The 45819-nt window shown below is 53.3% G+C and carries 37 protein-coding genes and 1 tRNA gene (1 of these 38 cut by a window edge); 21 read left to right on the top strand and 17 right to left on the bottom strand.

The genetic code is table 11. The features are described 5' to 3' along the window. Positions 1 to 156: 156 nt before the first annotated feature. The 8 genes from NG346_RS04870 to NG346_RS04835 all read right to left on the bottom strand — a co-directional run bounded on the left by NG346_RS04870 (position 157) and on the right by NG346_RS04835 (position 10193). Positions 157 to 549, bottom strand: a complete 393-nt coding sequence (locus tag NG346_RS04870; protein ID WP_262279263.1) for a hypothetical protein — start codon at positions 547 to 549, stop codon at positions 157 to 159. A gap of 941 nt (positions 550 to 1490) precedes the next feature. Beyond that, positions 1491 to 1886, bottom strand: a complete 396-nt coding sequence (locus NG346_RS04865; protein WP_262279262.1) for a helix-turn-helix domain-containing protein — start codon at positions 1884 to 1886, stop codon at positions 1491 to 1493. A gap of 145 nt (positions 1887 to 2031) precedes the next feature. Then, positions 2032 to 3141, bottom strand: a complete 1110-nt coding sequence (locus NG346_RS04860) for a tyrosine-type recombinase/integrase (protein WP_262279261.1) — start codon at positions 3139 to 3141, stop codon at positions 2032 to 2034. Between the two features lie 230 nt (positions 3142 to 3371). Then, a complete protein-coding gene (locus tag NG346_RS04855) occupies positions 3372 to 4139 on the bottom strand; it encodes a helix-turn-helix transcriptional regulator (protein WP_262279260.1) in 768 nt (255 codons plus the stop codon). A 277-nt stretch (positions 4140 to 4416) separates the two neighbouring features. Next, positions 4417 to 7653, bottom strand: coding sequence for a TonB-dependent receptor (locus NG346_RS04850; RefSeq protein ID WP_262279259.1), 3237 nt, complete (start codon positions 7651 to 7653; stop codon positions 4417 to 4419). Positions 7654 to 7730: 77 nt separating this feature from the next. Continuing rightward, on the bottom strand, positions 7731 to 8738 hold the full coding sequence (locus NG346_RS04845) for a FecR family protein (RefSeq protein WP_262279258.1): 1008 nt from the start codon (positions 8736 to 8738) through the stop codon (positions 7731 to 7733). 155 nt (positions 8739 to 8893) lie between these two features. Further along, positions 8894 to 9463, bottom strand: coding sequence for an RNA polymerase sigma-70 factor (locus tag NG346_RS04840; RefSeq protein ID WP_262279257.1), 570 nt, complete (start codon positions 9461 to 9463; stop codon positions 8894 to 8896). A gap of 657 nt (positions 9464 to 10120) precedes the next feature. After that, positions 10121 to 10193, bottom strand: a tRNA-Phe gene (locus tag NG346_RS04835). A 610-nt stretch (positions 10194 to 10803) separates the two neighbouring features. Here NG346_RS04835 and NG346_RS04830 point away from each other — a divergent pair. Together NG346_RS04830 and rprY are read left to right on the top strand one after the other, a co-directional pair. Next, complete coding sequence (locus NG346_RS04830; RefSeq protein ID WP_262279256.1) at positions 10804 to 12366, top strand: sensor histidine kinase; 1563 nt, start codon at positions 10804 to 10806, stop codon at positions 12364 to 12366. Positions 12367 to 12467: 101 nt separating this feature from the next. Beyond that, positions 12468 to 13166: a response regulator transcription factor RprY gene (rprY, locus tag NG346_RS04825; RefSeq protein ID WP_262279255.1), complete on the top strand. Its 699-nt coding sequence runs from the start codon at positions 12468 to 12470 to the stop codon at positions 13164 to 13166. Positions 13167 to 13368: 202 nt separating this feature from the next. On the opposite strand, the gene NG346_RS04820 is transcribed toward rprY, so the two are convergent. Continuing rightward, positions 13369 to 13611 (bottom strand): hypothetical protein, encoded by a 243-nt coding sequence (locus tag NG346_RS04820; RefSeq protein ID WP_262279254.1) that lies wholly within the window; start codon positions 13609 to 13611, stop codon positions 13369 to 13371. A gap of 194 nt (positions 13612 to 13805) precedes the next feature. Between NG346_RS04820 and rpsF the strand changes: the two genes are divergently transcribed. The 6 genes from rpsF to NG346_RS04790 all read left to right on the top strand — a co-directional run bounded on the left by rpsF (position 13806) and on the right by NG346_RS04790 (position 20112). Continuing rightward, positions 13806 to 14150 carry a 30S ribosomal protein S6 gene (rpsF, locus tag NG346_RS04815; RefSeq protein WP_262279253.1) on the top strand — a complete coding sequence of 115 codons (345 nt, stop codon included), beginning with the start codon at positions 13806 to 13808 and terminating at the stop codon, positions 14148 to 14150. Positions 14151 to 14153: 3 nt separating this feature from the next. After that, a complete protein-coding gene (gene rpsR, locus NG346_RS04810) occupies positions 14154 to 14426 on the top strand; it encodes a 30S ribosomal protein S18 (RefSeq protein WP_154534950.1) in 273 nt (90 codons plus the stop codon). A gap of 19 nt (positions 14427 to 14445) precedes the next feature. Further along, the gene (rplI, locus tag NG346_RS04805) at positions 14446 to 14991 is read left to right on the top strand and encodes a 50S ribosomal protein L9 (RefSeq protein ID WP_262279252.1); all 546 of its coding nucleotides are present in this window, start codon (positions 14446 to 14448) and stop codon (positions 14989 to 14991) included. A 312-nt stretch (positions 14992 to 15303) separates the two neighbouring features. Then, a complete protein-coding gene (gene fabD / locus NG346_RS04800; RefSeq protein ID WP_262288407.1) occupies positions 15304 to 16191 on the top strand; it encodes an ACP S-malonyltransferase in 888 nt (295 codons plus the stop codon). A 31-nt stretch (positions 16192 to 16222) separates the two neighbouring features. Next, a complete protein-coding gene (locus NG346_RS04795; RefSeq protein ID WP_262279250.1) occupies positions 16223 to 18373 on the top strand; it encodes an alpha-amylase family glycosyl hydrolase in 2151 nt (716 codons plus the stop codon). Positions 18374 to 18633: 260 nt separating this feature from the next. After that, positions 18634 to 20112 carry an L-fucose/L-arabinose isomerase family protein gene (locus NG346_RS04790; RefSeq protein ID WP_262279249.1) on the top strand — a complete coding sequence of 493 codons (1479 nt, stop codon included), beginning with the start codon at positions 18634 to 18636 and terminating at the stop codon, positions 20110 to 20112. Positions 20113 to 20753: 641 nt separating this feature from the next. Here the strand turns inward: NG346_RS04790 and NG346_RS04785 are convergent. From NG346_RS04785 to NG346_RS04760, 6 genes are all read right to left on the bottom strand, one after another. Continuing rightward, positions 20754 to 21902 carry a cytochrome d ubiquinol oxidase subunit II gene (locus NG346_RS04785; RefSeq protein WP_262279248.1) on the bottom strand — a complete coding sequence of 383 codons (1149 nt, stop codon included), beginning with the start codon at positions 21900 to 21902 and terminating at the stop codon, positions 20754 to 20756. Positions 21903 to 21980: 78 nt separating this feature from the next. Next, a complete protein-coding gene (locus NG346_RS04780) occupies positions 21981 to 23561 on the bottom strand; it encodes a cytochrome ubiquinol oxidase subunit I (RefSeq protein WP_262279247.1) in 1581 nt (526 codons plus the stop codon). Positions 23562 to 23582: 21 nt separating this feature from the next. Further along, positions 23583 to 23804, bottom strand: coding sequence for a DUF4492 domain-containing protein (locus NG346_RS04775; protein ID WP_262279246.1), 222 nt, complete (start codon positions 23802 to 23804; stop codon positions 23583 to 23585). 301 nt (positions 23805 to 24105) lie between these two features. Further along, entirely contained in the window at positions 24106 to 24558 is a 453-nt protein-coding gene (locus tag NG346_RS04770; protein ID WP_262279245.1) for an acyl-CoA thioesterase, read from the bottom strand. A gap of 10 nt (positions 24559 to 24568) precedes the next feature. After that, positions 24569 to 27052 (bottom strand): S9 family peptidase, encoded by a 2484-nt coding sequence (locus tag NG346_RS04765; RefSeq protein ID WP_262279244.1) that lies wholly within the window; start codon positions 27050 to 27052, stop codon positions 24569 to 24571. Positions 27053 to 27214: 162 nt separating this feature from the next. Continuing rightward, positions 27215 to 29005 (bottom strand): calcineurin-like phosphoesterase family protein, encoded by a 1791-nt coding sequence (locus tag NG346_RS04760; protein ID WP_262279243.1) that lies wholly within the window; start codon positions 29003 to 29005, stop codon positions 27215 to 27217. Between the two features lie 135 nt (positions 29006 to 29140). Between NG346_RS04760 and fabG the strand changes: the two genes are divergently transcribed. Both fabG and NG346_RS04750 read left to right on the top strand, forming a co-directional pair. After that, on the top strand, positions 29141 to 29902 hold the full coding sequence (fabG, locus tag NG346_RS04755; protein ID WP_154534960.1) for a 3-oxoacyl-[acyl-carrier-protein] reductase: 762 nt from the start codon (positions 29141 to 29143) through the stop codon (positions 29900 to 29902). A 10-nt stretch (positions 29903 to 29912) separates the two neighbouring features. Further along, positions 29913 to 30608 carry an RluA family pseudouridine synthase gene (locus NG346_RS04750; RefSeq protein ID WP_262279242.1) on the top strand — a complete coding sequence of 232 codons (696 nt, stop codon included), beginning with the start codon at positions 29913 to 29915 and terminating at the stop codon, positions 30606 to 30608. On the opposite strand, the gene NG346_RS04745 is transcribed toward NG346_RS04750, so the two are convergent. Then, complete coding sequence (locus NG346_RS04745; protein WP_262279241.1) at positions 30571 to 31197, bottom strand: HD domain-containing protein; 627 nt, start codon at positions 31195 to 31197, stop codon at positions 30571 to 30573. The two genes, NG346_RS04750 and NG346_RS04745, sit on opposite strands and share 38 nt — an antisense overlap. Positions 31198 to 31534: 337 nt before the next feature. Here NG346_RS04745 and NG346_RS04740 point away from each other — a divergent pair, with 337 nt between their 5' ends. The 11 genes from NG346_RS04740 to xyl3A all read left to right on the top strand — a co-directional run bounded on the left by NG346_RS04740 (position 31535) and on the right by xyl3A (position 43401). After that, positions 31535 to 32263, top strand: coding sequence for an HAD family hydrolase (locus NG346_RS04740; protein WP_262279240.1), 729 nt, complete (start codon positions 31535 to 31537; stop codon positions 32261 to 32263). Between the two features lie 5 nt (positions 32264 to 32268). Then, positions 32269 to 32817 carry an HD domain-containing protein gene (locus NG346_RS04735; protein ID WP_262279239.1) on the top strand — a complete coding sequence of 183 codons (549 nt, stop codon included), beginning with the start codon at positions 32269 to 32271 and terminating at the stop codon, positions 32815 to 32817. After that, the gene (crcB, locus tag NG346_RS04730) at positions 32817 to 33194 is read left to right on the top strand and encodes a fluoride efflux transporter CrcB (protein WP_262279238.1); all 378 of its coding nucleotides are present in this window, start codon (positions 32817 to 32819) and stop codon (positions 33192 to 33194) included. The genes NG346_RS04735 and crcB overlap by 1 nt, the downstream gene beginning before the upstream one ends. Before the next feature lie 24 nt (positions 33195 to 33218). Then, a complete protein-coding gene (locus NG346_RS04725) occupies positions 33219 to 33542 on the top strand; it encodes a DUF190 domain-containing protein (protein ID WP_262279237.1) in 324 nt (107 codons plus the stop codon). Positions 33543 to 33613: 71 nt separating this feature from the next. Then, positions 33614 to 34177: a DUF1599 domain-containing protein gene (locus tag NG346_RS04720; RefSeq protein WP_262279236.1), complete on the top strand. Its 564-nt coding sequence runs from the start codon at positions 33614 to 33616 to the stop codon at positions 34175 to 34177. 127 nt (positions 34178 to 34304) lie between these two features. Further along, positions 34305 to 36392, top strand: coding sequence for a BT_3928 family protein (locus NG346_RS04715; RefSeq protein WP_449727794.1), 2088 nt, complete (start codon positions 34305 to 34307; stop codon positions 36390 to 36392). 106 nt (positions 36393 to 36498) lie between these two features. Continuing rightward, positions 36499 to 37458, top strand: a complete 960-nt coding sequence (locus NG346_RS14565) for an SPOR domain-containing protein (protein ID WP_396266725.1) — start codon at positions 36499 to 36501, stop codon at positions 37456 to 37458. Positions 37459 to 37661: 203 nt separating this feature from the next. Next, positions 37662 to 38243, top strand: a complete 582-nt coding sequence (gene folE / locus NG346_RS04705) for a GTP cyclohydrolase I FolE (RefSeq protein WP_154534635.1) — start codon at positions 37662 to 37664, stop codon at positions 38241 to 38243. Positions 38244 to 38383: 140 nt separating this feature from the next. Continuing rightward, on the top strand, positions 38384 to 39166 hold the full coding sequence (locus tag NG346_RS04700) for an exodeoxyribonuclease III (protein WP_262279235.1): 783 nt from the start codon (positions 38384 to 38386) through the stop codon (positions 39164 to 39166). 4 nt (positions 39167 to 39170) lie between these two features. Continuing rightward, positions 39171 to 40508, top strand: a complete 1338-nt coding sequence (locus NG346_RS04695; protein WP_262279234.1) for an MATE family efflux transporter — start codon at positions 39171 to 39173, stop codon at positions 40506 to 40508. Positions 40509 to 40821: 313 nt separating this feature from the next. After that, positions 40822 to 43401 carry a xylan 1,4-beta-xylosidase gene (gene xyl3A / locus NG346_RS04690; RefSeq protein ID WP_262279233.1) on the top strand — a complete coding sequence of 860 codons (2580 nt, stop codon included), beginning with the start codon at positions 40822 to 40824 and terminating at the stop codon, positions 43399 to 43401. A 55-nt stretch (positions 43402 to 43456) separates the two neighbouring features. On the opposite strand, the gene NG346_RS04685 is transcribed toward xyl3A, so the two are convergent. Next, positions 43457 to 45819, bottom strand: the 3' portion of a protein-coding gene (locus NG346_RS04685; protein ID WP_262279232.1) for a zinc-dependent metalloprotease. It continues 175 nt past the right edge of the window; only the last 2363 of its 2538 coding nucleotides appear in the window; its start codon lies off the right edge, out of view; it ends in the stop codon at positions 43457 to 43459.

Here is a 45819-nt window from a genome sequence, read left to right as displayed (position 1 = left end):
GCTGACGCCGAGGAGCTGCTCTCTGCCATTGTTGAGGAAAATCCGAAGTTCCATAAATTCTACGTACTATACAATATTAATGCAGCTTGAGCGTATGCTCATTCACTTGCGAAACTTGAGGTTATTATCATGTTGGTAGGTTGTAGGTGGAACGGATTACATCTCTTCAAGACTGTCGTGAATAGCATCCAACTCAGCCTTGATGCCTCTGATGGCTTTCAAGGTAGACTGCGCCTCCGGCATGATGACCTTATGGAAATAGCTTTCGTTGAGCTTGTCATCAATGGCCAGCTCATTGGCACGGTGCATGACTTGGTTGAAGTTGCCGCCGAGCCACGAGAGTTGTTGCTGATACTTGGTGTAGAAGGAAAGCAGCGTCGCCATTGCTTCTATCCTCCCTCTTGTTCGTTTGTCATCGAAGCGGTTGACTGCATCACGAATCATTGCACTTGTGTTGCCGCCGTAGCTCTGTGCTTTCTTCTGGAAGAGTTGCAGCTCATCATCGCTAAGTCTGACTTTGCAGACGTGGTTTCTGTTGGTGTCGTTCATCTGTTGATGGTGTTAAAGTTGGTGGTTATTGGAAATTGAAATTCACATTGGGCAGCCTTAGAGTTCATGGACTCATCATCCTTCAAGAGATAATTCGGGAGTTGCGACCGAGATTTTATCCCCAGCTCCGCTGGCAAGTGACTTTTATGGTCATACGACGGCGATAGCCTCGTGTGGCCACAAAAGTACAACTTGCTATTCCCAATTGACTGCCGTAGCGGTAGTTTTTGCGATATATATGGCATCATGTCTGTTTTAGGTGCTAAATAGGGTATTTCCCGTAGTTGTTGAGCGATCGTGATTAGTCGCAGACTCAGTATTTTACTGGCTCAGACTATGCGATTGATTACTTTTATCACGTGATAACCGTGATAAGTATGATTACTTTTATCACGTGATAACCGTGATAAGTATGATTACCTTTATCACGTGATAACCGTGATAAGTATGATTACCTTTATCACGTGATAACCGTGATAAGTATGATTACTTTTATCACGTGATAACCGTGATAAGTATGATAACCTTTATCATGTGACCCAGATAAACTCTAACTCAAAGATGGGGAAAGATAGATCAGATAGAATCTATCCGCGGATTGTTCTGATAGATCAGATAGAATCTATCCGCAGATTGCTCTGATAGATCAGATAGAATCTATCCGCAGATTGCACTGATAGATCAGATAGAATCTATCCGCGGATTGTACTGATAGATCAGATAGAATCTATCTATAGATTGCTCTGATTGATCAGATAAAATCTATCTACAGATTGCTCTGATAGATCAGATTGATTTAATCCTTCTCCAAACTTTTGCGAATTCTTGAACGTAAAGCAATATGTTTGCCCAAGCGAGCTGCTTGCCCTAGTAAGATATTTGCGTGAGTAATATACTTGCTCGGGCAACATACCGACATTACGCCATTAATCGCCAATTCGTCAGGACATCAAGGGTTTCGGTTTTCGTTTGACTTCCGCCTGCAGGGCTTTGAGATGCCTTTCGGCCTTGCGCTCGTCAATGTTAGCCGCGGCATCGTCCGGATAGTGGGTGTCGCTGTATCCTCCGTCGGTAATCCACTTCATCAGTTCGTCCTGGAAGAAATAGAGCTTGTTGCCGCGCTTGTGGAAGGGTATCTTCCGCTTGGAGGTCATGTCGTAGATGGTCGACGGACTCTTGCCGAGCAGCTTGCTGGCCTCCGTCATGCCGATAGGTGTGTGCTTGGCTGCAGCGCACGTACCGCTGGCGATGGACGACAACAAGGCGATGATCGTGTCGCACTTCTCATGGAGGGATGCCAGAGATTGCGGCATCCCGTCAAAGGTAAATGTTCTCATGGTAGTAGTTGGTTGTGGGGTAGGTGTTTGGTTTTCCATAGTATCAAAATGTCAGTAGGTTATGATGATGGTTTTCTATTCTAAAAGTATGTGAGAATGTGAGAATGTGAGTATGTGAGAATGTAATAGTATGACACTGTGAGTCTCATTTCAATGAGATCTTGTTCGTTGCGTCACGCTTGAGCGAGCTGACTACGTCTGTATAGACTTGTGTCGTTGACACGTCGCTGTGGGTGAGCAGCTTCGAGATGGTGTATATGTCGGTGCCGGCCGCCAGCTGCAACGTGGCAAAGGTGTGGCGGAAGCAGTGGAAGGTGATGTGCTTCGTGATGCCTGCCGTCTTGAGCCACTTCTTCAGATGATAGGCTACGATGCCCGTGGTGAAGTCCTTGAACACCTGACCGTCCTTCCGATCCCCGCATAGCTCTACGGCTTCGTCGCTGATGGGAAGGAAGCTCTCCTTCCGGGTCTTCTTCGTGCGGAAATGAAGCATCCAACCGCCATCGGGCGAAGGCTCTATGTTGTCCCATTTCAGTCGGATGATGTCACTGACACGTAGTCCCGTGAGCACTGAGAACAATGCCGCGCGTCTGAGCACCTCGCTCTTGCAGGGAGTAGCTGAGAGATGTTTCACCTCGTCGAGGGTCAGAAACTCCCTTGGCGTACTGTCGTTCTCAGCCTTCTCCAACTTCGTGGCGACATTTTCCTTGAGCTTACCGTCATCGAAGGCGATGCGGAGCACTGCCTTGAGCTTGCACAGACAGTTGTTGGCCGACGAAGCCATCATCAGTTTGCCGTTACGGGCGCACTTCTCCGACATAAGGTAGCCGAGAAACTTCTGGCAGTATTCCACGGTGATGTCGTCGAAGCAGCAGCTGCCGCCACAATAGTCCTTGAAGTGACCGAAAGCCGTCTGCCAGTTGTGGCCGTGCTCATTCTCCTGCATCTGCTTCTCGAAATAGTCGAGGAAGCTCTCACGGCCTTTTGCCCGGTCGAGGAAACCAAACTGTTCATTGATTACCGACTCCGTGCGACGGCACTTGATGAGTTCCGCCTTCTTCATCATCGAGCTGTTGTACTCCTGCTGGAACCGCTCCGTGGGGTTGGCATAGATGTATATGCCCAGATACTCGCGCCGTGTCATCCGTCCCGTCCGGGGATGGCGGATAGCAGGGTAATAGTCAAGGTAGAGTGAGACCTTACCCTTTGCCAGCTTCCGCTGGCGCACTGTCACTTTTGTACAAAGGTTTGTCATAGCTATACTTATTTTTTCGTTTCAAATTAACAGACTAAATTTCTACTATCGCTCTGCAGAGTGCAGCTAAATCTTCTACAAAGTTACGACCGATTACGTCTTGCAACAACTGTTTGCAGTCGTTTGGTCGTGTTGATGCCTTATTTTCCATGTTTTACCCGTATATTTGCCGTTTTTTCGAAACGAGCGGACTCGGATTTGGTCAATAGCACATACCTGCTTCTAACGGCTCATGTCGCTCCCTCGCGCTTTTCCTTGGTCGACGGGTTCTTGTCCTCAGCCTTTCTGCGCTCCGCCTCCCAGTCCTCCTTCAAGTAATAGAGCCGGTTGCCGTTGGCCTTCTTCGTCCGAACGTTGTGGGTGTTGGCGAACCGCCTGACCTGTGTCTTGCCGAGTCCGTAGATGCGCATGAGCTCTCCGCAGGTGTACCAATGCTCGCCGAGCGTCCTGCCCAAACGCTCACGCTCCTCAGCGATGGCCTTGTCGACAGCCTCTTTCGGATAGCACGTGGTGCCGAAAGCGTGGATGGACGGAATCTGATACCGCATCCTAAGTGTATAAAGACGACCGTAACTGTAGTCGAACTTCGCGCATACCTCCGCCATGGTATAATGTGTGTCGTGGGTGACGCCAACGGGGGCGCGGTCCTTGGCAGCTCCTTTCGACATTCTGCGAGTCTTAGCACCCTCATTCGCCTTTCCCTTGCAGCTCTTCCCCTTACAATCATTCCGTTTGTCTTTTGAGAATATCGACTGCGAAAGCGTCTCCCCCAATGCCATCTCTATCATGCTAAGAATCTCCTTCCGTGCGACGACCGTTACGCGTTCTGAGAGTTTGACCGGGTGTAGCTTTCCCCGACTGACCATCGTGTAGTAAGTCCTCAAACTGATGCCGAGCAGTTCAGCCACCTGCCGCGGACGATAGAACTCCTGCCGAGAACTTACGTTGACAACGCTGCCGCCCGTAGTGTTAAGTTGTGTTTCGTTTTTCTTTCCCATAGTGCTTGTTCTTGTGAATTTATCCGTTTTCAGCATTGTCTGACAATTTTGGTGCAGCGGCGTTGCATTATCTGCTTTAGGGTGCAACATCTTATGCCGCGGCACTTCATTGTCAAGTTCCAAATGCGGTACAAAATTAATCAAAACAGATGGAACTCACAATAGCCATTAGGAAAGACTGCAAACGCTTGTTAACTGATAATCAACCGATTACTTGCAGACGTTTGCAACCGTTTGCCGACATTAAAGTCCATGATAAAAGTATTTTAGATGACGATTAGAAGGTAACCACAGTGCCGAAGGTAAACGAACGGGTATGAGGATAGATGTCACGGTTGTCGTAGCCAGGATTAAGTCCGGCTGTCGTCACCTCTGGGTCTATGCCTTTATAACCAGTGATGGTGATGGCGTTGTTGACCGTAGCGTACAGGCGCAAAGCCTTGATGTACTTGCCGATTTTCTTGAAGTTGTAACCCAACGTGATATTGTCGATCTTCCAATAATCACCGTCTTCGACATAGTAGCTGTTGAACTCTTCAGAGCACAGCGTGTTGAGCACAGCCTTTCCGAATACTTTGTCGTAGGCCGAGCGCAGGCGGTTCCAGTCTTGTCGGCTGCGGTTTTCATAGAACATTCTGACGCCGTTGATGATCTGGAAGCCAAAAGCTCCGCGCATATTGACGGCGAGATCCCAGTTCTTGTATTTCACCTGGTTATTGAAACCTAAGTACCACTTTGGCACACCGTTGCCCAAGATTTGCTTATCCTCAAAGGCGTGAGTAAAGTCGTCGTAGTTTACCTCTTTCCCTTCATGATTGAGGTAGATCCACTTGCCATTGTCGTCTACACCTACTACCTTGAAGCCGTAGATGTCACCAACGCGGTGTCCTATTCTGACAATATGTGATTCTGTCTTCACTGGCTCTTCGATCCAACCTGTCATGAAGTAGTCCGAAGAGGTCTTATACAGATCGTTAGACAGGCTCTTGAGCTTGTTGGAGTTTGTCGAGAAAGTCAGTGTGCTCGACCACGTAAGGTCGTGTGTCTTCACGGGTATGGCGTTGATCATCACTTCCAGTCCCTGGTTGCTCATCTCACCAACGTTGGCACGTGTGGTTGTGTAGAGGTTTGGAGGTGAAGGAACGGAATAGTCATAGAGCAAGCCCTTGATGAGACGGTAGTAGTAATCGATGGTACCATTGATGCGGTAGTTGAGAATACTGAAGTCCACACCAAGATCCACCTCGTGCTTTTCCTCCCATTTCAGTTTGCTGTTGGCATTTTGTGTAGGCTGCAAAGCACGGATCCACTTGCCGTTGTAGAGATAGTAGTCGCCATATCCCAACAGAGACTTGCCCAAGAAGGAGTCGCTGGGCTGTGAGCCTGTAACGCCGTAACCGGCACGCAACTTCAAATCGTCGAACACCTTTTGGTTGCGCATAAACGGCTCGTTGGTTACACGCCATCCTACAGAGACCGACGGAAAGTTACCCCACGGCTGATGTGTGCCTTCCAACTGGCTTGCAGCCTCGTGACGCAAGGCGGCCATCAGCAGATAACGGTCGCGATAGTTGTAGTTGATACGGCCGAAGAAACCGATGAGGTTGGTGTCGAGCCAATAACTGTATTCCGTGGCAAGTCCTTTCTTCAAGGCTTGTCCTACTCCGATGTTATGCCAACTGAAGAGGTCGGTCGGGAAGTCGTAGTTTTGCTCGTACTGCCGGTTATAGTTCATCTGCTGATAGCTGTATCCAGCCAAAGCCTGAACCGTGTGTCCGTCAAATGTCTTATGGTACTGTGCGGTCAGCTCGATGAGTTTGGTCATGTTGTTGGCAGAGCCTGTGCTGGCATAGCCGTTGCGTCCGTCGCGAATGGTGGAGATGTGGTGCTTCGTTTCGTAGTATCCGCCTGTCTGGCTTATACGGTCGTAAGACAGCAGCGCATTGAGTGTCAGATCCTTGATGGGTCGATAGGCCACGTTGCCGCTGATACGTATCTGTTGCAAGTCTTGCTGACCGTCGGATTCATAGATACGTGCCATTGGGTTGTCGTAGTTGAAGATGCCTGTATTCTCGTACCATGTTCCGTCAGCGTTCTTGACGGGCTCCGTGGGATTGTGGATCATGGCTTGCCGCCAGCTGTAGGTGTCATAGCTGCCGCCATCCGTGGTTGATGTGTAGCCGGTCTTGTTGGCGAGAAGCTGCAATTTGATGTTGAGTTTGTCGTCAAACATACTGTGGTTGACTTCCGCACGGCCTTGGAATTCCTCTTTGTCTGATTTGTGGAAGATACCTTGCAGATTACGGTAGTTCATGTTCACGACATAGTTGGTCTTGGCTGTACCACCTTTGAACATGAGGTTGTGGACATGGCTCACGCCCGTGCGCAGGATCTCGTCGATCCAGTTGGTGTTGTAGCCCAAATCCCACGATGCGCCGCGCAGTCCGTCTTTGATCTGCTGACGATAGTCTTCGGCAGTACAGAAGTCGGGCTTCTTGACGATATTCGACAGAGAAAGGTAACCACTGTACTGTACTTCGTTGATACCGTCGCCTTTAGCCTTCTTGGTTGTAATCATCACTACGCCATTGGTGCCGCGGGAGCCATAGATAGCTGCGGCGGATCCATCCTTGAGCACATCTATGCTTTCTATGTCCTCCGGTGCTACTGTGTTGAAGTCGCCTGGTATGCCGTCGATAAGAATCAGCGGTTTGGTTGTTGCACCCAGAATGGTGGTGTTGCCTCGCAAGGCCACTTCCGTTCCACCGACAGGATTGCCCGACGGATTGGTGATCGACAGACCGGCGATCTTGCCCTGAATAAGTTGTCCGGCATCATTCACAGCACCAACAGTGAAGTCTTCGCTTTTTACACTTCCCACGGAGCTGGTCACGTCGCCCTTGCGCTGTGTGCCGTAACCGATGACAACCACCTCGTTGAGCACCTTGTTGTCTTCCTGTAAACTGATTTGCAGGCTGCGCTTGTTGCCCACGACGACATCCTTGTTAGTGAATCCTATGTATGATACTTGCAGCGTGCTGCCAACGGGTACGTTGATCGTAAAGTTTCCGTCGAGATCACTTACTGTGCCATTGGTGGTACCTTTTTCCATGATGGTTGCGCCGATGATGGGTTCTCCCTTCTCATCAGTAATGCGTCCTTTCACGACATGGTCTTTTGTCTGAGCACCGCTTCGCTTCTGTAGGGGAACAGCAGACTCTTTCTTGTGCAGAATGATATTCTTGTCATGGATTTCATAATCGAGGTTGCTGCCACTGAGGATTTGGTCGATGGCCTGGGAAAGTGAGTTGGCATGTACGTTCACCTTTTTACTGGTGGCGATAGCGTCGGCATTGAACACAAACGAGTACCCGGTTTGCTGACGCAGTGCCGTCATGGCTTGTGCAACAGTGGCTGAATGGAGTTTCAGCCTTACCCTTTGCGCCTGGCCACTGATGCCGGTTCCTAATAGCAGTAGTGAAGCCAGCATGATCTTTTTGTTTAGCGTAGTCATAGCTTTTTAGTTAGATAATAGATTGAATGTATGTTGATAACAGGTTGAATCTGGTAGAGAGCACTTAGAAGGCTTGCTTAGTAGATATCTATATGCCTTCCTTTGATGGCGTATCTCAGCGTACCGGTCTCTTTGAGCGCTTGCAGAATGTCGGTGTAGCTTTGTTCACGTGTAGAGAAAGTGCCATAGAATCTCTTGTTGGCCGTGGCTGGGTGGTGGATGCTGATGTCAATGTTGTAGGTACGTTCCAATCTCTTGGCAATGTCTGCAACTGTTGTATTGTGGAAGATCAGTTCGCCTTTGCTCCATGCATTGCCGTCAGATTGCTTGTTGAGAATAGTAATATGTCCCGACCGCTTGTCTATAATGGCTTCTTGCCCTGCCACGATGATGCTTGCCTGTGTGTCGTTTTCTGTTTTCAACTCTACGCTACCCTCGTCAATGACAATCCTTGCTTGACTATCTTCGGGATAGTTGGTGATGTTGAGCTTCGTACCGATATCGCGCACAGTCATTTTAGATGTAAGTATCTCTATGGGTTGGTCAGTATGATGGACGATGGTGAAATATGCCTCGCCCGAGAGTTTGACCTTGCGACTCTTCAATCCGAAACTCTGCGGATAACTGAGTGTAGAGCCTCCGTTAAGGTTGACCTGTGTGCCATCGGGCAGGCGGAGCGCCATTGTGGACCCCATCGGCACGTTCATGCTTGCGTCTGCCAGCTGTCCCATCCACGAATTTCTGCCTTGACGGTAGCAGAGCACGGCTGCCAGGGATACGGCGATAATCAATACAGCTGCATAGCGAACAAAACCGAAGATACGTCTTTGTTTTCTTGGCTCTACCGGGCGCAGCTGTTCCTGCTTTCGCTTGTTGAATTTGGCAAAACCTGCTTGCCAGTCATAGTTGGTTGCTTGGTGCTCAGCCTTGATGGTCATCCATATCTCGTGGCAGCGGCGCAGAATATCCCGGTTGGCAGGATTTTCTTGCAACCATGCATTTAATTGGCGGTTGTCCTCAGTGGAAATCGTTTCACTGAGATATGCGATAATCAAGTCTTCTATGTGTGGGTCGAGTTGTTCCATTGTTGTCTTTTACCTTGCAGACAACATTTATGATGGAGAGGGTAGTGAGAAAATGATTTTTTTCGTTGATTTCTCTGTATGATAGTTTCTTTATCTAAGTTATGGCAAACGGCCTCAACTTAGATAAGGAATCTCGCAAAATCTTTTTTAAAGATTTATCCCAAGAGTAAAAGCAATAGCAGGTAAGGCTCCAGTTGACTGTAGAGCAGGCGGATAGCATTTTTGATATGATATTTCACGGTGTTGACGGAAATGCCTAAGCGTTTGGCTATCTCATCGTAGGTCATGTCTTCGTAGCGGCTCAGCTCAAAGACTTGACGAGTCTCGTGGGGTAGGGTTTCTATGGCAGTGCGGATTTTCTCTTCTAATTCTTTTTCCAGCAAGTGCCCAAGGGGATAGGTTGAGTCCTGAGCTGTGATGAGTTCTTCCTTCGGAAAGGTGCAGGTGGCAAGTTCGTGCTGGTGCTGCTTGATCCTGTTGAGGCATCTCCTATGCACGCTTGTGATGAGAAAACTACGCAAGGAACGGTCGATCTGCAGTTGATCCCTGACTTCCCACAAATGGAAGATAGCGTCGTCAACGATGTTTTCAGCGTCAAAGTCATTGCCAACGATCTGCCGGGCGTAGGCGCAGAGTATGCCGTAGTGGAGCCGGTAGAGCGTTTGGTAGGCCGCATCATTGCCTGCCTTGAGCTGTTGAATGAGTATCGTTTCTGACTGTTCCATAGTTATGTTTCGCTGCAAAGTTAAGCAAAAATGTTGTAAATCAGTAGTTGGAAACTATGTTTTTTGTCTTAGACCATGGTTATTACGTCGGTAGTTTTGTTACTTATGGTTCCATTTACATTCAATTTTCTCAGAGCCTCGCATCTTAGTACTGTCAGTTTTAGATGTTACTTTGTCTCTTGTTATGTCTTATTCGTTTGTTAGCTTTTCTGACAAAAAACGGGCGCTGAGAATCGTTTCTTTTGCACGAAGACCTACTTTGCTCTGATTTTCGCGAAAATGGAGGAATTTTTGTATATCGTTGACAATCAACGGAATATGCGTGTTCTTTCCTTTCACATAGATCAGCAAACCGGTTTCTCCGCAAAAAAAGCATGAGTGTTTTAGGTCATCTCGGTGAGATCATCCCATCAAAACGCCACGATGACCATGCCATTCCGGCGGTTTGACAGAGTCATGCCACCGAGATGGCAGTGTCGACCCACCGATTTCATACCATGGCAAGGCAAAAAAAGGTAAAAAAGGCTGCCTGGGTCGAGTTTGAAAACAGAAAAGCGACTGGGGACTCTCTACTTTGCGAGTAGGCGTGAAGGGGATTTTGTAATAAAAAAGGCCCGAACTCCATCACTGGAAATCCGGGCAGAATGAAAGGAGGAGTGGTGCCTCTTGGAGTTGAACCAAGGACACATGGATTTTCAGTCCATTGCTCTACCACCTGAGCTAAGGCACCTTCTTTCTTTACTAACGGCAGAAACCGTCTGTACTTGGTTTTTGAAAGCGAGTGCAAAGATACACTTTTTTCTTCTATCTCACGAATATTCTTCCGTTGTTTAATAACTATTAACGAAAAATCGAAAGATTCCCACATAGAAACACAGAGCCACAGGCTATACTCTCCTAATCCTATAATCTTTTCACCCAACACAAATAATGATAGATATCGTAAAGCGTAAGAGGTAGATCCAGCCGAGCCGCAAAAAAGTTATCCACGAATCTTCACGAATCTACACGAATGTCTATCGACTTACATTAGTGAAGATTCGTGGAAGAATAAAGACTCGAATAGTTATCAACTTACATTAGTGAAGATTCGTGTAGATTCGTGGAAGAATAGAGACTCGAATAGTTATCAAATAGCATTAGTGAAGATTCGTGTAGATTAGTGGATGAATAAAGAGCCGAATCTGTCCATTGGCATCACCGAGTCTTATTGGTAGAGTATAGAAAATAGAAGCGTATTGTATCTATAATGCCATAGTTATGGTTAATATAGTTAAACCATCAAATAATCATTAACACTAAACTGTTAACCAATTAAGATTTTCCCTATCTTTGCCGACATGAAGAAGAAATCCATTTGGACCATCGCCATCATCATGGGCGTGTCCTTTGTCATCCTGCTTGGCCTGCAGCTCACCTACATCCGTGAGATGGCCAACATGAAGAAGGAACAGTTCGACGAAAGCGTCAACCGCGCCCTCTATCAGGCTTCGCGCAATCTGGAGCTCAACGAGACGTTGCGCTATCTTGAGAAAGACGTCAACGAGACCGAGCGCCACGCTTACCGCAAGGACAGCGTAGGCACCAGAAGCGGAAAGCCCAACGATGGCAGCGTGCAATACTCTCACCAATATTCCGTGGCAGGCAAGGACGGCACCATCTACTCCTCGTTTGAGTTGAAGACGATGGCCGTGAAACCCACACAGATGCCGAAAGCCATGATCCTGCGCACCGACCGCAACTCCAACACCGCGGCCAGCAAGTCGCTGCAAGAGATCGTCAAGAACAGATATGTCTATCAGAAGGCACTCCTCGACGAAGTGATCATGAACATGCTCTACTCCGCCTCAGACAAACCTCTGAAAGAGCGTGTCAACTTCAAGATCCTCGATCAGGACATCAAAGCCGAGCTGATGAACAACGGCATCAACATTCCTTACCACTTCACCGTCTCGACACAGGACGGACGTGAGGTCTACCGTTGTCCCGACTACAGCGACGAGGGCAGTGAATATACCTACAGCCAGGTGCTCTTCCGCAATGATCCGGCATCGAACATGGGCGTGGTGCGCGTTCACTTCCCCGACATCAACAGCTATATCTTCTCCAGCATCCGGTTTATGATCCCGAGCGTGGTGTTCACCATCATCCTGCTCATCACGTTCATCTTCACCATTGTGGTCATCTTCCGGCAGAAGCGCTACAGCGAGATCAAGAACGACTTCATCAACAACATGACGCATGAGCTGAAGACACCTATTGCCAGCATCTCGCTCGCCGCGCAGATGCTCAACGACGACAGCGTACCAAAGAGCGAGAAGATGATGAAACATCTCATCGGCGTGGTCACCGACGAGACCAAGCGATTGCGGTTCCTCGTGGAGAAAGTGCTGCAGATGTCGATGTTCGACCGCAAGCGCTCGTCGTTCAAGAAAAAGCATCTCGACCTCAATGAGATGGTGGAGACCATCGCCAACTCGTTTACCCTGCGCGTGGAGCACACCGGTGGCAAGATCTATGTCGATGTGGAAGCTATCGAATCGGGTATCTATGTCGATGAGGTGCACTTCCAGAACGTGATCTTCAACCTGATGGACAACGCGGTGAAATACCGCAAGCCCGACCAGCCCATTGACATCTATCTGAAGACATGGAACGATGACAACCATCTCTATCTCTCCGTGCGCGACACGGGCATCGGTATGAAGAAAGAAAACCTGAAGAAGATCTTCGAGAAGTTCTACCGCGTACACACCGGCAACGTCCACGACGTGAAAGGCTTCGGACTCGGACTGGCTTATGTCAAGCGGGTTGTCGATCTCCACGACGGTGAGATCAAGGTCGACAGCGAGTACGGCAAGGGCACCTGCTTCACCATCAAGCTGCCGGTGATCAAGGATTAAACCTTGGAGCATCACGTACATCTATATATATAATAAGGTGTAGCCCGCGCTTCAACCCAGATATAAGAACAATAATAAAACAATTAAAAATACAAACGACTATGGAAGAAAAAGTAAAGATTCTGCTTTGCGAGGACGACGAGAACCTCGGCACACTGCTCTGTGAGTATCTTATTGCCAAAGGCTACGACGCTACGCTCTGCCCCGACGGCGAAGCTGGCTTCAGAGAGTTCCAGAAGGAGAAGTTCGACATCTGCATCCTCGACGTGATGATGCCGAAGAAGGACGGCTTCACGCTTGCTCAGGACATCCGCCAGATGAACTCTCAGGTGCCAATCATCTTCCTCACCGCCCGCGTACAGAAGGAAGACGTGCTCGAAGGTTTCGACAAGGGTGCCGACGACTACATCACCAAGCCGTTCTCTATGGAGGAACTCGTGAAGCGTGTGGAGGCTATCCTGCGCCGTGTGCGTGGCAAGAAGAACCGTGAGAGCACGATGTACAAGATCGGCCGCTTCACCTTCGACACACAGAAGCAGCTGCTCACCATCGACGGCAAGTCGACGAAGCTCACCACCAAGGAGAACGAGCTGCTGGCTCTGCTCTGCTCTCACGCCAACGAGATCCTCAAGCGCAACGACGCGCTGCGCACAATCTGGATCGACGACAACTACTTCAACGCCCGCTCCATGGACGTGTACATCACCAAGCTGCGCAAGCATCTGAAGGCCGACGATCAGATCGAGATCATCAACATCCACGGTCAGGGCTATAAGCTCATCGTGCCGGAGGAGGACTAATTGAAAATATTAGTTTGTGGCAAGTCCCTTTCAAAAAGGACTGGCAAGCATTAACCCCGAGTTGCCTATCGTGGAAAGCCTAAGCATCGCAAAAGGCTTTTCAAGCGGGCAGCTCGGGGTTAAATGTTTGAATCGGCAAAATATAATATGCCATATCCTGCCGCAAAGAGCTAAAAAGAACATAAACGGCAAGACATTGCAATTACCTGTCAGCCGCTACCTTTCCGATGATGCCAAGGGCAATCAGCAACAGGGGCAGGAAGAGAAGGAGGTTGTAGTTGGTGAGATTGGTGAAATAGAAGACCACCATCAACACCACACCTATATATATAAGAGGTATACCAACCACGGGACGCACACGAGGCCATAAGCGGCCGATGAATCCCTTTGCCTTTGAGACGAGCCGATGCCTTACCGTTTTATTCTCTTGCTGCGATTGAGACATGATCTTTGTATTGCTAAGTTTTCTGTTTATCGCCTGCAAATTTACGAATTATTGTTGCAGCATCGTCGCGTGAGCAAGGCAATTAATGTTAAAAAGAAGAAAAAGGGCTCAGCCCTGTCACGTTATCACAAATAAAAGTAGTACCTTTGCAGTCGCATTTTGCAAAATAACATTTTAATTATCAACAAAGTAGTATGAATCAATACGAAACCGTTTTCATTTTGACTCCCGTTTTGTCTGATGAACAGATGAAGGAAACGGTCGCTAAGTTCAAGAAGCTGCTCACCGACAATGGTGCTGAGATTGTGAACGAAGAGGCCTGGGGACTGAAGAAGATGGCTTATGCAATTGACAAGAAGTCGACAGGTTTCTATTGCCTGTTGCAGTTCAAGGCTGAGCCCTCTGTTGTTAACACCCTCGAGACCGGCTATCGCCGCGATGAGAAGGTGATTCGTTTTATCACTGTGAAGCTTGACAAGTACGCTGTGGCTTATGCCGAGAAGCGCAAGGCAAAGTGGAACAACAAAGTGGAGGCATAAACTATGGCAGAGCAGAAGAAATCAGAAATCCGTTATTTGAACGCCCCTTCTATCGACACAAAGAAGAAGAAGTACTGCCGTTTCAAGAAGAGTGGCATTAAGTATATCGACTACAAGGACCCCGAGTTCTTGAAGAAGTTCCTCAACGAGCAGGGCAAGATCCTTCCTCGCCGCATCACCGGTACTTCTCTGAAGTATCAGCGTCGTGTGGCTCAGGCCGTGAAGCGTGCACGCCAGATCGCGCTGCTGCCTTATGTAACCGATTTGATGAAGTAATTAAGGAGGAGCAGAAGATATGGAAATCATACTGAAAGAAGATATTATCGGACTTGGATACAAGAACGATATCGTAAAGGTTAAGGACGGCTATGGCCGTAACTATCTGATCCCGACAGGCAAAGGCGTCATCGCATCTGCAAGTGCCCGCAAGCAGCTCGCCGAGAACCTCAAGCAGCAGTCTGCTAAGCTCGCCGCTCTGAAGGCTGAGGCTGAGAAGCGTGCTGAGGCTCTGAAGGATGTTCAGCTCGTTATCACTGCCAAGGTTGCCGCTACCGGTCACCTCTATGGCTCTGTCGGTGCTGCTAAGGTTGCTGAAGAGCTCGCTAAGCTCGGCATCGAGATCGACCGCAAGATCATCACCATGCGTGAGGCTCGCAAGGTCGGTGACTTCGAGGCTACCGTTCACTTCCACAAGGAGGTTGAGGTCAAGGTGCCCGTGAAGGTCGTCGCTGAGAACCAGCCCGTTGCTCCCGCTGAGGAGGCAACAAAGGAGGAGGCTCCTAAGGCTGAGGAAGCTCCTGCCGCTGAGGCTGCTGAGGAGCAGGCTCCTGCTGCTGAGTAATCAACAGCTACACTTGGCTTGAAGTAATTTTTGCACTGTAAAGCATATTATATCGATCCCCGCCGCATCCACTTGCGGTGGGGATCTTTTTTATCATGCCATCCCAAAGGCTGATATACAGTAGCAGTGCCCCCGCAAAACTATAAATACGGTTAAGCACCCTCACTTTTTGAGCGCTGAAGTTCACAGTCTTACTTTTTTTATGTAAATTTGCATATTACAGTAGAAACCGCCGTGAGTGGATAGTCTTTCGGCCGGGTTTCGTGCTGGAGATCATAACGTATCATTAATAAAGAATATACACTTAAGAAGATGAAAGCATTTGTTTTTCCCGGACAGGGTTCACAGTTCGTAGGCATGGGCAAGGACCTCTACGACAACAACGCATTGGCTAAGAAGCTCTTTGATCAGGCCGACGAGATCCTCGGCTTCAAGATCACCGACGTGATGTTTGCCGGTACAGACGAGCAGCTCAAGGAGACCAAGGTCACACAGCCTGCCGTCTTCCTCCACAGCGTCATCTCGGCACTGTGCCTCGGCGACGACTTCAAGCCCGCCATGGTCGCCGGTCACTCTCTCGGCGAGTTCTCTGCTCTCGTGGCTGCCGGCGCACTGAGTTTTGAGGACGGCCTTCGCCTCGTTGCTGCCCGTGCCAATGCCATGCAGAAAGCCTGCGAGGCCAACCCCGGCACGATGGCTGCCATCATCGCGCTCCCCGACGAGAAGGTGGAGGAGATCTGCGCTGAGGTCAGCAAGGAAGGCCACACTGTGGTGGCTGCCAACTACAACTGCCCGGGCCAGCTCGTCATCTCCGGCGACAAGGACGGCATCCTTGAGGCTTGCGACAAGCTGAAGGCTGCCGGTGCCAAGCGTGCCCTGCCGTTGAAGGTCGGTGGCGCTTTCCACTCTCCTCTCATGCAGCCCGCCAAGGAAGAGCTGCAGGCTGCCATCGAGAAGACACAGTTCGCAAAGCCGGTATGCCCCGTCTATCAGAATGTAGACGCCATGCCGCACACTGATCCTGAGGAGATCAAGCAGAACCTCATCGCTCAGCTCACCAGCTCGGTGCGCTGGACCAAGTCTGTGCAGAACATGATCGCTGACGGCGCTGACGAGTTTGTAGAGTGCGGACCGGGCAAGGCTCTGCGCGGAATGATCGGCCGCATCGACAAGAATGTCAAGGCCACAGGCCTCGAATAAGCATCATTCAGTGTGAAACACCAATGATTGGATGAAGAGAAAGATCATCATTTACCAAGTCTTTACCCGTCTCTTTGGCAACCGCAACACGACCCGCGTTCCCAACGGCACGCTGCGCGTCAACGGGACGGGAAAGATGAGTGACTTCGACGCGGAACGGCTGCGCCGCATCCACGACATGGGCTTCACCCATGTGTGGTATACGGGTGTCATCCGCCACGCCACCGCTACCGACTACAGCAAGCATGGCATACCGCGACAGCATCCCTCCGTGGTGAAGGGTGTGGCGGGATCGCCCTATGCTATCACAGACTACTACGACATCGATCCGGATCTGGCTGACGACATCGACCGGCGCATGGACGAGTTCCAACAGCTCGTCGACCGCACCCATCAGGCAGGCATGAAGGTCATCATCGACTTCGTGCCTAACCATGTGGCACGAGAGTATCACTCGATCATGAAGCCGGACGGCGTGCGCGACCTCGGCGAGGACGACGACAAGGGCAAGCACTTCTCGCCCACCAACAACTTCTACTACTGTCCCGGTCAGCCTTTCGTCTCGCCGGTGCAGCCCAAGGAGGGTGAGGAACCTTATGTCGAAAATCCAGCCAAGTGCACCGGCAACGACCGCTTCGACAATTGTCCGGGGCGCAACGACTGGTACGAGACGGTGAAACTCAACTATGGCATCGACTACTGCGACGCTGGTGGACGCAGCTATCACTTCGATCCGGTGCCCAACACGTGGGTGAAGATGACCGACATCCTGCTCTACTGGGCATCAAAAGACATCGACGGCTTCCGCTGCGACATGGCGGAGATGGTGCCGGCGGCTTTCTGGGCATACGCCACGCGCATCGTCAAGGAGCGCTATCCGCGCATCGTCTTCATCGGCGAGGTCTACGATACCAACCAGTATCGCACCTACATACAGTCGGGTTTTGACTATCTCTACGACAAGGTGGGCATGTACGACTGTCTGCGCGACATCATCTGCGACCGCCGTCCGGCAAGCAGCATCACCTATTACTGGCAGCATGTCGACGACATCCGGCAGCACATGCTCTACTTTCTTGAGAACCACGACGAGCAGCGCATCGCCAGCGACTTCTTCTGTGGCAGTGGGGCAAAGGCCATACCGGCCGTCATCGTCGCCGCGCTGATGGGCAACAACCCGTTTATGGTCTACGCCGGACAGGAGTTCGGCGAGCGCGGCATGGACGCCGAAGGATTCTCCGGACGCGACGGCCGCACGACGATCTTCGATTATTGGTGTGTCGACACCATCCGCCGCGGCTATTTCGACCGCCGTCATCTCACGCAGGACGAGATGCACCTGCAGCTGAAATACCAGCAGATCCTGCATATCGCCAACCGCGAGGCTGCCGTGCGCGAGGGTGAGTTCTTCGATCTGATGTATGTCAACCCGCAGACGTGGAAGTTCAATCCCCGTCATGAGTATGCTTTCCTGCGTAAGTTCGAGGATGAGGTGCTGCTCGTGGTGGCAAACTTCGGACCCGACCGCATCAACACCAGCGTGAACATCCCTGCCCACGCCTTCGACTTCCTCGGACTGCCCGAAAAGGAGGTCCGCGCCATCGACTTGCTTACCGGACAGGAGATGAATATCGAGTTGAAGAAAGACGGTGCCGTGGACATGGATCTCAGACCCTATACAGGACGTATCTATAAATTCAGTACCAAGATGGAAGAGACACCTTATCTGCTCAATGTGCACAACAAGGATGAGTTCCCGCCGGCACACACTGCCGAGCATCTGCTCAACCAGGTGATGATCCGCATGTTCGGTTGCGAGCGCTCGCGCAATGCGCATATCGAACGGAAGAAAAGCAAGATCAGCTATCACCTCGACCATAAGCCGTCGCGGCAGGAAGAGAAAGCCATCGGCGACAAGATGAACGAGCTCATCGAGGATGATCTCCCCGTGACCTACGAGGATGTGGACCGCAACCATGTGCCAGAGGGCATTAACCTCGACCGGTTGCCGGAAGACGCCTCGCAGACGATCCGTCTCGTGCGCATCGGCGACTTCGATGTCTGTCCGTGCATCGGCAAGCATGTGCGCTCTACCTCGCAGATAGGCCGCTTCGAGATCCTCGGTACCAACTGGGACGAGCAGTCCCATACCTTCCGCATCCGCTTCAAGGTGATACCTTAACGATACCCCCGACGATAAGGTGACACTACACCTTATTATATATATATAGGGCGTGCCCAGTGTGGGCACGCCCTTTTTGTGCTGTCTTATATGTCACAACCTATGTTATGTTTCGTTTCAAAAACTTTTTCTTTTGTATCAACTCTTTGTAGTTACAAAGAAAAAGTGTATCTTTGTCACCGTATTGCGAAAAGACATCGCGAAACAAGCAAATCAATAGCAACAACTAATAACACCAAAATCAACTAAGCAAAAAGATTATGCAAAGCAACAACATTCCTCAGGTGAAGCTCGGCATCATTGCCGTCAGCCGTGACTGTTTCCCTATCGCTCTTTCCACAAAGCGTCGCGAGAACATCGTGAAGGCTTATAAGGGCGAGATATATGACTGCCAGACAACAGTAGAGAACGAGCAGGACATGCTCAAAGCCATTAAAGAGGTACGTGAGGCAGGCTGCAACGCTCTCGTCGTGTTCCTTGGCAACTTCGGACCGGAGACGCCCGAGACGCTCATCGCCAAGAAGTTCGATGGCCCCTGCATGTTTGTCTCTGCCGCTGAGGGCGATGGCGACATGATCAACGGCCGTGGCGACGCTTATTGTGGTATGCTCAACTGCAGCTACAACCTTGCCATGCGTCACCTCAAGGGTTATATCCCCGCCTATCCTGTAGGTACTGCTGACGACATCGCCAAGATGATCGCCGACTTCGTGCCCGTGGCACGTGCCGTCATCGGCCTGAAGGGTTTGAAGATCATCACCTTCGGTCCGCGTCCTCAGGACTTCTTCGCCTGCAACGCTCCTATCAAGGGACTCTATGAGCTCGGTGTGGAGATCGAAGAAAACTCAGAGCTCGACCTGCTCGTGGCTTACAAGGCTCACGAGAACGACCCGCGCATCGACGATGTCTGCAAGGACATGGCTGCCGAGATGGGTGAGGGCAAGTACTATCCCGACCTCAGTCGCCGTATGGCACAGTTTGAGCTGACACTGCTCGACTGGGCTGAGCAGCACAAGGGATCACGCAAGTATGTGGCCTTCGCCGACAAGTGCTGGCCTGCCTTCCCAAGCCAGTTCGGCTTCGAGCCCTGCTATGTCAACTCACGCCTGGTGAGCCGTGGCATCCCCGTGGCCTGCGAGGTGGACATCTACGGCGCGCTCTCTGAGTATATCGGCATGTGCCTGAGCGACGACACCGTCACCCTGCTCGACATCAACAACTCGGTACCACAGTATATCTACGACGAGGACATCGTCGGCAAGTACAACTACAAGCTCACCGACACGTTCATGGGCTTCCACTGCGGCAACACGCCATCCTGCAAGATGTGCGCCGGTCGTGCCATCAAGTACCAGCTCATCCAGAACCGTCTGCTGGAGAACGGCGGCAAGCCTGACTTCACACGTGGCACGCTGGAAGGCGACATCGCTCCGGGTGAGATTACATTCTACCGCGTACAGTGCGACTCCGAGGGTGTGCTCCGCGCTTACATCGCTGAGGGTGAGGTGCTCAATGTGCCGACACGCTCCTTCGGTGGCATCGGTGTCTTCGCTATTCCGGAGATGGGCCGCTTCTATCGTCACGTGCTCATCGAGAAGCACTATCCTCACCATGGTGCCGTCGCCTTCGCTCACGTCGGCAAGCATCTCTTCAACTTCCTGAAGTACATGGGCGTCCAGGATGTGGCTTACAATCAGCCCAAGAGCCTGCCCTACCCGACCGAAAATCCGTTTGAGTAATCATCAAAACTAAGACGGAGCCTGCCAGCCAACGACATTCACCGACAGGAATTCCGACAAAATAGTAAAGAGGGTGTATCATAATTAAGTTTTATGGTGCATCCTCTTTTCTTTTACAATGATAGTCGTAAAATTAGGATTAGGCGGGGTCGAAGCTATGTTCTTGCGGGGGCGAAGCTATGTTCCCAATGTTGTAACGCTATAGAAAAAGATCGTTCGCTACGCAGGGAATGATTAAAATCTACGCAGCGAACCATCATTTGTAAGGCAGTAAAAACAAGCGTTGAAAATCTTGCTAAATTTCTGTATAAACGTTTGTTGCAATATCTTTGTCAAGACGTTGAGGAAAAAGGATAATTTGTTTGGGATTGTAATCAAGAAAGTGTATTCTTGCCATGTAATTCGTTTATACCCCAAAGATACTAAATTTTTGTGATATGACAAAGCCCCGGCTTGTGAAAGTCGAGGCTTTGTTTTAAAAAATAATACGAAAAAGAGGATGAACCAGAATTTTGATACACCCTCTTTTTATTGTACTTGTATGCTGTGTCTGCCATTGCATAAGTCGTCATCAATTACTTACAAGGCAGTAAAGACAACTCCATGTCAAGGGACTGCTAACGAAAGTCAAAGCTAAAAGGTCAGTAGGCCTCGCTTTCTTCGTCTTTCACCTCTTCGACGGTAAGCTTCTTATGATCCATGGCGTGCCAGCAATAGGCGATGTAAGCCAGGACGAAGGGGATGAGGAGTGAGACGTAGAACATAGTCTTGAGCGTGAACAGGCTGCTGCTACTGTTGACAATCGTCAGCGAACTCTGCAGGTCAGCGTTGGAGGGATAGTAGGCCGTCGTGTTCCATCCCGCGATGAGGAAGAGAACGAGGACAACAAGCACCGTGCCGATGCCGGCCGGCCAGATGCCACTCGCATAATCTGCCTTCAGCCACGTGCGGAGGATGCCGTAGAGCAGGGCTGCCACACCGATGAGGAGCACGATAGCCAACGGCCACAACGTCAGCAGGTTGCTGAGATATTTGCCCGATACCATGCTCACCACACCCGTACCGGCGTCGTAGGCATAGCCGTCCTTGACGAGCAGGCGTACGAAAAAGGCGAGGAAGAACACAAGGAAGGCGACCGTGTTGGGCAGCAGCTTGCGGCGGCAGCGCTCGCGCAGCGTCGGATCGTCGATGTTGTTGCGCATGTAGAGCAGGCCAAGGATGCGGGCCAGGAAGAGTACGGCCACGCCGAGCACGACGTTCCACGGGTCGAGAAGGGCGTCAAGGCCGCAGGAAGCGTTGGCCCAGTGACTGATGACGGGCTGCGAGAGTGCCGTGACATTGGCTTTGTCGACGATGAAGTTACTGCCGTCGAAGAAGGTGGCAACAGCTCCACCGAGGAGCAGCGGACCCACAATGCCGTTGATGATCAGGCACACTTGGAAGGTACGAGCTCCGAGGAAGTTGCCGAGCTTGTTTTGAAACTCGTAGCTGACAGCCTGGATGACAAACGAGAAGAGGATAATCATCCAAAGCCAATAGGCACCGCCGAAGCTCGTGCTATAGAACAGCGGGAAGGCGGCAAAGAAAGCTCCGCCGAAGGTGACAAGCGTGGTGAACGTAAACTCCCATTTGCGACCGGTGGAGTTGATGACCAGTCGGCGCTCGTCGGGCGTCTTGCCCAGTTCGAAGATGAGGGTATTGGCTCCCTGCACAAAAAGCAGGAAGACCAGCTGGGCTCCCAACAGCGAAATCAGGAACCACCAATAGTGCTGAAGAAATGTATATGACATGGTGCTTTGATTCTATGATTCTATGATTGTCGTGAACGATATTACTCTAAAAGTCTGTTTTGAAACTGGCTTGCGTCTTTACTCAAAGTTGTATTTCTTGATCTGCTTGCACAGAATGCTGATCTCCACGGCGAGCATGGTGGTGAAGAGGAAGAGGAAGACGAAGAACGTCGTGGCGATGCTTGCCGACGACACGCCCGACACGGCGGCGCCCACGGGCAACATGTCCTGGATGGTCCACGGCTGTCGGCCTACCTCAGCGACCACCCATCCGGCCTCACTGCCTATATAAGCCAGGGGCAGCATGACGATGGCGGCGATGAGCAGCCAACGCGGCTTGGTGATGTCGAGACGATAGATATAGTGGAGCACGACGAGGAAGAACAGGATAAACAGGCAGCCGATGCCCACCATCGCACGGAAGGCAAAGAAGCTGATCGGGATGTTAGGCACGAGACGGTGCACGTCGTTGATGTAGCCATAGCCGAAATACGGCATGTCGGCCTTGAGCTGCGGCAGGATCTTCTGCGCCTGAGCTTTGGCGGCGGCGGTGTCACCCTTGCCCGACTTGGCGGTGGTCATCAGCTGACGGTATTGTGCGAGATTGGCGATGGCACGGCGTCCGCGCATCATCTTCTCCTTGGCGGACGGCTCCTTGCTGCCGTCGGGACGTGTGAAACCACCCAAGAGATTGTTTACGCCGGGCACGTAGCCGTCGGCATGGTGTGTGGCGAGGATCGAGAGCATCTGCGGTACAGCGATGCGAAAGGGCGGCTCCACCTCATTTTCATAATCGGGCTGAGAGAACGGTCCAGGCAGTGCGACGACGCTGAGTCCCTGGTGTGTGCCACCATTGTAGAGGCCCTCCATGGCGGCGAGCTTCATGGGCTGAGTCTGAGCGACCATGTAAGCCGAGTTGTCGCCGGTGAAGGCACCGAGCAGCGTAGCGACGAGACCGACGATAGCTCCAATCTTGATGCTCTGCTTGGCCAGCTGCGTGTTGCGGTGCTTGAGCAGATACCAGGCACTCACGGCCACGGTGAAGGCGGCACCGATGATCCACGAGGTCGTCACGGTATGGCAGAACTTATCCACGGCGAAGGGCGAGAGAGCCACGTCAGCAAACGAGGTCATCTCGAAGCGCATGGTGTCGGGGTTGAACTCCTGACCGATGGGATATTGCATCCAGGCGTTGGCGACAAGAATCCACCAGGCCGAGATGGTGGCACCCAAGCCGGTGAGCCATGTCGAAGCAAGGTGGAAGCCGCGTGAGACTTTGTTCCAGCCAAAGAACATTACGGCCACGAAGGTGCTCTCCATAAAGAAGGCTACGATGCCCTCGATGGCGAGCGGTGCGCCAAAGATGTCGCCGACCATCCACGAATAGTTGCTCCAGTTGGTGCCGAACTCAAACTCCAGGATGATGCCGGTGGCCACGCCCATGGCGAAGTTCACGCCGAAGAGGCGTTGCCAGAAGCGTGCGGCTTCTTTCCAGAATGGTTTGCCCGTGCGGTAATAGCAGGTCTCCACGATGCCCATGATGAGTGCCAGACCCAGCGTGAGCGGTACGAAGAGCCAGTGGTAGATAGCTGTCAGGGCAAACTGCGCGCGCGCCCAGTCCACCGTGCCAGTAGAGATGTCTAATAGGAGGTTTGTCATTGTGCTGTTGTTATTTTATGGTTATTTTTTCAATATCTGTGAGGAGACGAACTCCGCCTCCTGTCCTTTCTGTGCGTGCTCATGGATGTAGTTGGGGAAGAAAAACAGTTTGAGCACGGCAAAGATGATGAACAGCTTGATGAGGATCACTGCCCACAGCGTGCGTCCGACGGTCATGCTTCGGAAGCCGTCGTAGTAGAGGTGCCATACCGAAGAGGCGATGTGTTTAAGTCGAGCCATCATCAGCGTTTCTGTTATTAGGAATGTTACTGATGGCAAATATACGATAAATATTTTAATGAGGCAAGAAAAAGGGGAGAAAAAAGAAACGGCCGGGCTACTGCATAGTAGCAGCATACCCAACCGTACAAATCTAATACAACGAGGAGAACACAAATGCTCTGCAAGATAGCAGGGGCGGCGCTACAAGAAAGCCGGGACTACGCTGCAAGAAAGCAATGAACGCGCTGCAAGAAAGCAGTGAACGCTCTACGTAGCAATGAGCCGCGCTGCTTGCAAAACAAAGAGCAGAGCGGGGTAAGCCTTATCTCAGCTTCTTTTCCTCGAAACGCTCGATGGCCTCCACCCAGTCGGGCCACATCTCCACGGCCTCGTTGGTTTGCAGGTCATAGGCCACCATGATCGTTTGTCCGACGCATTTGAGTTCCTTCGTGTCGGTGTCGATGAGTCGCTGGGCGAGCTGGAAGCTCTTGTGTCCGATGTGCGTGATGGCTGTCTCCACCGCGACATGGTCACCGATATGTACCTGCGAGAGGAAGTCAGCGTCGACGTGCACGGTGACGATGGCGTGGCGCTGATCGATCTTCGTGTTGGGGATGTTGGCAAAGTAGTCCATCTTTGCCATGTCGTAGTACTGGAAATAGAGCGTGTTGTTGATGTGTCCGAACTGGTCGGCATCGTTCCAACGCAACTGTATGGGGAGCGAGTGATGAAACACCACGCTCTCCTGTTCTTTTTCGTCTTTTGTCTCTTTCATAATGATTGTATTATTCCGGCACCTTATCATACATAGCCTTCCACCAGCTGTCGTCGTCCTGCAGCCACTTTGCAAACCAGGCGAAGATGGTGTTCTGCCATTTGATGCGCTTGTTGTAGTCTTGTATCCAGTGGTTCTCGCCTTCCACCTCTACGAGCGCGACGGGGCGGCCGAGGAGCTTCAGTGCTGTGTAGAGTGCGATGCTGTTGGCCGTGGGCACGTTGGTGTCGGCGGTGCCGTGGACGAGGAGCAGCGGCGTGTGGATCTTGTCAGCGTTGTAGAGCGGGCTGTGGTTGACATAGAGGTCACGGTCCGACCACGGGTAGCGGTTGGCCATGCTCACCTCGCTGTAGGAATAACCCCAGTAGCCTGATCCCCAGTACTGCGTGTGGTCGCTGATGCCGGCGTGCGAGACGGCAGCGGCAAAGAGGTCGGTCTTGGTCTGGAGATACTGCGTCATGAAACCACCGTACGACGCGCCAAGGCATCCGATCTTCTTGGCGTTGACAAAGCTATGGTCAGCACAGAACTTCTTCGTGCCCTCGATGATGTCCTCAGCCACGCCGTCGCCTGCCGTGTCGACATGGCGTGAGGCAAACTCCTGGCCGAAGCCTGCGGCACCGCTGGGCTCGATGACATAGACCACATAGCCTTTGGAGGCATAGAGCGGGAAAGGATAGTTGCCGCCAAAGTAGCGGCTCGTCGGTGAGCAACCGCCATAGTAGTAGACGATCATCGGGTATTTCTTCGTCGCGTCGAAATGAGGCGGCAGATAGTAGCGGCCATAGATGGTGTCGCCGCGCGAGCTCGTGAAGTTCCACGACTGACATGTGGGCAGGTCCACGTCGGCGAGCTTCGTCTGCTGGTTCTCCAAGAGCGTCGACTTGCCGTTGGCGGTGTTCATCGTGTAGAGGCGGTCGGCGTTCATGGCGCTCTGTCCGTTGTAGCAGAGCACGGGGGCGGTCTCAGCCATGTCGACACCGCCGACATAGTCCTCGGGCGTGGACAGCGTCTCTATCTTTCCGCTCTTCGGATCCATGCGGTAGAGACGGCGGTAGTCACGGTCGAGGGCGTTGAAGTATATCTTGCCGTCGTAGCGGTTCCACTGCACGGTCTCGATGCTCGGGTCGAAGTCCTTGGTCATCGGGCGCACCTTGCGTGTGGTGCAGTCGATGGTGTAGAGCTGATAGTCGTACATGCTCGGGATGCGGCCTTTCGGCAAGTTCTCGCCGATGCCGCCGAGAGCCTCCGGTGAGCCCTTCACGGCGATGGTGCGGGCGTCGGGCGAGAAGATGGCACTGGCGATGAAGCCGTCGCTGTCGACGAGGCACTCCGGCTGCATGGTGTTCAGGTCGAGGCGATAGACCGAGTTGACCGTTGTCGGTCGCTTGCTCAGACGGGCGCGCGACACCATATATAATATATAGCGGCCGTCGTGCGAGATGTCGCAGAGCGACACATCGTGGTATCCGAAGGTCAAAGGCTGGGCGTAGCCAGTTGATAAATCGTATTTCAGCAGTTGGTTGCGGTTGCGCCATCCGGGTTGCCGGTCGTCGGGCTGAATGATCTGGTGCACCTGACTGTCGTCCTTCGGTCCCTCCACTTCCTTCGAGATGATGAGATATTTGCCGTTGGGCGCCATCGTCCAGCTGCCCTCGGGGAGGTTGTCGGTGAGCACCTTCTCGGCTCCGGTGACGACATCGGCCTCGATGAGCTGGTTGCCCTTGACACCCTTGCGGGTGAAGAGATAGCTGTCCTTGCCGGGCATCCAGCGCAGGTTGCGGTCAGAGGAGCGCACGATGGTACCGCGGCGCAGGTCATAGATGGTGTAGAGCCAGGACGTGTTGTTGGCCGACGTGGTCTCGTACGACGTGGTGATGGCATAGCGTCCGTCGCTGCTGACCTGACTGCCATAGTAGTGCTTGCCGTTGAGGAAGTCAAGGAGCGTCAGTTCGCGTCGTCCGTTGTCGGAGGTAGAGAATAGCGCGTCGGCGTCGGTGTTGAGGCTCACCTGCAACGAGTCGTGGTCACCGGGATCGGTGAGATATTTGATGACGACGTCGTGGGTGGCGGGGATCAGCGTCAGCGATCCGTCGCTCTCCTTGCCGTCGACATAGAGCTTGTAGTGCTTCATCTTTCCCACTTTCAGCGTGCCCTTGGCATAGCGGCTGTTGGTGAGGGTGAACTGGAGCAGGTGGAGTGCCGTAGCGGTCTTGTCAGAGGGAGCGAAAGCGCCCTGGTATTCCTTGCCCTGGCGTGCCTTGGTCAGGTCGACGAACGTACCGAGCAAATTATCAGACTTGTAGCCCTTGCGGTCGATGCCGATGGTGTCGACCATTACGGGGCGTTGCAGGACAAAGGGACCGCTGTAGCGGAAATGAGTCACGGGGCGTGTGGCGGCCTGAATGGGTTGCAGGGCGCATAGGGCGAGCCCTATCAGCGCGGTGCTCTTACTCCACAGTGCTGTGGAAGCATGATGACAGATGTTCTTCATACATGATGTGGTTAAAACAAAATGATCTCTCAATTCAACTGCAAACTTACATAAAATCTATGAAATCCGTACAAGAATGTTGCAATATAATTATCTAAAACCGTTGTTTACTCAAAATGTCATCGCTATCTTTGCAAGGTAACAAGAGCTGCATCATTTCTTCTATTTCTTTTTGTAGTAGTGCGCATAGTTGAAGAAGGGCTCCGTGACTACATTCTTGCTCGACGCACGGTAGACATTGCCGTAGGGATCATGAGCGCGCACGGTAATCTCTGCTGTGGGCGACGAAGGCTCGTAGTAGTAGAGGTGGTTCATGATCAGATACTTATTGCTTTTTCCTACGAAATGATAGGGCACCGACACCGCGTAGCGATGGTGATAGCCCACGGCAAAGGCGTCCTGCCCCTCACCGCTGAGCCGCTTCATCGGATGCTCCACCCCATTCTCTATGGCATAGACCTTCCACCGCGAGTCGGCGTTGAAGACGTTGGCCACGATCACGCCTTTGCCGCGCGGCAGACTCCAGTCGGCGGCATACGACTCACCGTTGAAGTCCGTGTCAGCGCGGAAGAGCGCCATCTGCGTCATGCGGTTCCACAGTGTGCCTTTATAATAGTCGGTGTAGATCGCCGTACCTTGGAAGCCGTAGACATAGTAGCCGTTGGGCGTGCCGCAGATGTTGACGTTTGACTGCCAGATGTTTCCGCAGGCTGCCGCATGGCAATGCTCCAGGAGATGACGACCGTGGTAGTCCATTTCATGGTTCAGCGCAAAGTGGGTGTGACCGCAGAAGAGCTCGTATCCACCTTTGAACGTGTCGAGCAGCGCGAGAATCTCGGCGAGACGCGACGACGTGAAGTGTCCCTCTTCCGTGGCGATGCCCACGGGCTCGGCACCTTTCTTAGGTCGTGTGCCCATGGTGAGGGGAATGTGATAGCAGAGCACCACCTTCTTCTGTTTGTCCGCCAATGCCAGATCCTGCCTGAGCCACGCCATCTGCCGGTCGGTGAGCTCGCCGGGCTGCCAATAGATGCTGCCGCGATAGAAGTGGCAGTCGTTGAAGCACACATAGTGCTCGTCGCCACGGTCAAACGAGTAGTCGGTGGGTCCCCAGGCCTCTTCCCATTTGCGCTTATAGAGGTCTTTGCCGTCCTGGTCGTGGTTGCCGATGACCGAGAATAGCCTCATACGCGAGGCACCGAGCGTCTTGCGGATCTTCGTCTCCAGCGTAGCGTTGAAGCCGCCATAGTATTGCACGTCGTCGCCCATGCTCAGTCCGTAGACGGGCAGGTCGGCGGGCAAAGCCTTCAACGTCTGACGCACGTCGGTCATCGTCTCTTTGGAGAAGCGGGCCACATCGGTGATCTTCACGGGATTGTCGTTCGGCCCCGTATAATAAGGACTATAGGCGTTGGTCACCTGCGGGTCGCCGAAGACGAGCATGGCATAGCGGCTTTCCTTGCCCGCAGGCAGCGGTTTCAGCCGGAAGTCATAGACCGAGTCGGTCGGCGTGATACGCTGATAGATGCATGCCGTGTGGTCCTTGTGGCTGTGCGTGGGCACCTCGGCCCAGTCAGGAACGGTGTAGAAGACGAAGTGCGCGGCGGCTTGGCGACGCAAGGCATAGTGGCCGAGCGAGTCGGTCTTCACGCATTCGATGCCGTCGCTGACCGTCACCGCGGCTGCTGGCGTGCCATCGGTGCGCCGCAGCGTGCCTTGTATCATCGTTGAGGGTTTGGGTGTGGGTTTCAGCAGATGAGGCTTGAGGGCACGGCGCATGGTGTCGCGCACCGTGTCGGCATGGTGCTTGACAGCCGAGATCTGGTGTTTGGGCTGGTCAGCGGGGTCGTCGGACTGATGCCAGGCGGTGACCACAGCGGCCACGACCACGAGGGTAGCAATGAGCGCTGCCAGGGTGAGCAATAGTGTATGTTGTTTCTCTTTCTTATCCATTGTGAAGCCTTTCAACCGACAAAGTTACATAATAATAACGACTTTTTGTGCTTTTATTCCGTCAATATTTCGTAACTTTGCGCTGACAAAGACATTTTGAAATACTTTATTGATTAAATAACAACTCTAAACGTTATGGAAAAGAAAGGATTATTGGAGGGTAAGACCGCGCTCATCACCGGTGCTGCCCGTGGTATCGGCAAGGCTATTGCCCTGCGTTTCGCTCAGGAAGGTGCTAACATCGCCTTCACCGACCTCGCTATCGACGAGGAGCACGGCGGTCTGGAGACCGAGCGTGAGCTCAACGCGCTGGGTGTGAAGGCCAAGGGCTACGCCAGCAACGCTGCTGACTTTGCGCAGACCGAGGCTACCGTGAAGCAGGTTGTCGCAGACTTTGGCTCTGTGGAGATTCTGGTCAACAACGCCGGTATCACCAAGGACGGACTGATGCTGCGCATGACTGAGGCACAGTGGGACGCTGTCATCGCCGTGAACCTCAAGAGCGCCTTCAACTTCATCCATGCTTGTATTCCTTATATGATGCGTCAGCGCGACGGTCGTATCATCAACATGAGCTCTGTCGTCGGCGTGCATGGCAATGCAGGACAGTGCAACTACTCTGCTTCCAAGGCTGGTCTGATCGCTCTGGCCAAGAGCATCGCTCAGGAGATGGGCCCCAAGGGCATCCGTGCCAACGCCATCGCTCCGGGCTTCATCGACACTGCCATGACGCAGGCACTGCCTGAGCCAGTACGCAAGCAGTGGGTCAGCCACATCCCTGTGCGTCGTGCAGGTACGGTCAACGACATCGCTGACACGGCTGTCTATCTGGCTTCCGACCTCTCCAGCTATGTCTCCGGTCAGGTCATCCAGGTCGATGGCGGCATGAACATGTAAGTTGTGTCGTATGCAAGTCGTTTACGAAGACAATCACATCATCATCGTATATAAGGAGAGCGGCGAGATCGTGCAGGGCGACAAGACCGGCGACGAGCCTCTCTCCGAAACGGTGAAGGAATATATCAAGGAGAAGTACCATAAGCCGGGCAACGTGTTTCTCGGCGTGGTGCATCGCCTCGACCGTCCTGTGGCTGGCCTCGTCGTCTTCGCTCGCACCAGTAAGGCTCTGTCACGTCTCAACGAGATGTTCCGTAAAGGCGAGGTACACAAGACTTACTGGGCGATCACACAAAACGTACCCGCCGAAGAGACGGGTACGCTGACCAACTGGATGACGCGCAACGAGAAGCAAAACAAGAGCTACGCCTACGACCGTGAGGTGCCGGGGGCGAAGAAAGCGGTGCTCAAATACCGTGTCATCGGACACAGCGACCGCTACCATCTCCTGGAGATCACGCTGCTCACGGGGCGTCATCATCAGATCCGCTGCCAGCTGGCACACATCGACTGCCCAATCAAGGGCGATCTGAAATACGGTGCACGCCGCAGCAATCCCGACGGCAGCATCTCGCTGCTTTCCCACCGTGTACAGTTCACGCATCCGGTATCGGGCAAGGAAATAGACATTGTCTCCCCCTTGCCCAATGATGCGCTGTGGCAGTCGTTTATAGATTGTCAATATCCTCTGCTGTCGTCTCAATGATAGCGGCGGCAAGGCTGTCTGCTGCCTGCACAATGGCGCAAAGTGGATACTCCATGCGCGCTGTATCATAGCAACGCTCATCCTCATAGGAATTGAAGTTCAGTCCGAAAGCGCCCATGTGCCAGCGGATAGCACACATCTCGTCGTCGTTGAGCTGCAACCCGCTCAACAGCAGCAAGATGACACTCTTCTCACCATGGCCCATCGGAAAGTCTTTGTACGACACGTTATATCCCTCCACGTCTTCCCACTGGCCGAGTTTATTCTTACGTCTCTTCATCGCGCGTTTATAGATGTCCATCTTGCAGACATCGTGCAGCAGCGTAGCGATGATGATACTCTCGCGTTTCACCTCACCCATCGATGCGGCATCGAGACCTTTCATACCTTCCCAAATCGCGAGACCGGCATGGCAGACATTCAGACTGTGTTCACACAGGCCGCCGGGCACATTGAGATGATGACCGGCAGAGGCCGGCGCCTCAAAGAAGCCTCCTTTTTCCAGATCTTCTATCACATAGTCCATCCCCTCGCGCTTGGTTTCACGCAGAAGTGCCTCAAACTCTTCTTGATTCTTTTGCTTGTCCATAAATATGATTGTATCTTAATTCTTGTTTCGCAATTGTGCCATGATACTGATTGCAAAATTACTATTTTTTTCGGATTTACAGTCAAAACGCTTCCAGTTACTGAGGACAAAGGAGAGACAAGCAAGAAATATTCCATCCATACTCCCTCTCGCAAGGCGTATATTTTTCACCCGTCCCATTTTGTGATTCTAATTATATTGGTTATCTTTGCACCCATAATCAGGAGCAAGTCACAGGAGGAGACAGATGGCAGATACGCAACAACATAATTGTAAAATGGAACACAGTCATCAGAAACATGATATACCGGCGCATAGTTCAACGGTGCATGATCATATGGCAAAAGACAACACACCGTTTAGCCCTGTAACTACTCCCCTCTCCTTGGGAGAGGGGTTCGGGGGTGAGGCTGGAGAGCCTGGTGAGCTTGTTGAGCCTTCCTTATACATCTTCGACTTCGACGGTACGTTGGGTGACTCCAAGCATCTCATCGTCAAGACCATGCAGGACACATGCCGTGAACTGAACATGGATCAGCCGACGGAAGATGCCTACGCCGCCACCATCGGACTGCCACTGGAGCAATGCTTCGCCGTGGCCTGCCATGTCGACGACGCTACGGCAGACCGCTGCGCCACCGTCTACCGCGACATCTTCCAACGTAACAACCGCCCGGGTGCCGTACCGCCGTTTCCCGGTGTCCTTGACACGCTTCGCACGCTCCATGAGCATGGACGGCTCATCGCGCTGGCCAGCAGCCGTGGTCATGAGTCGCTGCAAGGCTTTGCCCAGGAGTATGGCATCGACGATTGGCTCTGCGCCTTGGTGGGAGCAGACGACGTGACGCATGCTAAACCCGATGCCGAGCCTGTCAACGTGATCCTGCAATCTACCGGCTGTAAGCCTGAGGATACGCTTGTCGTGGGCGACACGCGCTTCGACATTCTCATGGGGCGCAATGCAGGGGTCCACACCTGCGGCGTGACCTACGGCAATGGCTCGCGCGAAGAACTGGAAGAGGCAGGGGCGGAACAAATCATCGATCAGTTTGATAAATTAATTTGAGAAATATGGAAGAGACACAAAAAATTATCGATGCCCTCACTCTCCGCATCATCTCCTACGACAAGGGTGATCCCATGCGCATACAACACCTGCTGAAGGTGCACCGCTTCGCGCAGCTCATCGGACGCGCCGAAGGACTGGATGCCCACACTCTCTTTGTCTTGGAGTCAACAGCCGTACTTCACGACATCGGCATCCATCCCGCTGAGGCAAAATACGGCAGCAGCAACGGTAAATACCAGGAAAAGGAGGGACCTGCGCCGGCTCGCGCCATCCTCGAATCGATGCACTACGCCGAAGCCGACATTGAGCGCATCTGCTGGCTCATCGCCCATCACCACACCTATAAGAACATAGACGCACCGGACTATCAGATCCTTGTGGAGGCAGACTTCCTTGTCAACCTCTACGAAGACCATATCTCGCAGCACGGCATTGAGGCGGCGCGCAAAAACATCTTCAAGACGAAGACCGGATTGCAGCTGCTGCACATGATCTATCAGGAGACTTACACGATGCCCAGCACCGGCGGACAACAACAGGAGAAAGCATAATGCTGAGAGATTTTATACTCGTGGGCTGCGGCAGCTTCTTGGGTGGCGGCTGTCGCTTTGTGGTGTCCAAGCTCATACAAGTGCTGATACCGCTGAGCTTTCCCTTCGGTACGTTTGCGGTGAACATTCTCGGCTGTCTGATCATCGGCTTCCTCTCCGGTCTCAACTGGGCGGGCGGTTGGATGTCGCCGTCGGTGAAACTCATCCTGACCACCGGCTTCTGTGGCGGCTTCACCACTTTCTCCACCTTCATGAACGAGAGCACAGCACTCATGCGTGACGGCAACTATCTCTACCTTGCCCTCTACTTAGGGCTGAGCGTGGCGTTGGGACTGCTCGCCGTCGTCGCCGGCAATGCCTGCGCCAAAATGATTTAATGTCTGCAACAAGAAGATTGAAAGATGAAAAAGATACTCCGCTTCTATCTCAGCAATACCGACACGCTGCGCCATGCCTCGCTCTACGAGGAGATCGCGCGCGCGGCACAGCGTGAGGGACTGTCAGGTGCCACCGTGCTGCAAGGCATCATGGGCTACGGCAAAGCCAGCAAGCTGCGCTCCAACAAGTTTTGGGAGCTCAACGTCAAATATCCCATCGTCGTGGAGATCATCGACGATGAAGAGAAGCTCCGGAATTTTCTCGACAAGATCCTGCCCACCATCAAGTCACAGCCCAAGGGCATCCTCGTCACTCTGCAGGATGTAGACGTGGTACTGTGCAAGTAATATTTCCGCTTATCTTTCTGTTTCTCGATTTTATTCTGTAACTTTGCAGAAACTTAGCACATTATATAATAATGAGTACAACCGTGCAGGAAACAGAAAAGCAGTTCCAGGACGTCATGGCAGAGTGCAGACAGCTCTTTGCCAAGAAGCTCCATGACTATGGCGCCTCATGGCGTATGCTACGTCCTTCTTCGCTTACCGATCAGCTCTTTATCAAGGCCAAGCGCATCCGTACCCTTGAGATCACCAAGGAAAGCCTTGTCGGCGAGGGCATCAGACCCGAGTTTATCGCACTGATCAACTATGGCATCATCGGACTCATACAGCTCAAGGAAGGTTTCGCCGATACTATCGACACCACACCCGACGAGGCGCTCAAGCTCTACGACCTCTATGCTCACGAAGCCTTCGAGTTGATGAAGCGTAAAAACCACGACTATGGCGAGGCGTGGAGAGACATGCGCGTCACCAGCTATACCGATTTCATCCTCACAAAGATAGAGCGTGTCAAAGAGCTCGAAGAGAACGAGGGCAAAGCGCTCGTCTCGGAAGGCATCGACAGCAACTATTACGACATCATCAACTATGCGGTCTTCGGTGCCATTCGCACGAAACAACCGATAGAGAAAGCATAGACCCGGCGCTTTCGTCACTGCCCGATAAGATCCTACATTCGCATTTCTTACACAACACTTGGTCATGACCGACAAAGAAGACAACATACAGTCCCAAACGCAAACCCGCACCACGCCACGCTGGCTCATGATGCTGACGACGATCCTCGTCAACATAGCCCGCTTTGTCGTTGGACTGACCTTCATCTTCTCCGGCTATGTCAAAGCCATCGACCCGCTGGGCACGCTCTACAAGATGCAGGACTATCTTGAGGCCATCGGTTTGGCAGGTGCTCTGCCCGACTATCTGCTCATCGCGGCAGCCGTGTTGCTCGCCGGTCTGGAGTTTTGCCTGGGCATTTTCATGGTCTTTGCCATCCACAGGCGACTGACGTCAAAGGTCATCTTGCTCTTTATGACGGTGATGACGCTGATCACGCTGTGGCTCGTCATTGCCAATCCCGTCAAGGACTGCGGTTGTTTCGGCGATGCCATCCACCTCACCAACACCGAATCACTGCTGAAGAACATCGTGCTCACAGCGTGCGCTGTGCTGCTGTGGCGGAAACCGCTCTGCATGTACCGCTTTATCTCGAAGCCCAACCAGTGGATTGCCGTCAACTACACCATCGTCTTCATCCTCGTCACAAGCACCTACTGTCTCTATAAGCTGCCCGTCTTCGACTTCCGTCCCTATCATGTCGGCGTGAATATCAAGCGAGGCATGGAGATACCGCCCGGTGCGCCACAACCCCAATTCGAGACAACCTTTATCTTGGAAAAGAACGGCGTAAAGAAAGAGTTCACCCTTGACAACTATCCCGACTCCACTTGGACGTTCATCGACTCCAAGACCGTGCAGACCGCCGAGGGCTATGTGCCGCCGATCCACGACTTCTCGATACAGTCGCGCGCGGGCGACGACCTCACCGACAGCATCCTCGACCGCCGCGGATATACCTTCCTGCTCATCGCCCCCGACCTGAGCACTGCCGACGACGGCAACTTTGGTGCCATCGACCAGCTCTATGAGTATTGCATCGACAAGCATATCCCCTTCTACTGTCTGACGGCTTCGGGTGATAAGGACATCAAGCACTGGGAAGACATCACGGGCGCGGAATATCCCTTCCTGCTCACCGACGGCACCACACTCAAGACGATGATCCGCAGCAATCCCGGACTGATGCTCATCAAAAACGGCACTATCCTGCGCAAGTGGAGCCACAACGATCTGCCTGACGCAGCTGACCTGCACGGCGACATCAATAAGTTGCCGATCGGACAGCCCGACAGCCACACCGCCGCAGGCACGATGGCAAAGGTAGCCCTCTGGTTTGTCTTGCCGCTGTTCCTCCTCACGCTCGCCGACAGACTGTGGGCTTGGACCAAATGGCTCAGGGCTTGGCAGAAGAAAAAAGAAAATCAGATACAACAACAACTGTTTAACTTATCATTAATAGAAAGGAAAAGAAAAATGAGAAAGAAAATCGTTGCAGGCAACTGGAAAATGAATGAGAACCTGCAGGAGGGCATCGCCCTGGCAAAAGAGATCAACGAGGCATGTGCTGCTGACAAGCCAAACTGTGGCGTCATCATCTGCACTCCGTTCATCCACTTGGCAAAGGTCGCTGAGGTCCTGGATCAGAATGTAGTAGCTCTCGGCGCTGAGAACTGCGCAGACAAGGAGAAGGGTGCTTACACAGGTGAGGTCTCTGCCGCTATGGTGAAGTCTACCGGTGCACAGTACGTCATTCTGGGTCACAGTGAGCGTCGTCAGTACTATCACGAGACTGCTGAGATCCTGAAGGAGAAGGTTCAGCTGGCTCTGGCCAACGGCCTGAAGGTGATCTTCTGCTGCGGCGAGACACTCGAGGAGCGTGAGGCTAACAAGCAGAACGAGGTCGTCAAGGCTGAGCTCGACGGCAGCGTCTTCAACCTCTCTGCCGAAGAGTGGAAGAACATCGTACTGGCTTACGAGCCGATCTGGGCTATTGGCACAGGTAAGACTGCTACCAGCGACCAGGCTGAGGAGATGCTCGCTTACATCCGTAGCATCGTCGCTGAGAAGTACGGCAAAGAGGCTGCTGAGGACACTACCATCCTCTATGGCGGTAGCTGCAAGCCCGGCAACGCTAAGGAACTCTTCGCTAAGCCTGACATCGACGGCGGTCTGATCGGTGGCGCTTCTCTGAAGTGCGCTGACTTCAAGGCTATCATCGACGCCTGGAAGTAATTATCCATCATCTATCAGGAAAGAGAGAGTCGGAGCGAAAATGGCGCCACTGCTCTGTGACGCCATCGCTCCGCTTCTCTTTTTCCTGACTTTTACAATAACCATTATGAAGAGACTGATCTTGGGGATTATCGGCATGCTGACATTGGGCTTCGTCCCGATGCACGCACAGACCTTCCTTGGACATCTGCAACAGCAGAAGCAAGGCGAGGGTAAGATCACGGTGACGCAGAGCAAGGCGATCACGGATCTCGTCAACGGCAGCGCTGTGGTATCTCCGGAAAAGAACACGACTACACAAAACAACAATACGCCGGGCACGAAGACTACTGCTCAGGCAAAGACGGTGGGCACGAAGACGGTAGCCGCACGGCAGCAGAGCACCATCGACAAAGCCAGAGAAGCTGAGCGAAAAGCCGACATGGCACTGGGCAAGAAGGCTTCCACCCAGACCAACAAAAACGCTGAGGCTGCCCGCCGTGCTGCCACAGCAGCAGAACAGAAAAAGGCTGAGGCCGCAACGGAGGCAGCAAGGAGAGAAGAGCAACTCGCCGAGATGCGCCGCCAGGAAGCAGACGCCAAGGCGAAGCAAGAGGCAGAGGCGCTGGCTCGCCAACAGGCTGCCGAGGAGGCAAGGGCCAGGGCGGAAAGTGCCGAGGCGGAGAAAAGAGCACAATGGGCCCGCGAAGCCGAGGCCTATAAAAAGAAATTAGAGATCGAGCGCAAGAGCCAGATTCGCTATCAGGACGATGACGATATGTCGATCCCGACAGTTGACATGCGCAAGAAAGTGATGCGGGGCAGCCGCAAAGTCACCGGCTATCGTGTACAAGCCTTCGCCGGCGGCAACACGCGCGCCGACAAGATGAAAGCTCAACAGGCAGGCAACGACATCAAGATGCGTTTCCCTGACCAACCGATATATGTTCACTTCTATTCTCCCCGCTGGATCTGCCGTGTGGGCAACTACCGCTCGCTCGGTGAGGCCGAGAAGATGCTGCGTGCCGTCAGAAAGATGGGCTATAAAGCAGCAACCATCGTCAAGGGAAAGATCACAGTGAACTAAATAATGTATAATGTATAGTGTATAATGAATAATGAATAAATAAGTGCACCATTGGGGTGACAGAAATTCATCATTCAACACTCAACATTGTTATCACTCATCATTCAATATTGTAGTTATCAACTCTCAACTCTCTCTCAACTCTCAACTCACTTTCAACTCTCAACTCACTTTCAACTCTCAACTTTCAACTCTCAACTTTTATGAATCCAGAAACAGAATTCCGGCCGGGACTCGAAAAGCTGGCCGACCACTATAAAGACATACTGACTTTGCTGGGCGAAGACCCAGAACGTGAGGGACTCGTCAAGACTCCAATGCGCGTGGCAAAGGCGATGCAGACGCTTACCCGCGGCTACACACAGGACCCGAAAAAGGTGCTCACCGACGCGCTCTTTGAGGAGAAATACAATCAGATGGTCATCGTCAAGGACATCGACTTCTTCTCGATGTGCGAGCACCACATGCTGCCGTTCTTCGGCAAGGCTCACGTGGCCTATATCCCCAATGGCTATATCACCGGACTGAGCAAGATAGCCCGTGTCGTCGACATCTTCTCCCACCGACTGCAAGTGCAGGAGCGATTGACAGAGCAGATCGAGCAGTGCATCCGCGAGACGCTCAAGCCGCAAGGCGTAATGGTCGTGCTCGAGGCCCGCCACCTTTGTATGCAGATGCGAGGCGTGGAGAAGCAAAACTCCATGACGACGACAAGTGCCTACAGCGGTGTCTTCGAGTCGGCAAAGACGAGAATGGAGTTCCTCAGCCTGCTGAAAGTGAAATAACAAGGCACGCTCTCCTTATTTTATATACAGTAGGAGCTTCATCTTCCCGATCGGTACACCTTATTATATATATAGGGCTGCGACACGGCCGGACAAGCCCCCCGTCGGGCATCATTTGATTACCCTTTAATCACAAACGCATGAAATTTATTTCCTGGAACGTCAATGGACTTCGCGCCTGCATGAAGCCAAAGACCGACGACGACGGCAATGTCATCAGCAAAGGCTTTGAGGCTTACTTCAAAGACCTGGACGCTGACTTCTTCTGTCTGCAAGAAACTAAGATGCAGGCCGGACAACTTGACCTGCAATTCCCCGGATATACGTCGTACTGGAACTATGCCGACAAGAAAGGCTACAGCGGTACGGCTATCTTCGCACGGCAGGAGCCGCTGAGCGTCGCCTATGGCATGGGCATCGACGAACACGACCACGAGGGGCGCGTCATCACGCTCGAATACGCTGACTTCTATCTTGTCTGTGTCTACACGCCGAACTCGCAGGACGGGCTCCGCCGTCTCGACTACCGCATGAAGTGGGAAGACGACTTCCGCAACTTCCTGCTGGCGCTCAACGACAAGAAGCCGGTCATCGTCTGCGGTGATATGAACGTGGCGCACGAGGAGATTGATATCAAAAATCCCAAGACCAACCGCCACAACGCAGGCTTCACTGACGAGGAGCGCGAGAAGATGACAGTGCTGCTCAACAGCGGTTTCACAGATACTTTCCGTCTGCTGCACCCCGAAGAGGTGAAGTATTCGTGGTGGAGCTACCGCTTCCGTGCCAGAGAGAAAAACGCGGGCTGGCGCATCGACTACTTCCTCACGTCCGACAGCTTGCAGCCACGTATCACCGCGGCCGAAATCCACAACGAGGTCTTCGGCAGTGACCACTGTCCCGTGGAGCTGCAACTGAAATAACATTATGCACGCAGGAACAGACAACTACACCTATCTCACCACCGCACCGATCCGTCGTGTCATACCGACGATGGCCATCCCGACGATCATCAGTATGCTCGTCACCGCCCTATACAATATGGCGGACACCTTTTTCGTGGGCAAGCTCGACACGCAGTCTACAGCTGCCGTGGGCGTGGTGTTCTCGATGATGTTCTTTGTGCAGGCCATCGGATTCTTCTTTGGTCACGGTTCCGGAAACTATATCTCACGCGAGCTGGGCGCACGCCGCCACGACAATGCGGCCCGCATGGCAGCGACGGGCTTTTGCTTCTCTGTCATCGCGGGAACGCTGATCGCAGTGCTGGGCTGGATTTTTCTCAACCCCTTGTCACTGCTCTTGGGTGCCACGCCGACGATCCTGCCCCACACACGGCAGTATCTTGGCATCGTGCTCTTGGGCTCTCCTTTCCTGACCGGCTCGCTGACGCTCAACAATCAACTGCGTCTTCAGGGCAACGCCTCCTTTGCCATGGTGGGCATCGTCACGGGTGCTATCCTCAACGTAGGGCTCGATCCGCTCTTCATCTTTGTGTGTCATTGGGGCGTAGCCGGTGCGGCTCTCGCCACGGTGACCGGTCAGGTGGTGAGCTTCCTCATTCTTTTCTTCATGACGCACCGTGGAGAGAACATCGCCATCCGTTTCCGGCTCTTCTCCCCCACTTGGTCCGCTTTCAAGGAAATCTTCTTTGGCGGCAGTCCATCGCTGTGCCGTCAAGGACTGCTCTGCCTGGCCACGACCATGCTCAACCATGCCGCGGGTAACTACGGCGATGCGGCCATTGCCGCCATGAGCATTGTCAACCGCATCACGATGATGGTCATGGCTGTCGTCATCGGCTTGGGACAAGGCTTCCAACCGCTTTGTGGTTTCTGCTTCGGCGCCCGTCTCATCCCACGTTTGAAACGTGCCTACTGGTTCACCATCGCTGTGGGCACGACCTTTCTCATCGTTTGCACGGTCGTCGGCTGGCTGCTCAGCGATCATCTCATCGGCATCTTCCGCAACGACGCAGAGGTCATTGCCGTGGGCATCGTCGCCTTGCGCTGGCAGATCAGCACGTTGCCACTCAACAGCTTCATCATGACGAGCAACATGCTTACGCAGACGTGCCGCATGCCGGTGGCCGCGAATCTGCTCGCTTCGGCGCGCAGTGGTCTTTTCTTCGTCCCGCTCATCCTCGTCCTGCCGCATTTCTTCGGACTGATGGGCGTGGAGATGTGCCAGGCCGTCAGCGACATTTGTTCCTTTTCGCTGACCGTACCTGTCATGGCGCATACCCTCAAGCGTCTCAAACAATAGTTCTCCCACACAGTCCGTAAAGGCAAATCATGGTCAGACACAGGACAGACGCCAGTGTCAATACGAGCGTAGCAGGATTATAGCCAACGGGCAAAAGGTGTTAAGAAAACTGATAAAAAACAGCCTTCGTAGCGGCGATTTTCCGCACGAAGGTATCCGCAAAAGGAAAATGAGAAAACGTTGGCTTGAGCTTTTAATACGTCCCACATGCAACACTGCGCAAAGTATTGGTTACATAGGATAAGACCCGTTCCGTATAAAATCGCTATCTTTGCAGAAACAATTAGCAAAGACAACCATAACAACTAAAAACATGACTCTAAAACACATCCTGCTGGGAGTTCTCTGCCTCTGCGCCACTGGCGTAAGCGCCCAAAAACTCCCTTATCAAGACCCCACCCTCTCTGCCCACCAGCGTGCCGTGGATCTCTGCAGCCGTCTGACCCTTGAGGAGAAAGCCTCGCTGATGCTCGACGAGAGTCCCGCCATCCCACGGCTGGGCATCAAGAAGTTTTATTGGTGGAGCGAGGCGCTCCATGGCGTGGCCAACCTCGGCGGCGTGACGGTCTATCCCGAACCGGTCGCCATGGCCTCATCGTTCAATCCCGACCTGCTCTACCGCGTCTTCTCGGCCACGAGCGACGAGATGCGCGCTCAATATCATCACCGGCTGGCCATGGGCGGCGACGTGGAGAAGTTCCACAGCCTCTCGGTCTGGACACCGAATGTCAACATCTTCCGCGACCCGCGGTGGGGCCGTGGCCAGGAGACCTACGGCGAGGATCCGTGGCTGACAAGTGTGATGGGCTGCGCTGTCGTACGCGGTCTGCAAGGTCCCGACTCTGCGCGCTACCGCAAACTCTGGGCCTGCGCCAAACACTATGCCGTGCATAGCGGCCCCGAAAGCACGCGCCACACGGCCAACATCAACGACGTCTCGCCACGTGACCTGTGGGAGACCTATCTGCCCGCGTTTAAGTCGCTCGTCCAGGATGCCGACGTGCGCGAGGTGATGTGCGCTTATCAGAGCCTCGACGACGAGCCCTGCTGCTCCAACAACCGCCTGCTGCAACAGATCCTGCGCGACGAGTGGGGTTTCAAGCATCTCGTGGTGAGCGACTGCGGTGCCGTCAGCGACATCTGGACAAGCCATAAGGTGTCGAGCGATGCCACCCATGCCTCGGCACGCGCCACGCTCGCCGGCACCGACGTAGAGTGCGGTTTCAACTATTCCTACAAGAGTCTGCCCGATGCCGTGCGCCGTGGTCTGATCAGCGAAAAGGAGGTTGACAAGCATGTGACGCGTCTGCTCGAAGGCCGTTTCGACCTTGGCGAGATGGACGATCAGAAGCTCGTTTCGTGGAGCCGCATCCCCTTCTCCGTCGTATCCAGCAAGCAGCACGCTCAGCTCTCGCTCGACATGGCGCGACAGTCGCTCGTGCTGCTGAAGAACAATGGCGGCATTCTGCCCCTCAACCCGAAGAGCCATGAGCGCATCGCCGTCGTCGGGCCCAATGCCGACAACCGTCCGATGATGTGGGGCAACTACAATGGCACGCCGACACACACCATCGACATCCTCGACGGACTGCGCAGCCACTATAAGAATCTGGTTTACCTCAAAGGCTGCGACCTTACAGCCGACAAGGTCATCGACCCGCTGTTCTCTCAGTGCCGCGCCGGAAAGACGACAGGACTCAAGGGTGAGTTCTGGAACAACACTGAGCGCGAGGGTAAGCCTGTCACCACTCAATACTATACGCTGCCTATCGCCGTGACCACAGCGGGCATGCACAACTTCGCGCCGGGCGTGAAGATCGAGGATTTCTCGGCCCGCTACTCCACCACGTTCTATCCCAAGCAGAGTGGAGAGGTGGCGCTCGACGTAGAGGGCTGCGGCGACTTCACCGTATATGTCAATGGTGAGCGCAAACAGCAGGCACATACGTGGCGCACGCTGCCGACGCATACCGTGCTGAAAGTAGAGGCCGGTAAGAGCTACGACATCCGGGTGGACTTCAACTACGTGAAAACGTGGAATGCTGACCTGAAGATCAACTTCGGCATCGAGAAGCCTGTGGACTACACCGCTACCATCAATCAGCTCAAAGGCATCGACAAGGTGATCTTCGTCGGCGGCATCTCTCCTGCACTCGAAGGCGAGGAGATGCCCGTGCACATCGAGGGCTTCTCGGGAGGCGACCGCACGAACATCGAGTTGCCGAAAGTGCAGCGTGGTCTCATCGCCGCCCTGCACGATGCCGGCAAGCAGGTGATCATGGTCAACTGCTCGGGCGCTGCCATCGCGCTGGCTCCCGAAGCCGACCGCTGTCAGGCGATTCTACAGGCCTGGTACCCGGGTCAGGAGGGCGGCACGGCTGTGGCTGACGTGCTCTTCGGCAAGGTGAATCCTTCGGGCAAGCTCCCCGTGACGTTCTATCGCAGCACTTCTCAGCTGCCGCCTTTCGAGAGTTACGACATGAAAGGCCGTACCTACCGCTATTTCAAGGGCGACGCGCTCTATCCCTTCGGCTACGGACTGAGCTACACACAGTTCCGTCTCGGGCAGCCACGACTGGAAAAGTCGGGCAAGGTCGGCGGCAAGCTCATCGTAGACATTGAGAACACGGGGCAGCGCAGCGGCGACGAGACGGTGCAGGTCTATGTCCGTGACAACGACGACACCGACGGCCCCCTCAAGAGTCTGCGTGCCTTCCAGCGTGTCAGCCTGAAAGCGGGCGAGAAGAAGACGGTCGTCATCCCGCTCGACGAGCGTACCTTCGAACTCTGGGACGCCTCCACGAATACCATGCGATGGAATCCCGAGCACCACTATACCGTCTACTGCGGCACCAGCTCCATGGAGAAAGACCTGAAGCAGGTGGCGATGTAGTGTAGCAAAAATAAAGCACCCAATGGAATTCCATTGGGTGCTTGTAGATATTTCATTACTCCGCCTTATCGTATTTCTTGCGGATCATCGCTATCTCGTGGATCAGCTCAGCATAGTGGAGGGCGTTGAGGCTGGTGGAGGGCTGAGACGACTGCTGTTTGCGGCAGAACGACTCCACGGTGTCGAGATGCTGGAGCAGGAAGAGACGGGCGTCGGAGTTGGCGGCATTGAGGCTAAGCGTGCTCTTGTCCTTCGACGGATCCGCGTTGATGGCCTGGTTGAGCGTGTTGACGTAAGCACGCTCGAGCTGACGGCGATAGTAGTCCTGCTTGTCGCCTTCCTTTCCCAACGGCTTCCACACAGCGTGGAAGACGTCGGTGAGATATTCCTGCACGGGATAGGGCTTGAGCGCACGCTGGCTCTTCTTGTACTGGTTGGCCACCATGTTGGAGGAGATCAGGTAGGAGACGAGTGTGCGGGCCCGGTTCACGATCTCGTCCTCAGCGTCGAGGTTGAGTTTCGTACAGATGCTCGTGGGATAGAGCCACAGCGGAGCTTCGAAGACATTGCGGGCACACCAGTCGATGGCTTCCTTCTGCACGTCGCGGGGAACGACTTCCGTGACGGGCATGCCGGGGATCGTGTTGGTATACATGCCGCCGATGTTGCGCTGCACATGGAGACAATAGCGGGCAAACTGCGAGCGCACGGACTTATGCATCTCTTCGAGATCGTCGTACTGACCGTCGGGTTGTGCCGTCCATTTTTCGAGATGAGCGATGACGCGCTTCAAGTTCTTGATGCCATAGTCGCTGGCTTTCATATTGTCGTCGCCGAGGCTCTCGGTCTGGCTGCGTGGATCCTGCCCTCGTCCCTCGTCACCGCAGTAGGCCAGTCGATGGTCGTGGCTGAGCGCCTCGCTGACTTCTGTGCGGAGCTGCTTGGCTTCTTTCCATGGATCCTTGAATTCCGGACGATACTGGTAGCCCCATTTGATGGCCCATTTGTCGTAGACATTGATGCGTGGGAACAGTCCGCGCTCCGACACGCCGTCCTCGGGCTGAGCCACATAGTTGAAGCGGGCATAGTCCATGATGCTCACCGTGTGGCCATTGGCCTCCACCCACTTCTTGTCGCGGAGCTTCTCCACGGGTGTGGCACTGCTGGCGATCATGTTGTGGCGCAGTCCCAGCGTGTGGCCGACCTCATGGGAAGAGACAAAGCGGATGAGCTCGCCCATGAGCTTGTCGGGCAGTTGCATGGTCTGCGCACGCTTGTCGAGCGGCCCGCACTGGGTGATATACCATTTGCGTACGAGGTTCATCACGTTGTGATACCAGCAGATATGGCTCTCGATGATCTCGCCGCTGCGCGGGTCAACGATGCGCGGACCATAGGCGTTCTCCGTTTCGGAAGGCAGATAGCGCAGGAAACAGTAGCGTGCGTCGTCGGGACTGATGTCGCTGCCCTTGGGCACTTCACGGGCAACGATGGCGTTTTTAAATCCGGCAGCCTCAAAGGCAGCGTTCCAGTCGTTGATGCCGGCGATGAGATAGGGCACCCATTTCTTTGGCGTTGCCGGGTCGATGTGGTAGACGATCTGCTTTTTCGGTTCCACGAGCTTGCCCTGTTTATAGGCCTTCGGATCCTTGGGCTCCAGGCGATAGCGGTTGATGATGGCGTAGCCTTTCGAGGGCGCACCGTCGGAGAAGCGTGTCTGACGCGTCTCGAAAAATCCTACACGGTTGTCGGCGATACGTGGCTGCATCGGCTTCTCGGGCAGGAGCACAATGCTCGTGTTCATGCCGACGGTGGCAAAACCGGTCCTTGACGCCGGCATCCTGCCGTCGGGACAGCTATAGGTGCGCAGCGTCCTCACCTCGACGTTGATGGGATAGACCGTCATCGTGTCAATGAAGCTACGGTCAGCCTGCAAGGCCGTGACGTTGACAACCTTGCGGTCAGACGACGAGAGTCCGAAGATGTTGTTGTCCTGAACGAAGAACTTACTCACCTCCACGAGCATGTCACCGGTCTTGGGATTCTTTCCGATGATGTCGAACTTCGCCACGATGGGGTCGATCGTCGACTTTTCGACGAGTTGCGCCATCTGTTCCTTGTCGTCGGCGACCTGTGTCTTGGCATAGGCGCGGAGGAGCAGCGTCTTGTCATCACGCTTTTCGAAATAGATGGTGCTGTGGTTGACCTCCTCACCGGGCAGTTCCTTGAAGGCCTGCGGCACCGAGGTGAAACGTGTCACAGCCAAGAGCATGCGGTCGGTGATGCGTTGTGGCACCTCAAAATACCATTTATCCTCGATATGTCGCACGGTGAAGAGTCCGTTACGTACCGATCCGCCTTTCTTCATGAGTTTGTCGTAGGCGTTTTCCTTCTTGGCGGCTGTGGTGTCTTTCTTGG

This window comes from Hallella absiana (genome assembly GCF_025457485.1).
GTDB classification, from domain to species: Bacteria; Bacteroidota; Bacteroidia; order Bacteroidales; family Bacteroidaceae; genus Prevotella; species Prevotella absiana.
Note: the sequence above shows the minus strand (reverse complement) of the source record. Positions and strands in the feature narration are given on the sequence as shown.

What these genes read in the sequence shown, in the direction of transcription:
- NG346_RS04870 (WP_262279263.1), bottom strand. Translation starts at nt 549, where the DNA reads ATGAACGACACCAACAGAAACCACGTCTGCAAAGTCAGACTTAGCGAT.
- NG346_RS04865 (WP_262279262.1), bottom strand. Translation starts at nt 1,886, where the DNA reads ATGAGAACATTTACCTTTGACGGGATGCCGCAATCTCTGGCATCCCTC.
- NG346_RS04860 (WP_262279261.1), bottom strand. Translation starts at nt 3,141, where the DNA reads ATGACAAACCTTTGTACAAAAGTGACAGTGCGCCAGCGGAAGCTGGCA.
- NG346_RS04855 (WP_262279260.1), bottom strand. Translation starts at nt 4,139, where the DNA reads ATGGGAAAGAAAAACGAAACACAACTTAACACTACGGGCGGCAGCGTT.
- NG346_RS04850 (WP_262279259.1), bottom strand. Translation starts at nt 7,653, where the DNA reads ATGACTACGCTAAACAAAAAGATCATGCTGGCTTCACTACTGCTATTA.
- NG346_RS04845 (WP_262279258.1), bottom strand. Translation starts at nt 8,738, where the DNA reads ATGGAACAACTCGACCCACACATAGAAGACTTGATTATCGCATATCTC.
- NG346_RS04840 (WP_262279257.1), bottom strand. Translation starts at nt 9,463, where the DNA reads ATGGAACAGTCAGAAACGATACTCATTCAACAGCTCAAGGCAGGCAAT.
- NG346_RS04830 (WP_262279256.1), top strand. Translation starts at nt 10,804, where the DNA reads ATGAAGAAGAAATCCATTTGGACCATCGCCATCATCATGGGCGTGTCC.
- rprY (WP_262279255.1), top strand. Translation starts at nt 12,468, where the DNA reads ATGGAAGAAAAAGTAAAGATTCTGCTTTGCGAGGACGACGAGAACCTC.
- NG346_RS04820 (WP_262279254.1), bottom strand. Translation starts at nt 13,611, where the DNA reads ATGTCTCAATCGCAGCAAGAGAATAAAACGGTAAGGCATCGGCTCGTC.
- rpsF (WP_262279253.1), top strand. Translation starts at nt 13,806, where the DNA reads ATGAATCAATACGAAACCGTTTTCATTTTGACTCCCGTTTTGTCTGAT.
- rpsR (WP_154534950.1), top strand. Translation starts at nt 14,154, where the DNA reads ATGGCAGAGCAGAAGAAATCAGAAATCCGTTATTTGAACGCCCCTTCT.
- rplI (WP_262279252.1), top strand. Translation starts at nt 14,446, where the DNA reads ATGGAAATCATACTGAAAGAAGATATTATCGGACTTGGATACAAGAAC.
- fabD (WP_262288407.1), top strand. Translation starts at nt 15,304, where the DNA reads ATGAAAGCATTTGTTTTTCCCGGACAGGGTTCACAGTTCGTAGGCATG.
- NG346_RS04795 (WP_262279250.1), top strand. Translation starts at nt 16,223, where the DNA reads ATGAAGAGAAAGATCATCATTTACCAAGTCTTTACCCGTCTCTTTGGC.
- NG346_RS04790 (WP_262279249.1), top strand. Translation starts at nt 18,634, where the DNA reads ATGCAAAGCAACAACATTCCTCAGGTGAAGCTCGGCATCATTGCCGTC.
- NG346_RS04785 (WP_262279248.1), bottom strand. Translation starts at nt 21,902, where the DNA reads ATGTCATATACATTTCTTCAGCACTATTGGTGGTTCCTGATTTCGCTG.
- NG346_RS04780 (WP_262279247.1), bottom strand. Translation starts at nt 23,561, where the DNA reads ATGACAAACCTCCTATTAGACATCTCTACTGGCACGGTGGACTGGGCG.
- NG346_RS04775 (WP_262279246.1), bottom strand. Translation starts at nt 23,804, where the DNA reads ATGATGGCTCGACTTAAACACATCGCCTCTTCGGTATGGCACCTCTAC.
- NG346_RS04770 (WP_262279245.1), bottom strand. Translation starts at nt 24,558, where the DNA reads ATGAAAGAGACAAAAGACGAAAAAGAACAGGAGAGCGTGGTGTTTCAT.
- NG346_RS04765 (WP_262279244.1), bottom strand. Translation starts at nt 27,052, where the DNA reads ATGAAGAACATCTGTCATCATGCTTCCACAGCACTGTGGAGTAAGAGC.
- NG346_RS04760 (WP_262279243.1), bottom strand. Translation starts at nt 29,005, where the DNA reads ATGGATAAGAAAGAGAAACAACATACACTATTGCTCACCCTGGCAGCG.
- fabG (WP_154534960.1), top strand. Translation starts at nt 29,141, where the DNA reads ATGGAAAAGAAAGGATTATTGGAGGGTAAGACCGCGCTCATCACCGGT.
- NG346_RS04750 (WP_262279242.1), top strand. Translation starts at nt 29,913, where the DNA reads ATGCAAGTCGTTTACGAAGACAATCACATCATCATCGTATATAAGGAG.
- NG346_RS04745 (WP_262279241.1), bottom strand. Translation starts at nt 31,197, where the DNA reads ATGGACAAGCAAAAGAATCAAGAAGAGTTTGAGGCACTTCTGCGTGAA.
- NG346_RS04740 (WP_262279240.1), top strand. Translation starts at nt 31,535, where the DNA reads ATGGCAAAAGACAACACACCGTTTAGCCCTGTAACTACTCCCCTCTCC.
- NG346_RS04735 (WP_262279239.1), top strand. Translation starts at nt 32,269, where the DNA reads ATGGAAGAGACACAAAAAATTATCGATGCCCTCACTCTCCGCATCATC.
- crcB (WP_262279238.1), top strand. Translation starts at nt 32,817, where the DNA reads ATGCTGAGAGATTTTATACTCGTGGGCTGCGGCAGCTTCTTGGGTGGC.
- NG346_RS04725 (WP_262279237.1), top strand. Translation starts at nt 33,219, where the DNA reads ATGAAAAAGATACTCCGCTTCTATCTCAGCAATACCGACACGCTGCGC.
- NG346_RS04720 (WP_262279236.1), top strand. Translation starts at nt 33,614, where the DNA reads ATGAGTACAACCGTGCAGGAAACAGAAAAGCAGTTCCAGGACGTCATG.
- NG346_RS04715 (WP_449727794.1), top strand. Translation starts at nt 34,305, where the DNA reads ATGATGCTGACGACGATCCTCGTCAACATAGCCCGCTTTGTCGTTGGA.
- NG346_RS14565 (WP_396266725.1), top strand. Translation starts at nt 36,499, where the DNA reads ATGAAGAGACTGATCTTGGGGATTATCGGCATGCTGACATTGGGCTTC.
- folE (WP_154534635.1), top strand. Translation starts at nt 37,662, where the DNA reads ATGAATCCAGAAACAGAATTCCGGCCGGGACTCGAAAAGCTGGCCGAC.
- NG346_RS04700 (WP_262279235.1), top strand. Translation starts at nt 38,384, where the DNA reads ATGAAATTTATTTCCTGGAACGTCAATGGACTTCGCGCCTGCATGAAG.
- NG346_RS04695 (WP_262279234.1), top strand. Translation starts at nt 39,171, where the DNA reads ATGCACGCAGGAACAGACAACTACACCTATCTCACCACCGCACCGATC.
- xyl3A (WP_262279233.1), top strand. Translation starts at nt 40,822, where the DNA reads ATGACTCTAAAACACATCCTGCTGGGAGTTCTCTGCCTCTGCGCCACT.